Source organism: Luteimonas sp. A478, from assembly GCF_054052025.1.
Genome location: NZ_JBSVRF010000002.1, coordinates 569465 through 624704 on the forward strand (window position 1 = coordinate 569465; position 55240 = coordinate 624704).

Here is a 55240-nt window from a genome sequence, read left to right on the forward strand (position 1 = left end):
CCGCGCGCGAGGTGTTCCTGTATCTGCTGATGTTCGCCACGCTGTACCTGAGCGCCTGGCACGTGGGCAGCCTGCTGTTCGACCTCATCAACCTGGCGTTGCCGGATGCGGCCGACGGCGAGTCCGCCCGCGGCCGCCTGGACAGCTCCATGCGCTGGTCGATCGCCGGGGTGGTGATCGCGTTCCCGGTGTTCGTGGCCGTCGCCCGCGGCCTGGCGCGGGAGCTGGCCGACAGTCCCGTGCGGCGCCTGTCCGCGGTGCGCCGCTGGCTCACCTACCTGACGCTGTTCTTCGCCGCCTCGGTGCTGATCGGCGACATGATCGTGCTGGTCTACAACCTGCTGGGTGGCGGGCTGTCGGCGCGCTTCCTGCTCAAGGTGCTGGTGGTGGCGGTGATCGCCGGCACGGTGTTCGGCTGGTACCTGCAGGATCTGCGCCGCGAAGAGCGCCAGGCGCCGGCCGCGGGAATCTCCGGGCGGGTGGTGCTGGGCGCGACCGCCGTGGTGGTCCTGGCGACCCTGATCGCCTCGGTGGCGGTGATCCGCTCGCCGGCCTCCGAGCGCGAAGCGCGGCTGGACACGCGGCGCGAGCAGGACCTGGCGCGCGTCTCCCGTCTGGTGGAAGCCCACTATCACCGTACCGGCACGCTTCCGGCGGGGCTGGACGAACTGGCGACGCCCGGCACTGCGCTGCCCAGCGACCCGGTCGACGGCTCGGCGTACGGCTACGAGGTCGCCGGCGAGCGCGACTACCGCGTTTGCGCGCGGTTCGTCACCGACACCGCGCAGGACCGGCGTCAGCCCTGGGGCGGCGATGTCTGGCGCCACGGCGTGGGCCAGCACTGCTTCGATCGCCGCGCAGCGCAGCGGCGCTGAATCTACCGTGGCGCGATCACCACGCCACGGTCAGCGGGCCTCAATAGGCGGCAGCGGCCAACAGCGGCGTGGCGTCGGTCCAGCGTGCGCGACCGCCCAGGGCCAGCATCTCGAACAGCACCGACGCCCCGGCCACCTCGGCGCCCTGGCGGCGCAGCAGGTCCAGCGCGGCCACCAGCGTGCCGCCCGTGGCCAGCACGTCGTCCACCAGCAGCACCCGGGCGCGCGGCGGCAGCGCATCAACGTGGATCTGCAGCTGGTTGGTGCCGTACTCCAGCGCGTAATCCTGTGACAGGGTGTCGGCCGGTAGGCGCCCCGGCTTGCGCACCGGCACGAACCCCGTGCCCAGCGCCTGGGCCATGGCCGCCCCAAGGATGAAGCCTCGCGACTCGATGCCTACCACCGCGTCCAGCGCCCCATCGCGCCATGGGTCCATCATCTGGCTGACCGCCGCGGCAAAGGCACCGGCATCGGCGAGCACCGGCGTAATGTCCTTAAACAGGATACCGGGCTTCGGGAAATCGGGAACATCACGTACCAGGTGCTGCCACTGGCTCATTGGCGTCATCGCAGGGAAGGGCGCCCCATGCTAACGGAGCGATGAACCCGCGGCCCCCGACCAGCATCCACGTGGCATCCGGCAGGGGCTTGATTCAATCGCAGACTGTATGTATGTGTGCGGCGGCGGCGGCGAGCACGCCCATGTAACTGGAAGTAGAATGAGGAGCTGGCGCGCCTCAACTTTCGAGCAAGCGGAATGCAGGCTGTTTGAGTCCAGAGCCAAAATCAAGGGGGAAAATATGTTCAAAAATTTCAAGGGTGCATGCCTGTCGGCAGCATTGCTGACAGGGCTGCTGTCAGCATGCCAAAGTGCTGGCGACCATCGGGCCGCTGTCCAAGATGACGCCGGAGATCGACTGACTGTCGGAACTGTCCAGCGTGAAGTCAGGGTTGGCATGAGCGGGGCGCAGGTAGCCCAGGTTCTCGGGTCACCAAACATCGTCTCTACCGATGAAGAGCGTCGAGAAGTCTGGATGTATGACAAGATCGCGACCGAACACGTTTATTCGTCAAGCAGTGGCGGAGTCAACTCGCTGATCCTCGGGTTCGGCGGAAGCCTAGCCGGTGGCGTCGGTGCAGGTGGGAGTCGTTCAAGCGGGGCGGCGGCCACCAGTCAGCGAACGCTGACCATCATTATTAAGTTTGATCATGATGGTGCCGTCCGAGACTTCGCTTACCACACGTCGAGGTTCTGACTGTGAGAATAATCTGGGGTCTCTCAGCGGTTCTATTTCTCGCCGGCTGTGTGTCGGTGCCGCAGAATGTATTCGTTGTAACGCCAGAACTACTTGAATTGCGTCAGCAGCAAACTCGTCGGTACGAGGGTCTCTCGCGAGAGGATCTGCTGGTGGCGAGCTCAAACGTTCTTCAGGACTTGGGATATAACCTGGGCGAGTCTGAAACGAGTCTTGGTGTATTGACAGCTGACAAGCAGCGAGACGCGACGAGTGGGGCGGAGGTGACCGCCGCTATATTTGTTGCTCTTCTTGGCGGCGGTGCCATGGCTATCAGCAAGGACCAGACAATTCGGGTATCTCTGGTTGTACGGTCTGTAAACGACAGTTCCGGGAAGCCGGTTCCTGATAATAATTACGTGCGAGTTAATTTCCACCGTGTTGTGCGGCGTACCGATAATTCAGTTCATGTGGAAACGCTGAACAATCCCGAGCTTTATCAGGAGTTCCACAGTCAACTCTCGAAGTCGGTTTTTTTGGAGGCGCACCAGGTATGAAGCTTTATTTGAGTGGGTTGGTGCTTGGGTCGGTGCTTCTGTTCAGCGGTTGCGTTAGCACGACGCAGCACGCGCTTGACTTGGGCGGAGAAAGTCAGCTCCAACGCCGTAGTTACCAATCACGGATATTCGAAACTGACGATAGAGAGCGCGTCCTGCGCGCGACGATATCTACGCTCCAAGATCTGGGTTTTATCATTGATCGTGCGGATTCCGTCCTCGGCGCAGTGAGCGCTACCAAGCTGGACGGTTATCAGGCGAAGGTCACGGTTTCGGTCCGGCCCAGGGGGGCAGACAGGATGTTGGTACGCGCTAATGCCCAGATTGGGGTCAGGCCGATTGAAGACCCGAAGCATTACCAGGATTTCTTTACTTCCCTAGAAAAATCCCTGTTCTTGACTGCGCACGCAGGCGAGTAGGTTTGAGGCGACGGCCCGGGCAGTCTTCCGGGCCGTTACCGCACCCCCGAACGCCCAGCATCCGATGTGGGGAGCGCTGTTCAGGAGCAGCCGTCGCTCCGCAGAAAGAGCAGACAGACAGCGAACGCTGCTGAGGGACCGAAGCTCGTCTCCGGTGCACTGCTCGCGTGGATGAGCACGCGCTACGTCTTGGCGCACCTACGTGCGCTCCGGATCCGCCGCACCGATTGCGCACTTGGCAAAGTGGACCAAGGCGGCATGGACTACGCCGTGCAGCGACTGAAAGCTGAGTCCAGGGTCGTGGATGCGTAACCAGCGGCTTCGGGCCTATTCGAACTCCAGCCCCGCCAATACCTGCAGGCGAGCTTGGTATGCATCCCACTCCTCCCGTCCGACAGTCGGCGCACCGCCGTCAGCGTAAAGCTGGATGCGGTCCACGTTGCTGCTGCGGTTGTGGCTGAGCTGTTCGGCCCGGGTGGGGGTCAGCCCCTTGAACCTGACCGCGTGCGGTGCGTAATCCACGTGCTCGCCGGTGCGCATGCCCAGCGGCTTGTGCAGCCGGTTGAGCACCACGTGGCCGTGCCCTTCAACCCGCTCGATGCAATACGGCAGGAACACCCGCCGGAATTCCTCGTTTTCCATGGCCATCCTCCCCGAACTGCCAGTGGCACTGAGAATACCCCCGTAGGCACCGGCGGTGGAAAGGGGCGTCCTGTTTTTACCGGTTCTTTCCGGTCGTGGGGGCAGCATAACGGGTGTCATGAACATCCAGACTCCCGCCTCCGCCGCTGCAGACGCCGCTTCCGGCGCGCGCATGCCCACGTTCTTCATCCCCCACGGTGCTGGTCCGTGCTTCTTCATGGACTGGAACCCGCCCGGCACCTGGGATGGCATGGCCGCGTTCCTCAGGGGCATTGCGGCCACCCTGCCGCAGGCTCCGCGCGCGATCGTGCTGGTGTCCGGGCACTGGCTGGAGCCGAAATTCCGGCTCACCGGCCACACCGCGCCGTCGCTGATCTATGACTACGGCGGCTTCCCGCCCCACACGTATGAACTGACCTACTCGGCGCCCGGCGATCCGGAGCTGGCCCAGCGCGTTGCCGGGCTGCTGGGGCTGGGTGGCGAGCCGGCCGGAGTGGATGCGGCCCGCGGCTTCGACCACGGCATGTTCATCCCGCTCAAACTGGTGTTCCCCGATGCCGACGTGCCGGTGGTCCAGCTGTCGCTGCGGCGCGATCTTGACCCGGCCGCGCACATCCGCGCGGGCCAGGCGCTGGCCGGCCTGCGCGACGAGGGCGTGCTGGTGATCGGCAGCGGCATGAGCTTTCACAACATGCGCGGCTACGGCGATCCGCGCTATACGCCGCTGTCGGCGACGTTCGACCAGTGGCTGACCGCAGCGGTGGAGAGCACGCCGGAGCGGCGCGACGCCCTGCTGCGTGAGTGGGCCAGTGCCCCCCATGCCCGCGACAGCCATCCCCCCGGCGCCGAGGAGCATCTGCTGCCGCTGATGGTTGCTGCCGGCGCCGCCTGCCACTCGCCCGGGCGGCGGGTCTATTCCGAAGTGGTCCTGGAGACCACCCTTTCCGCATACCGTTTCGGCTGATCCGCGCTGAAGCACCCCGCGGGTGAAGGCGGTATCGTCGAGAACATCGCCTGACCCCTTTCAAACAGGAGAATCCCCCATGAAGAAACAACCGCTTGGCCGTTCCGGCCCCGAAGTGGCCCGGCTGGTGCTTGGCGGCAACGTGTTCGGCTGGACCGCCGACGAAGCCACCTCGTTCGACCTGCTGGACCGCTTCACCGCCCGCGGTTTCAACGCCATCGATACCGCGGATTCCTACTCGGCGTGGGCACCGGGCCTGTCGGGTGGCGAGTCGGAAACGGTGATGGGCAAGTGGCTGGCCCGCCGCGGCCGCCGCGATGACGTGGTGATCATGACCAAGGTTGGCAGCCTGGAAGCGCGCAAGGGCCTGTCGGCGGCGAACATTGCCGCGGCGGTGGAGGATTCGCTGCGCCGGCTGCAGACCGACTACCTGGACGTCTACTTCGCCCATATTGACGATGCCACGGTGCCGCTGGAGGAAACGCTGGGAGCGTTTTCGCAGCTGGTGGACGCCGGCAAGGTCCGCACCATCGGCGCGTCGAACTACAACGCCGGCCGCCTGCGCGATGCGCTGGGGATTTCCGCCGAGCGCGAGCTGTCGCGCTACGAGGTCATCCAGCCGGGCTACAACCTCTATGACCGGGACGGGTACGAAAAGGAACTTGCCGGCGTGGTGCGGGAAGAGGGGCTGGGCGTGGTGGCGTATTTCGCCCTGGCCAGCGGCTTCCTTACCGGCAAGTACCGCAGCAAGGCGGACCTGGAGGGCACCGCGCGCGCCGCGTTCCTGGAAGGGTTCTTCGACGACCGCGGCATGCGGCTGCTCGAGGTCCTACGCAAGGTGGCCGGCGATGTCGGCGCCACCCCGGCCCAGGTCGCGCTGGCCTGGCTGATGAGCCGGCCGTCGGTGGTGCCGATTGCCAGCGCCACCAGCCTTGAGCAACTGGACGACATCATGGGCGCCGCTGATCTGGAGCTGCCGCGCGAGGCGCTGCAATCGCTGGATCAGGCGTCGGCCACCTAGCCTCTACTGGCACTTGCGGTGTCGCATGGGTGACACTGATTGGCATCAAGGTTGGCTGGCCGGGGCGGCCAGCCTGACGTTCAACATGGAGAAAACGCTATGAGTCGTGACACCCGGGAACGCTATGGAACCGTTTCGCGGCTGCTCCACTGGGGCATGGGGGTGCTGGTCATCTGGCAGGCGCTGAAGCTGTTCGACCGCATCAACGACGGTGAGCACTGGGTCGGTGAAACGCTGGTGCCGTGGCACATTTCCATCGGCACCTTGATCGGGGTGCTGATCGTGGTGCGGATCATCTGGGCGCTGCGCAATCTGCACAATCGCCCACCGCCGCCTCCGCCGATGCTGGGCACGCTGGCGCGGGCGGGCCATATCGCCCTGTACGTGTGCCTGGCGCTGATGCCGCTGACCGGCATGAGCATCATGATCGGCAATGGCTACGGGCTGGAGGCATTTGGCGTCCAATTGGTGGCCGCGGGCGCGGAGATCCCCTGGCTGGCCACCTTCGGCGGCGTGATCCACTCGCCCCTGGCCTGGCTGCTGGTGGTGCTGGTGCTGGGGCATATCGGCGCGGCGCTGTGGCACGGGCTGGTGCGCAAGGACGGCGTGCTGCAGCGGATGCTTTGATCGTTCCAGGTGGTGCCGCCGTTTGACCGGGCTGGTCACAGGTATCCTTGGCGGTTGATTCCTCCTGCCCTTGTTTCATGACAGATATCGACTTTCAGGACGACGCCGTCGCGCGCCTGGCGGACAGCTGGCGGGCATGCCTGCGCGCTGCGTCCCCGGATGCATCGGCCCTGGCCCGCGGCCTGATTGCCCACAGCACCAGCTTTGCGGACGCCTTCTACGCCACCCTGCTGGACGATCCGCGCGCTGCGCGTTTCCTGTCCGTGGACCAGGTGCGCGGACGGCTGCACCCGGGCCTGCAGGACTGGCTGGCCCAGCTGCTGGAAGCCCACGAGGGGAATGTGGATACGCTCATCCAGACCAACCTGAAGGTGGGGCTGGTGCACGCCCGGATCGACATCCCGGTGGACCTGGTCAATCGGGGCACACGGGTCCTGCGGGAGAAGATGCTGGCGCGGCTGGCCGTTTCCGGCGCGCCGCGGGAAGTGGTGTTCGGCGCGCTGTCGGTGATCAACGCATCGCTTGACCTGGCGCTGGAGTGCATGACCCTGGCCTACGCGGACGCCCAGGACGATTCCACCCGGGCCGACGCCGCCTACCGGCTGTTCTCCCTGGCCCACAACATAGGCACCGAGCGCGAGCGACAGCGCGCATTGCTGCTGGACTGGGAGAACGATCTGCTGTTTGCATTGGCCAGCGGCAACGACGCGGCCATGCCCGGATCGCTGTCGGACTCCGAGTTCGGCCTGTGGTTCCTGCACAAGGGCCTGTCCATCGTGGGAGATACCACAGAGACCACCCTGGTGCGCACGCTGATGCGTGAGGTGGACGATCTGTTGGCCAGTGGCGTGCGCCGGCCGGTTCCCGTACCGGAAGCGGTGGCCGGCATCCGCAAGCGCCTGGGGACAATCCGCAAGGTGCTGCTTTCGCTGATGTCGCGGATCGGCGAGCTGGAAGCGGGCTCCGACACCCTCACCCAGCTGCTCAACCGGCGGTTCCTGCCTACGGTGCTGCGCCGGTCGATTGATCTGGCGGACAGCCATGGCCACCAGTTCGCGCTGGTGTCGATGGACATGGACCACTTCAAGCAGGTCAACGATACCTGGGGCCACGATGTGGGTGACCGGGTGCTCAAGCACGTGGCTGCACTGTTGTCCCAGGCGGTCCGGTCCAGTGACTACGTGTTCCGGCTCGGCGGCGAAGAATTCCTGGTGGTGCTGGTCGGGACGGATGTGGATCAGGCCGCCCGGATTGCCCTGGAACTGCTGCAGCGGATCAGGGGGCGGCCGTTCATCCTCAACGATGGCAGTGAGCTCGCGCTGTCGGCGAGCGTCGGGGTGGCGGGTTACGACGGACATCCGGATTACGAGCGGCTGTTGAACCGCGCGGACAAGGCGATGTATGCAGCAAAGAACGCGGGTCGCGACCGGGTGGAAGTTGCCCTGCCAGGTCCCCTGACCGATCCGGCGTAACGGCGCTCCGCACAAAAAAAGCGGCCCCGTCATCGACAGGACCGCTTTGAGAAGCCAGCAATCGACCGGATTCGTTCCGGTTCTTGGTGTTGTCGCGCGCGCCGCTTAGAAGTCGCTGGTACCCGCGGCGCTGGTCAGACCGGAAGCATCCACGTTGGTTACGCCTTCGATGTCGCGGGCGATCTCGGTGGCGCGGTCGATCTGCGTCTGGTTGTCAACGTTGCCGCGCAGGTGGACCACGCCGTTGACGGTCTCCACTTCCACGTCCAGGCCGGCCACGTCGGAATCGGCAAGCAGGCTGGACTTGACCTTGGTGGTGATCCAGGTGTCGCCCATCGGCTGGTCGGAATCCATGTTCTCAGTGGCGGTCCGGTCCTGGCGATCGTGGTCGGCGTCCTGGGCCATGACACCGCCGGCGGCGAACATCAGGGCAACCGAGAGGGCGCCGGCCAGAACGGTTCGCGGATGGCTCTTGATGGTGTTGTTCATGCGTGTAACTCCTCGTCGTGGGGTGTTGGAGTGGAGTCTGGGCATGAACCTGTATTCGGAGCGTGAGAGGAAAAGCCGAACTTGTTAAATGAACCCGGCTGCCGGCTCACGAAGGAAAACGCCGGCTGAGCGGACCGGCGAAGCGGGCCTATTGGGCTTCGCCCCGGCCCTGGGCGCGCGCATTGGCAATCACCGCGCGTACCAGTTCACGATCCTTGTGGCGCGAGATCGGCATGGCCCCCAGCGCGATTGCCTGCAGCCGCATTTCCGCGGTGACGTCGTAATGGGCGCCGCTGGTCTTGTTCTGGAAGGCACGCCGCGGCATGCCCAGCTGGGCCGCGAAGGCGTGCAGTTCTTCCAGGTTGTCGGCCATCAGGTGGGCCCAGCGGCGTCCGCGCCAGAGGGTCACGGCGTCGTCTACATAGACGGTCATGGGAAAGTTTGCGGCTGGTGATGCGCAGACTGTAGCCTGAAGCCGCTTTCATGGGCAGGGAAGGGACGGTGGCCAGGCGGACGGGAAAGGCGTGGAGGAAACAGGTCGCGCTGCTGGCAGGCATGGCAGCGGCAGGCAGCGCGTGGGCAGATGGGGATGGCCTGGAGTTCGGGGGAGCGGTCCGCTTCAGCTATGGGTGGCTGGACTATGCGGACAGTCCCGGATTCGACCCGGAGCTGGTGAGGCTGGAAGCGCGCGGCAATGCCGGGCGGGCCTCGTTCTCGGTGCAGTACCGCTGGTACGACGGTTTTGATGCGGTCCATCACGCCTGGGCCGGCTGGCAGGTGGCGGAAGGATCGCAGCTGCGGGCCGGGGTTCAGCAGGTGCCGTTCGGTCTGCTGCCGTATGCCTCGCACAGCTTCTGGTTCGGGTCCGGCTACTACCTGGGAATCGAGGACGACTACGACCCCGGAGTGGTGTGGGAGCACGAATCCGGCCCCCACCGCTGGCACCTTGGATGGTTCTCGGGTGACGAATACGGCTCCGGATCACGCTACGACCGGTACTCGTTCGATGTCGCCACGACCGCGGAACTGCCATATCGCGAGCGCGGTCGCGTCGCCGTGCGCTATGAGCGCGCGCTGGACTGGAACGGGGGAACGCTTGCGCTGGGAGCATCGGCGTTCAGCGGCAGGATCGAGGATCGGAAAGCAGGTGGTCATCACGATCACAGCGCTGCGGCGTTGCATGGCCAGTGGCAACGCGGACCGGCCACGGTGCAGCTGCAATGGGCGCGCTATCGCTATGGCAATCCTGAGCCCCGCATGGCGCTGTCGGCCTTCATGTTCCCGTTTGAAATTGCTGCCAGTGCCGACGTGCCCAGCGTCAATCTCGCCTTGGAGCTGCAACGCCCGGGCTGGTTCGACGGCATCACCTGTTACAACAATCTGAGCGGTACGCTGCCCCGGGGCAGCGATGCGGGCCTGGAGGATTCATGGCAGAACGTGACCGGATGCAGCTTCTCGAAGGGTCGCATGCTTACCTACGTGGACTGGATCGCGGGGCGCAACATGTGGTTCGCTGGCGGTGCTGGTGTTGGCATTGACGAGCCGGGTTCCGACCGCTGGCGTTCACGGTTGAACGTTAACGTCGGCTTCTTCTTCTGAGTGGCGGCCGTGGGCAACCACGGTGGATGCTCCGCAACGTAAAGGGAAAGGATTGATGAACGAAATACACAAACCCACGGAAGAAGAGGGGCCGCCACCACGCGCATCGATCCTGGCGCCGGTGTTCTATCCGGCCGCCATTCTGGTGGCGGTACTGGTGGCAATGTCGTTCGTCGTGCCCACGCAGGCCGAGGCGATGTTCACCGCGGCGCAGGCCTGGGTCGGCCAGGAGGCCGGCTGGTTCACCATCCTGGCGGTGGCCGGGTTCCTGGTGTTCATCGTCGGCGTGGCGGTCAGCAGTCTCGGAAAAATCAGGCTGGGACCCGACCACAGCACGCCCGATTACAGCTACGTCACCTGGTTTGCGATGCTGTTCGCCGCCGGCATGGGCATCGGCCTGATGTTCTTCGGCGTGGCCGAGCCGGTGATGCACTACGTGGACCCGCCGGTGGGCGATCCGATGACCGTGGCCGCCGCGCGCCAGTCGATGCGGATCACCTTCTTCCACTGGGGCATCCACGCCTGGGCGATCTACGGCGTGGTGGCGCTGTCGTTGGCGTATTTCGCGTTCCGGCACGGACTGCCGCTGCGGATCCGCTCGTCGTTGTATCCCCTGATCGGCGAGCGCATCTACGGGCCGATCGGGCACGCGGTGGACACCTTCGCGGTGCTGGGCACGATGTTCGGCCTGGCCACGTCGCTGGGCTTTGGCGTCATCCAGATCAACGCCGGGCTCAACTACCTGCTCGGGATCCCGGTCGGGGTGATGACCCAGGTGATCCTGATCATCGTGATCACCCTGATTGCGACCGCCTCGGTGGTCAGCGGGCTGGACAAGGGCATCCGGCGGCTGTCGGAGCTGAACATGCTCATGGCCGTGGTGCTACTGGCCTTCGTGCTGATCGCCGGGCCCACGGTGCACTTGCTGCAGGCGCTCGTGCAGAACACCGGCATGTATGCGTCCAACCTGTTTTCGATGACCTTCAACCTCTATGCCTACGAGCCGACCAGCTGGCTCGGCGGCTGGACCCTGTTCTACTGGGGCTGGTGGATCGCCTGGTCGCCGTTCGTGGGCATGTTCATCGCCCGCATCTCGCGCGGGCGCACGGTGCGCGAGTTCGTCACCGGGGTGCTGCTGGTGCCGTTGGGTTTCACCTTCCTGTGGATGACGGTCTACGGCAACACCGCGCTGCACATGGTGGCAATAGAGGGCATCACCGGGCTGTCGGACGCGGTGGCGGCGGACACCTCGGTGGCGTTGTTCCGGTTTCTGGAAGAGCTGCCCCTGACCGCGGTGACCTCGACCCTGGGCGTCCTGCTGGTGGCGATCTTCTTCGTGACTTCCTCCGATTCCGGCTCGCTGGTGATCGACATGCTCACCTCGAAGTTCGAGGAAGAGTCGCCGGTGTGGCAGCGGATCTTCTGGGCGCTGCTGGAGGGCACGGTGGCGATCGCACTGCTGATCGCCGGTGGCCTGGGCGCGTTGCAGGCCGCCACGCTCGCCAGCGCGCTGCCGTTCACCGTGATCATGCTGCTGATGTGCTGGGGCCTGCTGCGGGCGTTGCGCCTGGACAACATGAAGCAGGCCAGCATCCGCGACGCGCGGGCGCTGCCTCAGGGTGCAGCCGGGGGCCGCTGGCAGAGCAGGCTGCGCGGGCTGGTTAGCCAGCCACGCCGGGCCGAGGTGGTGGAGTTCCTGGCCGGCCAGGTCCGTCCGGCACTGGAGGCGGTGGCGGCGGAGCTGGGCGCGCAGGGCGTGCAGGCAAGGGTGGAAAGCGATGACCAGAGCGGCGGCCGCGCTTGGCTGCGGGTCGGGCACGGGGAAGAAATGGATTTCTTCTATTCAGTGCACCTGCAGGCCTACGACCCGCCGACCTTCGTGCTGTCCGATCCGCGCCGGCGGCGCCGGGGTGATCCCGAGAGCTGGCGCGCAGAGGTGCACCTGCGCGAGGGCGGGCAGGGCTACGACGTGATGGGCTGGCAGCGCGAGGAAATGATCCACGACGTGCTGGACCAGTACCAGCGCCACCTGCACTTCCTGGACGTGGTGCGCTAGCGCGCCCGTCCAAACTCCTGCCCCAGCCAGCGGTCGATCATGGCTTTCTCATAGCGCAGCGTGTCGGTGTTGTTGCGGCTGAGGGCAGGAGAGGACAGGTAGGACGGGTCGCTGAGCCTGTGCTCGCCGCTGGCAATCAGGTTGCCGGCGGCGTCGTAATGGGCGAACTCAAGGGTCATCCGCGGCCAGTAGATGTCGCGCATGATCCGCACGTGGTCCATCTGTCCGTGGCCGCGGCCGGGTTCGAAATCCCCGGCGCGGCGGATGTCGGTGATCACGAAGTGCAGGCGCTCGCCCGGTGCGATCCGTTCGGCGGCGCCATCGCGCAGGTGCGTTGCCAGGTCTTCCACCCAGGTGCCGCGGCGGGCTTCCCAGCGGTTGCGGCTGTGCAGGATCTCGGTGAACTGCTCCGGATCCGTCCACTCGACGGTGACCGGGCCTTCGCCGGCCAGCGATCGCGGAGCATCTGGGTCGGCGGCGTATGGCGCTGTGGCGCAGCCGGCGAGGGACAGCGTGAAGGCCAGGGCCAGCGTGGTCAGGAAGGTTTTCATGGGGGACTCCATGGGATTCATGCGGGTTGCGGGGTCATGGTTCCGGTGCCAGCAGTGGTAGCAGAGCGGGCGTGACGTGCTCGAGGATGCGCGGCTGGGCGACCTCGGTGGGGTGCAGGTTGTCCTGCTGGTATGCCTCCGGATCCAGCGCGATGGGTTCGAGCAGGAAGGGCAGCAGGCTGACATCGAACAGTTCCGCCAGATCACGATAGACCTGTTCGAATCCGCGGGTGTAGTCGGCGCCCAGGTTGGGCGGCATGCGCATGCCCACCAGCAGCACCCGGGCATCCACGTGCCGGGCCACGCCGATCATGCGGGCCAGGTTGCGCCGCATCTCGGCCAGCGGCAGCCCGCGCAGTCCGTCGTTGGCGCCCAGCGCAATCACCACTACGTCGGGCTGGTGGCGCCAGGCCTCGCTGATGATCCGCGCTGCGCCGCCTGCGCTGGTCTCGCCGCTGATGCTTGCGTTGACCACGCGCCAGCCCGGATGACTGGTGGCAAGCTCCCCGGCCAGCAGCGACACCCAGCCTTCCTCCGCCGCCATGCCATAGCCGGCCGAGAGCGAATCGCCCATCACCAGGATGGTGCGGGCGCCTTCGTCCGCGGCAACCTGCGGCGAGGGCTGCGCCTGGGCCAGTGCACAGGCGAGCATCAACAGGGCGCCTGTGGCCCATTGCAACCAGCCGCGCCGGGGCGGATATCCTGCGATCATTGCGATCTACCTTTTTCCAGTCCGTGAGCCGGGCAGGCGTGCCGGCAAGCCGCGCCTGCGCCGTCAGGCCGGACCACAACAGGATCCTTCATGGCCGATACGATTCCGGCGCAGGCCGACACCCGGCACGTGCTCGAAGTGTCCGGGCTCGGCAAGCGCGTGCCGCTGCCCTCGGGCGATCTGACCATCCTCGACGACGTCGGGTTCCATGTCGAGCATGGCGATACCGTCGCCATCGTCGGCGCTTCGGGATCGGGCAAGAGCACGCTGCTCTCGCTGCTGGCGGGGCTGGACATTCCCAGCGCCGGTGAAGTGGTGCTGGATGGCCAGCCGCTGTCGGTGCTGGATGAGGATGGCCGGGCGGCGGTGCGAGCGGAGAAAGTCGGCTTCGTGTTCCAGAACTTCCAGCTGCTGCCTTCGCTGACCGCGCTGGAAAACGTGATGCTGCCGCTGGAACTGCGCGGCGATGGCGAGGTGCGCGGCCCCGCCGAAGAGGTGCTGCGCAAGGTGGGCCTGGGCGAGCGCCTGGGCCACTACCCGCGCCAGCTCTCCGGTGGGGAGCAGCAGCGGGTGGCGTTGGCCCGGGCCTTCGTGACCCGGCCTTCGCTGCTGTTTGCCGACGAGCCCACCGGCAACCTGGATACCCGCACCGGACAGCAGGTGATCGAACTGCTGTTCGCGATGAACGCCGATGCCGGCACCACCCTGGTGCTGGTCACCCACGATGACCACCTGGCCGAGCGCTGCAAGCGGGTGCTGCGGCTGGACAGCGGACGGCTGGTGCCCGGCGCATGAGGACCGCGCGCCTGGCCTGGACCCAGCTGCGGCGTGATCTGGCCGCGGGCGAAGTGCGGATCATGCTGGCCGCGCTGGTGCTGGCGGTGGTGGCGGTGAGCGCGGTGGGCTTCATCACCGACCGGGCCGGACGGGCGCTGGTGGCCGAGGCCAACCGGCTGCTGGGCGGCGACGCGATCATCCGCTCCAACGCGCCGATTGATGAAAACCTGCGCGAGGCGGTGCGTACCGCGGGCTTGGACCAGACCGAAACCGTGGAGCTGGACAGCATGATCCGGGTCCTCGGCGGCGGGGCGGCAGGCACGCAGGATCCGCGCCTGGGTGACCTGCGCGCGCTGGGCGAAGGCTATCCACTGCGCGGAGCGTTCCGCCTGGTGGACGCGCCGGGTGGCGAAGAGCGCGAAGCGGCTGGGGTGCCCGAGCCGGGTACGGCCTGGATAAGCCGTGCTGGCGCTGACCAGCTGGGCGTTGAGGTAGGTGCCGAGGTCGGCGTGGGCGAACTCAGCCTGCAGCTGACAGCGCTGGTCACGGCGGAGCCGGACGCATCGATCGACTACTTCAACGTAGCCCCGAAGGTGTTCCTGAATCTGGCCGACCTGCCGGCGACCGGGCTGCTGCAGGAGGGCAGCCGCGCGCGCTACCGGCTGGTGGTGGCCGGCGATGCGGACGCGGTGGAAGGTTTCGTCGCCCGGGCCCGCGACACCCTGCAGCGCGGGCAGCGGATCGAAACCATCGAGGACGGGAGGCCGGAAGTGCGCTCCGCGCTGGACCGTGCCGGCCGCTTCCTTGGGCTCGCAGCCATGGTGTCGGTGGTACTGGCGGCGGTGGCGGTGGCCATGGCCGCACGGCGGCACAGCGAACGGCATCTGTCCGGGGCGGCGGTGATGCGCTGCCTGGGCGCCAGCCAGCGCACGCTGGTGGGTATCCACGTGGGCGAGCTGGTGTTGCTGGGCCTGCTGGCGTGCACGGTGGGCGTGGCGCTGGCATTCGGGCTGCAGTGGCTGGTGGCCAACTGGGTATCGCAGGCGCTCGGGCTGCCGCTGCCTTCCAGCGGCTGGATGCCGGCACTGGAGGGCTATGCGGTGGGCCTGGTGGTGCTGATGGCCTTCGGCGCGCCGCCGGTGCTGGCGCTGCGCCGGGTGCCGGCACTGCGGGTACTGCGCCGTGACCTGGATCCGGTAGAGCCGGGCGCATGGATCGTGGCCTTGGCGGCGCTGGTCGGGCTGGGCGCGCTGCTGTGGCTCAAGGCCGGGTCGCCGGCGCTGGCCTCGGCGATGCTGGGCGGAATCCTCGCCACCCTTGCGGTGTTGGCCCTGCTGGCCTGGGGGCTGATCGTAGCCGTGCGCCGATTGCGTTCGCGCCTGCGTGGCAGCCTCCGCTACGGCCTGGCCAATGTCAGCCGCCGTCCCGGCACCAGCGTGGCCCAGGTGGCGGCGCTGGGGCTGGGACTGATGGCCCTGCTGCTGCTGACCTTCGTGCGCACGGACCTGCTGGACCGCTGGCAGCTGGCGCTGGCTGAAGAGGCGCCCAACCGTTTCATCGTCAACGTGCAGCAGGACCAGATGGAGGATCTGCGCGGCTTCATCGCCGGCCAGGGCGTGGCTGCGCCGGAGCTGTTTCCGATGATTCGGGCGCGCTACGTGGCCCTGAATGGCGAGCCGGTCAGCGCGGAGACCTATGCGGGCGAAGACCAGCAAACGCGACGTCGCGCCGAACGGGAGTTCAATCTGTCGATGGCCGAGTCACTGCGCGACGACAACAAGGTGACCGCCGGGCGGTTCTGGCAGGGTAACACGGCGGCTCCGGAGTTTTCCGTGGAGGAGAACTTCGCCAGCCAGCTCGGCTGGAAGGTGGGCGACCGGGTCACGTTCGATATCGCCGGCCAGCGCATCGAGGCGCCGGTCACCAGCCTGCGCGCGGTGGAATGGGAGAGCTTCCGGCCAAATTTCTTCGTCCTCGCGTCGCCTGGCGCGCTGGACGGCTATCCGGCCAGCTGGATCACCGCGGTCAGCGTGCCGGCGGACAGCCCGCGTTTCACTGCCGAACTGGTGGAACGCTTCCCCAACCTGTCGGTGATCGACATCGACGCCGTGTTGGCCCAGGTGCGCAGCACCGCCGACCAGGTTTCGGTGGTGGTGCAGGCCGTGTTCTGGTTCTCGCTGGCGGCCGGCGTGCTGGTGCTGCTGGCCGCGGTCAGCGCCAGCCAGGACGAGCGCTTGCTTGAAGGCGGGGTGATGCGGGTGCTGGGCGGCAGCCGCCGGCAGCTGCGGCTGGCGCAGGCGTCGGAATTCGCCGCGATCGGCCTGCTGGCCGGCCTGGTGGCCGCAGTTGCCGCCTCGGTGCTGTCCGGCCTGGTGGCCACGCGGGTGTTCGACCTGCCGTGGTCGCCGAACTGGCTGATGGCAGCCTTCGGCGGCGCGCTGGGCATGCTGGTGACCCTGGCTGCCGGGCTGTTCGCCACCCGCCGCGTGCTGGACGCGCCGCCTTCGGTGACCCTGCGTGAACTGCAGGGTTGACCCGCTCTAGGGCACGCCCCAGCTTGTCGCCGGTTCTGGGCCGGCGATACGGTCGACGCACCTTTGCCGAATGGAATCCGCGCCGTGACCGTATCCGCAGCCTCCCCGCATGTCGTCGATAGTGCAGCCGGCATCAACGCCAACCAGCAGGCGCGCGACGACGTGCGCTACCAGCAGCTGGCCGAGCGCCTTGCTGCGCCCGACGCCACCGCTCCGCAGCGCGAGCTGGCCTATGACCTCATCGCGGCGCAGGAGCGCGGCGGGCAGCTGACCGACGACGCCCTGGCCCAGGCTGGCGCCCAGGCCATTGCCGACAGCCGCGCCGTCCCCGTGCAGGTGGCGGAGGTCGCGCCCCTGGTGGCGCCCGGCACCGCGCTCGGGCCGTTTGCCAGCGCTGATATCGCCGCCATCGAGATGATGCATTACTCCAATCCGCTGTCGATCCAGGCCAATCTGGAAAATGGCGGACTGGTGTTCGAGGGTGCCGATGGGCAGTACTTCATCAGCACGCCGATGGGCGGCACGCTGGATGGCTTCGATCCGTCCCAGATACCCCAGCCGGAAGGCATGGCGCTGGAGGGCGCATACCACGGCCACGCCGACTACTCCACGCGCGACGGCACCCGCACTGACAAGGCCAACGACTACTTCAACAGCGACCAGTTTTCACAGCAGGACAAGCGCGTGGCCGATGGCGGTTACTGGGGACCGGTGATCTACGTCTCCACGCCGAGCGGTGATTTCCGCAAGTATGATTCGGCAACGCGCCAGGACACGCTGATCCATGAAGGTACGCGCGTCAGCTGACACGCCATGAAGACTCTTTTCCTTGCAGGACTCCTGACCATGAATACATTCGTCACTGCCGGCTTCGCCGCACCCACCGCGCAGGCGCAGGACCGGGCGCTGGAAATCGACGGCAGCCGTGTGCAGGTGATTGCAGCTGCCCTGGAAGCGTTCGCCGAGAACGAGCCGGACGCGCGGCTCGCCGACTACATCGTGCACGTCAACCCGCCGGTGGAGGGTGTGTCCCAAGTGGTGTTCGAGCCCCGCCAGCCGGAAGGCCAGGCGCCGACGCTGGGCGGGCGCACCGGCGTGGGCCCGGAAATCAACGTCTGGGTGCGCGAGGCCGACCACAGTATCGAGCGGGTTTCGGCCTCCCGCTGAGACTTGTGTCTAACGCGGTGGCGCCGGCTGAGCTTCGAAACGGCGGGCGTAAGCGCGCTCCTCGATGACCCGGTCCACATCTGCCCCCGCCATGTCCCGCGCGGCGTACACGGCGAAGACGGTGGATCCATCGCGCTGGCCCACCTGGTGCAGCCGATAGCGTGGTTCGCGCCCACCCGAATCCGGCGGCCAGCGCAGCGGTGGGGCCTCGCCGTCCAGATCCAGCTCGCTGTTGTCCACGGTGCCGCCGACGAAAAGTGCGCGCATGTTGATCTCCTTGCAGTCCTGACCTGTGGGGCCCCACGTTGCGGGCCGGGCCGTTGCCGGGGGATGAAAATCCGGTTTGCGCGGCGTGCACGTAGAATCCCTGTCCGTTCCTTTGCACACCGCTGCCCATGTCGATACGCCAAGACGATCCCGCGCTGGAAGCGCTGCTGATGCCATTCCTCACCGGCCGCCTCGAGTGGCCGCAGGCGGGAGCGCTGTTTCTGCGTGCGCGCCAGGGGTACGGGCTGGTGCCGTCGGCATGGCCGGGGCTGGTGTGCGAGCAGAGCTTCAAGCCCGAGGCGCAGGCGCTGGAGCGGGCGGGTTTCCCCGTGCAGCCGCAGGGCGACAGCCGACACCCCTTGGTGCTGGTGCTGCCGCCGCGCCAGCGCGACGAGGCCCGGGCGCTGCTGGCCGAGGCCGTGGCCCGCGCCGAGGGCGAAGACGCGGTGGTGATTGCCAGCGTGCCCAACAACGAGGGCGCAAAGGCCATCGAAGGCGACCTTGTGCGCATTGCCGGGCCGGTGAACACGGTGCCCAAGCACAAGTGCCGGGTGTTCTGGGTACGTCCCAACGCGGGCGGCGGCGATGCGGAGTTGGCTGCGCAGTGGCGCAAGCTGGATGTGCCGCGGCCGATCCTGGGCGGGAGCGCGATGGAGGGGCGTTTCATCAGCCGGCCGGGCGTGTTTGCGTGGGAGCGCATTGATCCGGCCTCGGCCCTGCTGGCCGAGCACCTGCCGGGCACCCTTGCCGGCCGTGCCGCCGATCTGGGCGCCGGCTGGGGCTTCCTGTCCGACGCGCTGCTGCAGCGCTGCCCGAAGATCACTTCGCTGCACCTGTACGAGGCCGAGGCCCGGGCGCTGGATCTGGCGCGCGATAACATGGCCCCACATGCGGAACGGGCGGCACTGGATTTCCGCTGGCACGACGTGACCGCGGGCCTGCCGGACACCTATGACGTGATCATCAGCAACCCGCCGTTCCACGGCCACGGCCGCGCTGCGCGCCCGGAGATCGGTCGCGCTTTCATTGCCGCCGCCGCACAGGCGCTGGCCCCCGGCGGCAGTCTGTGGCTGGTGGCCAATCGCCAGCTGCCGTACGAACAGGTGTTGGGCGAACGCTTCAGCCAGATCGAAGTCGTGGCCGAACGCGGCGGCTTCAAGGTGATCCGGGCAGACAAGGGCAGGCCGGCCAGGACCGAACGATGAAGCTGGTCCGGCTGATCGCCAACCTGGGCTATGGCAGCCGCAGGGAAGTGGCGCGCATGTTCCGCGAAGGCCGCATCACCGATGCCGCCGGCGAGGTGCTCTACGCCGATGACCGCATGGCACATGCGGATGTGCGCATTGATGGCGAACCACTGGATATGCCGCAGGGCCAGCTGCTGATGCTGCACAAGCCGGTGGGTCATACCTGTTCCACCAAGGATCCGGGCGCGCTGGTCTATGACCTGCTGCCGGATCGCTTCCGCCTGCGCAGGCCGCTGATGTCCACGGTGGGACGGCTGGACCGGGACACCTCCGGCCTGCTGTTGCTGACCGATGACGGCAAGTTACTGCACCGGATCATCTCGCCACGCTCACAGATCCCGAAGACCTATGAAGCGACGCTGGTCGAACCGCTGCGCGGTGACGAGGCCGCGCTGTTCGCCAGCGGCACGCTGATGCTGGAATCGGAGCAGACCCCGCTGCAGCCGGCGCATCTGGAGCCGCTGGATGAACGCCGCGCCCGGCTGACCATCACCGAGGGCCGTTACCACCAGGTGCGGCGCATGTTTGCCGCGGTGGGCAACCACGTGGAGGCCCTGCACCGCAGCCACGTGGGCGCGCTGGAGCTGGGCGACCTGCCCGAGGGCGCATGGCGCCCGCTCGACGCCGCCGAGCGCGACCTCATCTTCCAGGGCAACCCCACCCCGTAGGTACGCGAAATGTTCCAAGTGCAATCCCACCCCGTAGGAGCGCGCCATGCGCGCGAAGCCGCGTGACGTGTGGCTGGGTGGTTCCTTCGGACGCAACGTTGTAGCCGAAGCCTCGCGCGACACCAGGGTTCACGCGGCTTCGCGCGCATGGCGCGCTCCTACCAGGTGCCGCGCGGCAAATTTTGCGAGTCGGGCGCAGTTCCGGTCCGGGTGATCCCGGGATCGACGTTCCCGGTAACCATCCGACCCCGGTGTCCTACCGCATCCAATCCGGGAGTGCATGCACTCCCCGCCCCGCTCACGGCTCCGGGCAGGATTCTTCCCCGGCATGTTCAAGCATGTCGATCAGCATGCCGCTGACGTGTGCATCGGCGGTGGCGTAGAGGATCCGGCGCTGGTGGCGCTCGCCCCGCACCATGCGCGCCTCGCGCAGCTGGCGCAGGTGGTGGCTGACCAGGGGCTGGGATGCGCCGATGCGGGCGGCGATGTCGCCCACCGCGATGGGGCCGTCCAGACACGCCAGCAGCACCCGCAGGCGGGTGGGGTCGCCCAGCAGCCGGAAGACGGCGGCCACGGTGCCGATGCGCGGATCGTTGCCCGCGGTCATGCGTGCGGCCCCTCTGCAGCGGGATCCAGGGCGCACGGGGCGGGCAGGTCGTACAGCACCTCGACGGTGGCATGGCCAATCCCGAAGCGTTCCTCCAGCGTCCGCTTGACCGCCGGGACAGCGAGCCGGGGGTTCGCGTCTGGCGCTAGCCCCAGTTCAAGCGTGGCCAGCACCCTGCCGGAGGTGATCGACCACACGTGCACGTGCTGCACCTGGACCACGCCGGGCACGGTCTGCAGCAGATGCTGGCGCAACACCTTGATGTCGATATCCGGCGGCGCCCCCTCCATCAGGATGTGGAAGGCGTTGCGCATCAGTGACCAGGCGGCGCGCAGGATCAGCAGGCAGACCAGCACCGACAGCAGCGGATCGATCGGCATCCACCCGGTCAGGTGGATGGTGACGGCGGCCGCGATGGCGGCGACGGATCCCAGCATGTCGCCGATCACGTGCAACATCGCCCCGCGGATATTGACGTGGTCACGGTCGCCGCGGTGCAGGATCGCGAACACGGCGATGTTCACCAGCAGCCCCACCACCGCCACCGCCAACATCGGCCCGGCCAGCACTTCCACCGGCTGGCGCAGGCGCTGTACGGCTTCCCAGGCGATCCATGCCACCAGCGCAAACAGGGTCAACGCATTGATCAGCCCGGCCAGCACCTCCATGCGCATGTAGCCGAAGGTGCGGCGCGAATCGGAAGCGCGGCGACCGATGCGAAAACCCACCCAGGCCAGGGCGAGGGCGGCGGCGTCGGTGAGCATGTGGCCCGCATCGGCAATCAGCGCCAGCGAGCCCGACAGCAGCCCGCCCGCCAGCTCGACCAGCATGAACGAGGCGGTCAGGACCAGCGCGGTCAGCACCACCCGCTCGTTGCGCGCGGACACCTCCGGCGCGTGGGAATGGTCGTGGTGGTGGTCGTGGCCGTCATGCGGGCCGTGCGAAATGTGGGAATGCGGCATGAAAGGAGCCTGCAGTGCGACTCCCTAATCATATCAATAGCTGTTTATGTTTGGCTGGCCGCCTTCAGCCGATGAACAGCTTCCGCCAGCCCTCGTGTCCCAGCCGTTCCAGAGTGTCCAGGTTGCGCTGCACGATCACGTCCGGATCCGGATACGCCTCCACCGCCCGGCTCACGCTGTCCTCGCGCAGCAGGTGCAGGGTGGGGTAGGGCGCGCGATTGGTGAAGTTGGTGATGTCGTCCGGATCGGTATCGCTGAACTGGTAGTCGGGATGGAAGCTGGCCACCTGCAGCACACCCTCCAGGCCCATGTCTTCCACCAGCGCGTCGGCCAGATCGAGGAAGTCGTTGTAGTCCAGGAAATCGCCCAGCACCTGCGGGTGAATCAGCAGGGTGGTGTCGGTTTCATCGGCCGGCACCTCGCGCAGATGGATGAGCTCATTGGCCAGCGCCTCCAGCAGTGTCTCTGGCGTAGCAGCGTCGCTGAGCACGAAGCGCACCTGATCGCGCACGGTGACGGCCTTGGCGAACGGGCACAGGTTCAGGCCGATCACCGCGCGTTCCAGCCATTGGCGGGTGCGGGCAATGGGGTCGGCTTCGAGCAGGTCAATTGACATGAGGGGACGGGAATCTGGGCGCCCAACGATCCCCTCCGCCGCGAGGCAGGTCAAGGCGGGCGGCTAGCTGATAATCTGTCCCGATGCCCCACGCCCACGACCAAAGCCGTCGCGCAATCCTGCTGATGCTGCTGGCGGTGCTGCTGTTCGCGTTCATGGACGGCGGCATGAAGTGGCTCGGCGTTGACTATCCGCCGCTGCAGGTCGCCTCCATGCGCGGCCTGGTGGCGTTGCCGCTGGTGCTTGGCTGGATCCTCGCCCGCCGCCGGCTGCACACCCTGCTGCACATCCACTGGCCGCTGCACCTGCTGCGCGGAGTGCTGGGCATCCTGATGATGGTCGGGTTCGTCTACGGCCTGGCGCGGATGCCGATGTCCACCGCCTACTCGATCGTATTCGTCTCCCCGCTGCTGGTCACCGCGCTGGCGGTACCGATCCTGGGCGAAAAGGTCGGCCCGCGACGCTGGGCCGCGATCGGCGTCGGCATGCTCGGCGTGCTGGTAGTGCTGCGCCCCACCAGCGAAGGGATGCTGACCACCGCCGGCCTCGCCCTGCTGGGCGCCTCGGTCTGCTATTCCTTCGCTTCGATCACGGTGCGGGTGCTGGCCCGGCGCGACAGCACCGAGGCCATGGTGTTCTGGTTCCTCGCCATGCTGGCTGTCGGAGCCGGTGTCCTGGGCTGGTCCAGCTGGGTGCCGATCCGCAGCGAAGACATCTGGATCTTCCTGATGGTGGGCGTAAGCGGTGCGCTGGGCCAGGTGGTGCTGACCAATGCGTTCCGCCTCGGCGAGGCCTCCCAGATCGCGCCGCTGGAATACAGCGGACTGCTGTGGGTGGTGCTGATGGATCTGACGGTGTGGGGCGTACTGCCCGACCGGATGACCTGGCTGGGCGCGGGAATCATCGTGGCCAGCGGCATCTACCTGCTGCATCGCGAGCACATCCAGGCGCCGGAGCGCGAGAGTCCGCCGGTCAAGCCGAACTAATCCGTCTGACACAACGGCGCGGCGCCGGGTGCCGATACCCCTGGATGCGAATGTCCCCCGGCGATGGCCTGCGGCCATCTCCTCCTCCTTGATTTCGCACCCAGGGGCATCGACACCCGACGCACCGGGATTCGCGGCGTTTCAACGAAAAGCGGTGAACCTCGACGGGCCACCCGCGCCGCAAGCCCAGCCCCGTCGTGGCCGGGAGTCATTTCGGCGAAATAAAGGAGGAGGCGCCCGCGCCTTTGGCGGGTGCCGGGGGACATTCGCCGAAAAGGCTCGCGGCCACGGCGGGGCCCCTCAGCTCGCGGCGACAGAAATCCACCGGCGCGCACAAAAAAAGGCGGACCCAAACAGGGCCCGCCTCATGAAACGCCAAAGATCAGCTCAGATCAGCTCAGATCAGAACCGCGCACCCAGTCCAATGCCAACCGTCCACGGATCCAGCTTGATCTCATCACCGGTCGAAACACCCGCCACGTTCACATCCGCACGCGAGCGCATGTAGCGCGCATCCGCACGCGCGAACCAGGTCGGAGTGATGTTCATATCCACGCCGATCGTCCCGATCGCACCGCGCGGCGTGTCCAGGCTCACGTGATCGCCGCCCGGGTTCAGATCCTCATCGCTGATGTTCGACTGGAAAACACCCAGCCCCACGAACGGACGGAAAGTCTGATCCGCCTGGCCGAAGTGATACTGGCCGCTCAGCGCGATGGGCTGCTGCTCGACCGTACCGATCTTGCCCTCCGGCCCGCGCACGCGATGGTCGAAGCTGTCCGCAGCGCCCCACAGCTCCACGCCCCAGTTGTCATCCACGTGCCAGGTGGCGCTCAGGGTCGGGGCCGGGCCGCCGTCGATATCGATGCCCTCGGCAGGATTGCTGTGTGGCTCCAGCAGGGTCACGCCACCAACGATGGACACGCGCTTGCCGCCATAGTCGGCGTCACTGCGCTGGTCGAAGCTGTCCTGGGCGAACGCGGCGGGGCTGGCCAGCAGGGCGATGGCAGCAGCGATGGTCAGTTTGTTGTGCAGGATAGACATGTGGGGGTTCCTCTTCTTGTAATGATGTTTCAACGCCGCCCTCTGCGGGGCGGACGCGCACATCCTCTCCAAACGCACATGAATCCCGTTTCGCCGAAACGTTAAACCACCCCCTCTGCTTTCATCACGGCTTCAGGCGCGTGCTGGCGGGGTGAAGCGCGTTGGCGCATGCAGCGCGGCTGTCGCGGTTGGCGCCCGGGGCGCATGCGTCCACAATAAGGGGCTGTCCCCCTTGTTCTCGCGGAGTGCCGCATGGCCGACCTGAAAGAAGCACGTGTCCCTGATATCGGTGGTTTTGACGATGTCCCGGTGATCGAGGTGCTGGTTGCGGCGGGCGACCGCGTTGAAAAGGACCAGGGTCTGGTCACGCTGGAATCCGACAAGGCCACGATGGAAGTGCCGTCGCCGTTTTCCGGGGTGATCAAGGAGGTCAAGGTCGCCGTGGACGACAAGATCGCGGAAGGCGCCGTGGTCGCGGTGATCGAAGTGGACGATGGTGAGACTTCCGGCGACGCGGAAACCAAGCCTTCAGCTGACGCAGGCAAGGCCGTCGCGGAACCTGCCGATCGCGCCCAGCCCGAAGGCCAGGCGCCTGCGGATAAGGAAGAGGATCCCGCAGTGGAGCCGGCCTCCCCGGGCAAGCAGCCGGACAACATCGCCAAGGCCGCCATCGACCACGCCCCGACAGGTGCCGGCGAGCCGCCGGTGCGCTTCGAGGCCGACGCCGTCCTGCCGGGCAAGGTGCCCTATGCCAGCCCCGCGGTGCGCCTGTTCGCACGCGAGCTGGGCGTCGACCTGGACCAGGTGCAGGGCAGTGCGCGCGGTGGCCGCATCACCCGTGAGGATGTGCAGAAGTTCGTGAAGTCGGCGCTGGCCGGCGGTACGGGCAAGGGCGCGCCTGCGGGCGGCGCCGGCCTGGACCTGCTGCCGTGGCCGAAGGTGGACTTCAGCCGGTTCGGCGAAATCGAAGAGAAGCCGCTGTCGCGGATCAAGAAGATTTCCGGCGCCAACCTGGCGCGAAACTGGGCCATGATCCCGCACGTTACCCAGCAGGACGAGGCCGACATCACCGGTCTGGAAACGCTGCGCAAACAGCTCAACAAGGAAAACGAGCGCGCCGGTATCAAGCTGACCATGCTGGCGTTCCTGATGAAAGCCAGCGTTTCCGCGCTGCAGAAATTCCCCGAATTCAACGCCTCGCTCGACGCCGCAGGCGAGACGCTCACGCTCAAGAAGTACTTTCACATCGGTTTCGCCGCAGACACCCCCAACGGCCTGATGGTGCCGGTGGTGCGCGACTGCGACAAAAAGGGCGTGATCCAGATCGCCCAGGAAACCTCGGAGCTGGCGAAGAAGGCCCGCGACGGCAAGCTCGGCCCGGCCGACATGTCCGGCGGCTGCTTCTCGATCAGCTCGCTCGGCGGGATCGGCGGCACCAGCTTCACCCCGATCGTCAATGCGCCGGAGGTGGCCATCCTTGGCGTCTCGCGCGCTGCGATGAAGCCGGTCTGGAACGGCCAGGAGTTCAAGCCGCGCCTGATGCTGCCGCTGTCGCTGTCCTACGATCACCGCGTGATCGATGGCGCCGCCGCCGCGCGCTTCACCGTCTATCTGGCGCAGCTGATGGAAGACATGCGGCGCATGCTGCTGTGATTTTGGAGAACACGTGATGGCCAAGACCCTGGAAGTGAAAGTCCCCGACATCGGCGACTTTTCCGATGTACCCGTGATCGAGGTCCTGGTGTCGGTGGGCGATACCGTCGCCGTCGACCAGGGCCTGCTGACGCTTGAATCGGACAAGGCGACGATGGAAGTGCCCTCACCCGACGCCGGCGTGATCAAGGAGCTGCGGGTCAAGGAAGGCGACAGCGTGTCCGAAGGCCAGGTGGTGGTGGTGCTGGAAGCCGCAGGTGACGGCAATAGCGACAAGGCCGCAGCCAGCGGAAGCAAGGCCGGCCCCGGCAAGCCGCCGGTCGCCACCTCGCATCGCGCTCCCGCCGAGCCGGACCCGGTGAAGGCCGCGGCGTCGTCGGGTCGCAAGGCCGACGTCGAGTGCGCAATCGTAGTGCTCGGCTCCGGCCCCGGCGGCTACACCGCTGCGTTCCGCGCTGCCGACCTGGGTCTGGAGACGGTGCTCATCGAGCGCTACGCCACCCTGGGCGGGGTGTGCCTCAACGTGGGCTGCATTCCTTCCAAGGCCCTGCTGCATTCGGCCGCGGTGGTCGATCAGGCGCAGCAGGCGGCGGAATACGGCATTGATTTCGGCAAGCCGAAGATCGCGCTGGACACGCTGCGTGGCCACAAGGACAAGGTGGTCGGCCAGCTCACCAAGGGCCTGGCCGGCATGGCCAAGCAGCGCAAGGTGGAGGTGGTGCAGGGCACCGGCCGGTTCGTGTCGCCCAACGAGATCGAAGTGGCCGGTGAGGACGGCAAGACCACGCTGGTGCGCTTCGAGCAGTGCATCATCGCCGCCGGCTCGCAGGCGCTGAAGCTGCCTGGCTTCCCCTGGGAAGACCCGCGGATCATGGATTCCACCGATGCGCTCGAGCTGGCCGAAGTGCCCAAGCACCTGCTGGTGGTGGGCGGCGGCATCATCGGCCTTGAAATGGCCACCGTGTACCGCGCGCTGGGCAGCGAGGTCACCGTGGTGGAGCTGGCCAGCCAGCTCATCCCCGGTGCCGACAAGGACCTGGTCAGGCCGCTGGCCGACCGGCTGAAGAAGCAGGGCGTATCCGTCCACCTGAAGACCAAAGTGCTCCAGGCCAAGGCGGAGAAGAAGGGCATCACCGTGGAGTTCGAAGGCGACAGCATTCCCGAGGACAAGCGCTACGACCGGGTGCTGGTGGCCGTGGGCCGCAGCCCGAACGGCGGCAAGATCGATGCCGAAAAGGCCGGCGTGCGCGTGGGCGAGCGCGGTTTCATCAACGTCGACCGGCAGATGCGCACCAACGTGCCGCACATCTTCGCCATTGGCGACATCGTCGGCCAGCCGATGCTGGCCCACAAGGCGAGCCATGAGGGCAAGCTGGCGGCGGAAGTCGCCGCGGGCGAAAAGAAAGAGTGGGTCGCGCGGGTGATCCCGTCGGTGGCCTATACCGATCCGGAGATCGCCTGGGTGGGTATCACCGAAACCGAAGCGAAGGAAAAGGACATCAAGGTCGGAGTGGCGAAGTTCCCCTGGGCGGCCAGTGGCCGTGCCATCGGCCTGGGGCGCACCGAAGGCTTCACCAAGCTGCTGTTCGACGAGGCCACCAACCGCATCGTCGGTGCGGCGATCGTGGGCGTACACGCCGGCGACCTGATTTCAGAAGCGGCATTGGCGATTGAGATGGGCGCGGAAGCGGCGGACATCGCCCACACCATCCATCCCCATCCCACGCTCAGCGAGTCGGTGGCCATGGCGGCCGAGATCTACGCCGGCACCATCACCGACCTGTACCTGCCGAAGAAAAAATAACCCCGCGCGCCGGTCCGGCGCGCGGGGTCGGCCAGGGTGGGCGCCGGGTGAAAGGATCCGCGGGGTGCGCAAAAAAAGAGCCCCGGTCAGGGCCGGGGCTCGGTGGTGATCTGCGTGCTGGACCGACGAGGAGGTGCAGCAGATCAGGCACACAGGGTGAGACAGGCCCTTTCGGGGAAAGTTCCCTGCAATACGCCTCCAGTCCGCACGACTGACGGCGGTTGTGACTCAAACGCCTGGACTGCTATAATTCTTGGGCTAACCGGGACAGTTATTGCGTTGTGTCCCGCTCCCTACCCAGTCATCCGGAATCCTGAAGTGTTCACGTTCGCCGCCGAAGCTCGGCGCCTGGTACGGCGCGCCATTGTCTGGCAGGCCGCTGCAGTCGCAGTGGCAGCGCTGGCGTTCCTGGCCAAGGGTGCCGACTGGGCAGTGGCAGTGGCACTGGGCGGCGGCGCGGTGGCGATCGGGGGCTGGCTGGCCAGCGTCATCTCGCTCGGCGGCGGTGTCAACCCGGGCATGGTCGCGCTGATGCGGCTGGTGGCCGGAACCGGGATGAAGTGGGCGGTGATCGTGGGGGCGCTGCTGTTCGGCATGTCGGGCGCGGGGCTTCCCCCGCTGCCGATGGTGCTGGGGGTGATCGTGGCCCTGGCGGCGCAGATGCTGGCGATGGCCGGTCCACCGGCCCGCCATTGAATCGTGTCATTGAATCGTTGAACAGGCAGGAACATCTGACTTATGGCGGTTGAAGCGGAACTCACCCCTTCGAGCTACATCCAGCACCACCTGCAGAACCTGACCCATTCGGTCGGCGAAGGCGGGTTCTGGACGTTGCATGTGGATACCTTGATCGGCTCGGTGGTGCTGGGCGTGATCATGTTTCTGGTGTTCTGGACGGGCACCCGTAAAGCCACCTCGGGCGTGCCGGGCAAGTGGCAGGCGTTCGTCGAGATCCTGCTCGAGTTCGTCGATCGCCAGGTTCGTGACACCTACCACGGTTCCAGCAAGCTGGTGACGCCGATCGCGATCACCCTGTTCTTCTGGATCCTGTTCATGAACATGATGAAGTTCATCCCCGCGGACTTCATCTCCAAGCCGCTTGAGTGGGCGGGCGTGGGGTACTGGAAGCCGGTACCCACCGCCGACGTGAACGCCACCCTGGGCCTGTCGATCAGCGTGTTCTTCCTGACCCTGTTCTTCGGCCTGCGCGCCAAGGGCATCGGCGGCTTCGCCAAGGACTTCCTGGTCACGCCGTTCGGCAAGTGGGCGATGCCTGCCAACCTGCTCCTGAACATCGTCGAGTGGTTGTCCAAGCCAATCTCGCTGGCGATGCGACTGTTCGGCAACATGTTCGGCGGCGAGATCGTGTTCCTGCTGATCTGGGTGCTTGGCGGCTCATTCCTGCTCGGCGTACTCGGCGGCGCCGTGTTCGGCCTGGGCTGGATGATCTTCCACATCCTGGTCGTGCCGCTGCAGGCCTTCATCTTCATGATGCTGTCGATCGTCTACCTCAGCCTGGCTGAGGATTCACACTGACCGGTCGCAACATCCCGGTTTCGATTCAGTTCCACCCCTCACCTCAACTTCCAACAAGCAAGCCGTTCTGGAGACAATCATGGAAACCGCACTCGCTCTCATCGCCTCCGTCCAGTCCTCGACTGCCCTGGCTGTCGGCCTCATGGTCGGGCTGGCCGCGCTGGGCGCCGGCTTGGGCATGGCCCTCATGGCCGGCAAGTTCCTCGAGTCCGCCGCCCGCCAGCCGGAGCTGATCCCGGTGCTGCAGGTGCGCATGTTCATCACCGCCGGCCTGATCGACGCCCCGTTCATCATCAGTGTCGCCGTCGGCCTGCTGTTCGCCTTCGCCAACCCGTTCCTGGTTGGTGGCCTGGCTGTCTGAGCAGCCGGTCGCGGAGCAACGAGCACCGTCGGCCATTGGGGCCGGCGGCTGCAACACGGATAGCCCCGGCACCTCCCGTGACTGGGGCGCCCCGAGTACAGGCAGAGCACGACGATGAGCATCAATCTGACCCTAATCGCCCAGGCGCTGGCCTTCGCCGCGTTTATCTGGCTGATCGCCACCTTTGTGTGGCCACCGCTGCTCAATGCGATTGAAGAGCGGCAGAAGAAGATCGCCGAGGGCCTGGCGGCCGCTGACAACAGCCAGCGTGCGCTGGCCCAGGCAGAGGAAACCGCCGACGCCGAGCTCAAGGCCGCGCGTGTCAAGGCCAACGAGATCATCGACCAGGCGCACCGCCGCAGCACCCAGATCGTCGAGGCCGCCAAGGTCGAGGCGGTCACCGAGGGGCTGCGCCAGAAGGCGCTGATCGACGCCGAGATCCAGGCTTCGGCCACCCGTGCCCGCGAGGAGCTGCGCCACCAGGTGTCGCTGCTGGCGGTGAGCGGCGCCGAGCGCCTGCTCAAGCGCGAGATCAACGCCGACACCCACAAGGCGCTGCTCGACGAATTGGCTTCGGAGATCTGACCGATGTCCATGACCCTCGCCCGCCCGTATGCCCGCGCTGCTTTCGCGGTCGCGCGCGAAGACGGACAGGCCGTGCAGTGGTCGGACGCGCTCGGATTCGCCGCCCGCGTTGCGGCCGATCCCCAGGTCGCGGCCGTGCTGGTGCATCCGTCGCTGACCCGCGAAGACGCGGTGACCCTGCTGGCGCCGGAAGGCGCTGACGAAAAATTCTCCGGCTTCCTCGCCGTGCTCGCCGACAACGGCCGGCTGGGCGTGCTGACCGACATCGCCGGGCTGTATGAAGACCTGCGCGCCGAGGATGAGCGCGTGGTGCTGGCGAAGATCACATCGGCGGCCGAGCTGCCCGAGGCCGAGGTCGAGCAGATCCGCAATGCGCTCAAGCGCCGGTTCGGTCGTGAAGTGCAGATCGAGACAGCGGTTGACGAAAGCCTCATCGGCGGCGCGGTCATCGCGGCCGGCGACGTGGTCATCGACGGCTCGCTCAAGGGCAAGCTGGAGCGCCTGCAATCCGCGCTGGCTCACTGAAGCCGGACACAAACGAACATCGAAGCCGTGTGCTGCACACAGCGGCGCATGAACCAGGAAACGAAACCATGGCAAGCACCACGCTCAACCCCTCTGAAATCAGCGAGCTGATCAAGTCGCGCATTGACAAGGTCAAGCTGTCCGCCGAGGCCCGCAACGAGGGCACGGTGACATCGGTGGCCGACGGCATCGTGCGCCTGCACGGCCTGGCCGACGTGATGCAGGGCGAAATGATCGAACTGCCCGCAACCGCCGATGGCATCCCGACGTATGCCCTGGCGCTGAACCTGGAGCGCGACTCGGTCGGCGCCGTGGTGCTGGGTGACTACGAGCACCTGCGCGAAGGCGACACCGCCAAGACCACCGCACGCATCCTTGAAGTGCCGGTCGGCCCCGAGCTGCTGGGTCGCGTGGTCAACGCGCTGGGCGAGCCGATCGACGGCAAGGGCCCGATCGACGCCAAGCTGGGCGCGCCGGTGGAGCGGGTGGCCCCGGGCGTGATCTGGCGCAAGTCGGTCGACCAGCCGGTGCAGACCGGCTACAAGTCGGTTGACTCGATGATCCCGATCGGCCGTGGCCAGCGCGAGCTGATCATTGGCGACCGCCAGACCGGCAAGACCGCGATGGCCATCGACGCGGTGATCAACCAGAAGGGCACCGGCATCAAGTGCGTGTACGTGGCGATCGGCCAGAAGGCCTCGACCGTCTCCAACATCGTGCGCAAGCTGGAAGAGAACGGCGCCCTGGCGCACACCATCGTGGTGGCCGCCACCGCGTCGGAATCAGCCGCGATGCAGTACATCAGCGCCTACTCCGGCTGCACCATGGGCGAGTACTTCATGGACCGCGGTGAGGATGCCCTCATCGTGTATGACGACCTGTCCAAGCAGGCTGTGGCCTACCGCCAGATCTCGCTGCTGCTGCGCCGCCCGCCGGGCCGCGAAGCCTACCCGGGCGACGTGTTCTACCTGCACAGCCGCCTGCTGGAGCGCGCCGCGCGCGTGTCCGAGGACTATGTGGAGCAGTTCACCAAGGGCGAAGTGAAGGGCAAGACTGGTAGCTTGACCGCGCTGCCGATCATCGAGACCCAGGCCGGTGACGTGTCCGCGTTCGTGCCGACCAACGTGATCTCGATCACCGACGGCCAGATCTTCCTCGAGACCGACCTGTTCAACGCCGGCATCCGCCCGGCCGTGAACGCCGGCATCTCGGTGTCGCGCGTGGGTGGTGCGGCCCAGACCAAGATCATGAAGAAGCTGTCGGGCGGCATCCGTATCGCCCTGGCGCAGTACCGCGAGCTCGCGGCCTTCGCCCAGTTCGCCTCCGACCTGGACGACGCGACCCGTCGCCAGCTGGAGCGCGGCCAGCGCGTAACCGAGCTGATGAAGCAGAAGCAGTACGCGCCGATGAGCGTGTTCCACCAGGCGCTGTCGATCTACGCGGTCGACAAGGGCTACATGGACGACGTGCCGGTGAACAAGATCGGCAGCTTCGAAGAGGCGCTGCACGCGCACTTCGAGAACACCGCTGCGGAGCTGATCTCCAAGGTCAATTCCAGCGGCGACTGGAACGACGACATCGAGGCCGCGTTCAAGAGCGGGGTCGATGAGTTCAAGAAGACCGGAAGCTGGTAATGACGGGGCGGGCCCTGGTCCGCCCTGATCTGTGGCAATCCTATGGCGGGCCCCGGCCCGCCCCACGGGAAAGGGGCCTGAGCCCCCCAACGGGAAGAAGAGATGGCTGGCGGTAGAGAAATCAAGACCAAGATCAAGAGCGTGCAGAACACCCGCAAGGTGACGCGTGCGCTGGAAATGGTCTCGGCCTCCAAGATCCGCAAGGCGCAGGAGCGGATGCGCGAGTCGCGCCCGTATGCGCGCGCGATGAAGCAGCTGATCGGACACCTGGCCCAGGCCAATTCCGAGTTCCAGCATCCGTACCTGGTCGAGCGCCAGGACGTGAAGCGGGTCGGCTACGTGATCATCTCCTCCGACCGTGGCCTCGCTGGCGGGCTGAACAACAACCTGTTCCGCAAGCTGCTGGGCGAGTTCCGCAAGCACCAGGAAAATGGCGTCGAGATCGACCTGGTCACCATCGGCCAGAAGGCGACCACGTACTTCCGCCGGGTCAAGGTGAACATGGTCGCCAGCGTCACCCACCTGGGCGACACGCCGCAGGTGGAACAGCTGGTGGGCGTGATCAAGGTCATGCTCGACGCCTACAACGAAGGCAACGTGGACCGCGTGTATCTGGTCTACAACGACTTCGTGAACACCATGACCCAGCGCGCGGCGACCGATCAGCTGCTGCCGCTGCCTGCTTCCGAAGAAAAGGTGGCCAGGCACGACTGGGACTACATCTACGAGCCGGATCCGGAAGGCGTGCTCGGGCACGTGCTCACCCGCTACGTCGAATCGCTGGTGTACCAGGCGGTGATGGAGAACGTGGCCTCCGAACACGCTGCGCGCATGGTGGCGATGAAGGCCGCCAGCGACAACGCCAACAAGCTGATCGACAACCTGAACCTGTCCTACAACAAGGCGCGTCAGGCGGCGATCACCCAGGAGATCTCGGAGATCGTCGGCGGCGCAGCCGCTGTCTGACGGACCGGGTCACCACAGAATCCAGCCGGCCCGCGCCGGCCACCAGAACAGGTAATCGGAGCAACACACAATGAGCAACCAGGGCAAGATCGTTCAGATCATCGGCGCGGTCGTCGACGTTGAATTCCCGCGCGACAGCGTGCCGCGCGTGTACGACGCGCTGAAGGTCGACAACACCGAGATCACGCTGGAAGTGCAGCAGCAGCTGGGCGACGGCGTCGTGCGCACGATTGCGCTCGGTTCCACCGACGGCCTCAAGCGCAACCTCGTGGCCACCAACACCGGCAGCGCCATCTCGGTGCCGGTGGGTGCCGGTACACTCGGCCGCATCATGGACGTGCTCGGTCGCCCGATCGACGAAGCCGGCCCGATCGATGCCACCGACCACTGGGAAATCCATCGCGCGGCGCCCTCCTACGAGGAGCAGTCCTCGACCAACGAGCTGCTGGAAACCGGCATCAAGGTCATCGACCTGATGTGCCCGTTCGCCAAGGGCGGCAAGGTCGGCCTGTTCGGCGGCGCCGGCGTGGGCAAGACCGTCAACATGATGGAACTGATCAACAACATCGCCAAGGCGCACGAAGGCCTGTCGGTGTTCGCCGGCGTGGGCGAGCGTACCCGTGAGGGCAACGACTTCTACCACGAGATGAAGGACTCCAACGTCCTGGACAAGGTGGCGATGGTCTACGGCCAGATGAACGAACCGCCGGGCAACCGACTGCGCGTGGCGCTGACCGGCCTGACCATGGCCGAGTACTTCCGCGACGAGCCGGACGAGAGCGGCAAGGGCAAGGACGTGCTGCTGTTCATCGACAACATCTACCGCTACACCCTGGCCGGCACCGAGGTTTCGGCGCTGCTGGGCCGCATGCCGTCGGCGGTGGGCTACCAGCCGACCCTGGCCGAGGAAATGGGCGTGCTGCAGGAGCGCATCACCTCTACCCGCACCGGCTCGATCACCTCGATCCAGGCCGTGTACGTGCCCGCGGATGACCTGACCGACCCGTCGCCGGCCACCACCTTCGCCCACCTGGACGCGACCGTGGTGCTGAGCCGCGACATCGCCTCGCTGGGTATCTACCCGGCGGTCGACCCGCTCGACTCCACCAGCCGCCAGCTGGACCCGAACGTGATCGGCAACGAGCACTACGACACCGCGCGCAAGGTGCAGTCCACCCTGCAGAAGTACAAGGAGCTCAAGGACATCATCGCGATCCTGGGCATGGACGAGCTGTCGGAAGAGGACAAGCAGGCCGTGTCGCGCGCACGCAAGATCGAGCGCTTCTTCAGCCAGCCTTTCCACGTGGCCGAAGTGTTCACCGGCTCGCCGGGCAAGTACGTGCCCCTGAAGGAAACCATCCGCGGCTTCAAGGGCATCGTGGACGGTGAATACGACCACCTGCCGGAGCAGGCGTTCTACATGGTCGGCAGCATCGACGAGGCGGTCGAGAAGGCCGCGAAGATGTCAGAAACCGCGTGATGCATGGCGGGCCGCGGCCCGCCTTGCGCCAAACTGGAACTGGAATACATGACCACCACCATCCGTTGCGACATCGTCAGCGCTGAAGCCGAGATCTTCCACGGCGAGGCCACGCTCGTGGTCGTTACCGGCGAGATGGGCGAGCTGGGCATCGCGCCGCGCCATGCGCCGCTGATCACCCGGCTCAAGCCCGGCAAGGTCGTTGTGACCCAGGCCGACGGCAGCAAGCTGGACTTCGCCATTGGCGGCGGCATCCTCGAGGTGCAGCCGCAGGTGGTGACGATCCTGGCCGACACCGCCATCCGTGCCGACGAGATCGACGAAGCCTCCGTGCGTGCAGCCAAGGAAGAGGCCGAGCGTGTGCTGGCCGGCCGCGGCGAGGCGATGGACATCGCCGAAGCCCAGCAGAAGCTGGCCGAAGTCAGCGCCCAGCTGCAGGCGCTGGAGCGGCTGCGCAAGAACCTCAAGCACTGACGCCTGCCGCGCCCGCGCGGTACCGCATCAAGCAGACGCCGGCTCCCGCCGGCGTTTTGCCGTCTGGTAGGAGCGCACCATGTGCGCGAAGCCGCGTGAATCCCAGCGGTCGGCATGGGTTTCGGCCAGTACGCCGTAACCGACGTCCCATGGCGAGGCCAGGTGTCACGCGGCTTCGCGCGCTCCTACACCAGTGCGTGCGTCAGCAAGGCGTGCGTGCTGAGATCTGTGTGGTCCATGGCCAAGGTGCCCCGCAGTTGCATGTGCCCTGGCGGACGACTACGTTGACCGGATGATCCGGATAGCGATGTTGATGCTGGTGGCAGTGGCCGGAAGCGCCGTGCCTTTCCTTGCCTGCGCGCAAGACACGGCCGGCAGCGAACGTCCGCGTGCCCGCGAGGCCGGGGTGGTCATCGGCTCGTTGCCCACCGGCCCGCGCAACGCCATCGTGGACGTTGAGGGAGTGGCGGTTGGCCACGTCACCCTGGACGATGCCGGCGACACCATCCGCACCGGCGTAACTGCGATCCTGCCGCATGGCGGCAGCCTCTATCACGACCGTGTCCCGGCGGCGATCCACGTGGCCAACGGCTTCGGCAAGCTGTTGGGGGTCACCCAGGTGCGCGAGCTCGGGGAGCTGGAAACCCCGATCCTGCTTACCGGCACCCTGGGCGTGTGGCAGGCGGCCGATGCAATGGCCGGCTGGCTGCTGGAGCAGCCGGGCATGGAGCAGGTGCGTTCGATCAACCCGGTGGTCGGGGAAACCAACGACGGCCACCTCAACGATATCCGCAGCCGGCCGCTGCGCCCGCAGCATGTGATCGAAGCGCTGGAGAGCGCTTCCACCGATGACGTGCGCGAGGGCGCGATCGGTGCCGGAGCCGGGACCGTGGCCTTTGGCTGGAAAGGCGGTATCGGCACCAGCTCCCGCGAAGTTGAAACCGCAGGCTCCAGGCATACCGTCGGTGTGCTGGTACAGAGCAATTACGGTGGTGACCTGGTGGTGGCCGGGGTTCCCGTCGGCGCGCAGCTCCCCAACCCGTCGTCGTATCTGGATTCCGGCGACGAGCCTCCCGTGGCCGATGGCGACGGCAGCATCATGATCGTGGTCGCTACCGATGCGCCGCTGGATGCGCGCCAGCTGGGCCGCCTGGCATCTCGCGCGGTGGTCGGCCTGGCCCGTACCGGCGCGTCGATGTCGAATGGATCAGGTGACTACGTGATTGCGTTCTCCACCGCCCCAGCGAGCCGCCGTGGCGATGCCGCAGTCCTCACCCCAACGGTGCTCGGCAACGAGGCCATGAGCCCGCTGTTCGTGGCGGTAGCGGAAGCGACCGAGGAGGCGATCCTCAATTCGATGTTCCGGGCCGATACGGTGAGCGGACACCGCGGCACCGTGCCGGCGCTGCCGTTGGAACTCCTATTGCCACTGGTGCATGCAGCGTCGCCGGACCGATAGAGGGACCACGGGGCTTCAGCGCCGGTAGACCCAATGCCGCGACAGGGTGAAGCCGACCGCCGCCAGCGCCAGCTCTACCAGCGGCTTGGCCAGCCAGGCCCAGCGCAGGCCAAGCACGTCATCCACCTGGCCGATCGCCCAGGTGCTGACGATGGTCGTACCGATCCACATCAATACGAAACGCCGCAGCTGCACCGGGCCCAGGGTGGTGCCCTCGCCGGAAAACGTGAACTTGCCATTGGCCCAGTAGCCCATCAGCGCGCCGCAGACGCGACCGGCCACGTTGGCTTGGCGCACCGGCACCCCGGCGTGGCTGAGTGCCACCATCACTGCCCAGTCCAGCAGCCATTGCAGGCCGCCGATGATCAGATAGCTGCGTGATTGCCGGTACAGGCTCAAGGTGGAAAGCTGTATCCAGGGAGGGCGCGGGCATCGTAGCAGCGCGGCCCGTTAGAATTCGCATTCGACCTTCACGGAATTGATATGAGCGCTCCCCTGCATGTGATCATCCTGGCCGCCGGAGAAGGCAAGCGGATGAACTCCGCGTTGCCCAAGGTGCTGCAGAAAATCGCCGGCCGGCCGATGCTGGCCCATGTGATCGCAGCGGCCCGACGGCTGGAGCCGGAAGCGGTCCATATTGTCTACGGCCATGGCGGCGACCAGGTGCGCACGGCGCTCGAGGATCAGCCGGACCTGCAGTGGGCGGAGCAGGCCGAGCGGCTGGGGACCGGACACGCGGTGCAGCAGGCGCTGGTGAACGTGCCGGATGGTGCCGAAGTGCTGGTGCTCTATGGCGATGTGCCGCTGATCACCACCGACAGCCTGCGCGGCCTGGTGGCCGGAGAGCACGGCGCGCGCCTGGCGGTGCTGGTCGCCGAGCTGGAGGACCCGACCGGCTATGGTCGCATCGTGCGTGACTCGGAAGGCCACGTGGCCGCGATCGTGGAAGAGAAGGATGCCAGCCGCGAACAGCGCGACATCCGCATCATCAACACCGGGATCCTGGCCGCGGAGTCCACCGCGCTCAAGCGCTGGCTGGGCGCGGTGTCCAACGACAATGCGCAGGGCGAGTACTACCTGACCGACGTGTTCGCGCTGGCGGCGGACGAATTCAGCGCCGCGGAGATGGTGATGATCGCCGATCCGATCGAAGCCGAGGGTGCCAACGACTCCTGGCAGCTCGCCCAGCTTGAGCGCGCGTTCCAGCTGCGCCAGGTGCGCGAGCTGTGCCGCCAGGGGGCGCGCGTGGCCGACCCGGCGCGGGTGGATATCCGCGGTGAGGTGACCGTGGGCCGCGACGTGGAGATCGACGTGGACGTGGTACTCGAAGGCCGGGTGGAGCTGGGCGACGGCGTGCGTATCGGCCCGTTCTGCCGGCTGCGCGACGTGCGCCTGACGCTGGGCACCGAGGTGCGCGCCCACTGCGATCTGGAAGGCGTGGTGACCGAGGGCACCGCGCGCATCGGTCCGTTCGCCCGGCTGCGTCCGGGCACGGTGCTGGCGGACGGCGCCCAGATCGGCAACTTCGTTGAAACCAAGAACACCACCGTGGGCGTGGGCAGCAAGGCCGGCCACCTGAGCTATCTCGGCGATACGGTGATCGGGGCCGGTGCCAACATCGGCGCGGGCACCATCACCTGCAATTACGACGGGGTGAACAAGTCGAAGACGGTGATTGGCGATGGCGCTTTCATTGGCTCGAACGCCTCGCTGGTGGCGCCGGTGACCATTGGCGACGGCGCCACCACAGCGGCCGGCTCGACCATCACCTACGACGTGCCGCCCGACACCCTGGCCATCGGCCGTGCCCGCCAGGGCATCAACGACCGCTGGCAGCGCCCCAAGAAAAAGTAGGAGCGCGCCACGCGCGCGAAGCCGCGTGAATCACATTCCGTCGTGGCGCGTCGTGCACCGCGAACCGGCCGGAGCCACGTCGCACAGCCGCAAGTCACGCGGCTTCGCGCGCACGGCGCGCTCCTACGGGGACGGCAAAGTCAGGCTCACCCGCAGGCCGCCGCCTTCGCGGTTCTGCAGGGCAATGCGGCCACCGTGGGCTTCGCAGATCTCGCGGGCCAGCGCCAGGCCCAGACCGGTGCCGTTGCGCTTGGTGGAGTAGAACGGCAGCAGCGCGTTGGCCAGTACCGCCTCGTTCATGCCGCTGCCGCGATCGAGCACTTCGATCCGCCAGGCTTCGGGGAGCCGGCGCAGGTCCAGCCGCACCTGCGAGGCGGGCGAGCCGGATTCGTGCGCATTACGCAGCAGGTTGATCAGGCACTGCTCCACCTGGGCCACGTCGAAGCGGCCGTGGCCGTCCAGCGCGGCGTCGTCGAAGCCGAACTCGACCTGCTCGCGCAGGCGCCGCACGAAACCCGACCACTCCACGTTTTCCAGCCGCGGCGAGGGCAGCTTGGCGAAGCGGGCGTAGTCGCGCAGGAACCCTTCCAAGTGCCGCGCCCGTCCCTCGATCGTCTCCAGCGCAGCCGGCAGCCGCTCGTACTGGCCGCGCCGCACCAGCTCCGCACCCGAATGCGCCAGCGAAGCGATCGGCGCCAGCGAGTTGTTGAGCTCGTGGCTGATGACCCGGATCACCTTCTTCCAGGTGTGCACCTCCTGGCGGCGCAGTTCGGCGGTGAGCTGGCGCAGCAGCACCAGCTCGTGTGCCCGGCCGTTGAGGCGGAACGTGCGGCGCGACAGGTGGTAGATGTCCTCGTCGTCGTCGCTGCCCACGCTGAACATTCCGTCCCCACCCTGGGCCATGGCATCGCGCATGGGCTCGGGGGCGCGATCGAGCAGGGCGCCGAACGACTGCCCTTCCAGCCGGCGGCCGTCTCCCAGCAGTTTGCGCGCTGCAATGTTGGCCAGCACGATCCGGCGCCCGCTGTCGACCAGCAGCGTCGCGACCGGCGTGTTCTGCACCACGGTGTCCAGCAGCAGTTCGCGCTGGGCGATCGAGGTGCGCTGTTCGCGCAGGACGTCGCCCAGGCGGTTGTGGCTGGCGACCAGCTCCCCCAGCTCGCCGCGGCCCTGCCACGACACGCCGAAGTTGAAGTCACCGTCGCGGTAGCTGGCCACGCTGCCCGCCAGCGCCCTGAACAGCGAGCGCGCCGGCGAAAGCACCAGCCTGATCTGGTAAAGCAGCGGCGGCAGCAGCAACAGGGCGGAAACTGCCGTGGCGGCCCACGGCTGCAGCCAGCGGAGCAGGGCCATGGCCAGCGCGGCGGCCAGCACCATATACAGCGCAGACAGCAGGCCGAGGGTCAGGCCCAGCGGCAGCCGCTGCCACCAGAGGTTCATCCCTCGCCACCCGGCTCGCGGCGGATCCCGTGGCGTTCCATGCGGCGGTACAGCGCCTGGCGTGATAGCCCGAGCTCGGTGGCGGCCTGGGCCAGCACGCCGTCATTGCGTGCCAGTGCCGCTTCGATGTCCTCCCGGTCCGGATCCGCCGTCGGCGGCGCGGTAGCAGCCGGCGGCGCCGCAAGGCCGAAGGCTTCGGCTTCCACCACATCGCCGGGCGAGAGCAGGGCCGCCCGCTGCACCGCATTGCGCAGCTCGCGCACGTTGCCCGGCCATGGATGGCCCAGCAGCGCACGCTCGGCTCCGGCCGACAGACGCTTGCCCTCAGGCAGGAAGTGGCGAGCAAGCGGCAGGATGTCGTCCTGCCGCTCGGCCAGCTCCGGCAGCTTCAGCTCGATGGCGTTGAGACGGTAATACAGGTCTTCCCGGAACGAGCCGGCGGCGATCGCTGCCGGCAGGTCGACGTTGGTGGCGCTGACGATGCGCACCTTTACCTGACGCTCGCGGTTGGACCCCAGGCGTTCGAAGCGGCCGGTTTCCAGCACCCGCAGCAGCTTCATCTGGCCGGCCAGGGGCAGGTTGCCGATCTCGTCCAGGAACAGCGTGCCGCCATCGGCCGCCTCGAATTTCCCCTCACGCGCCCGGGTGGCGCCGGTGTAGGCGCCAGCATCGGCGCCGAACAGTTCGGCCTCGATCAGCTCGCCCGGAAGGGCGCCGCAGTTGACCGCAATGAATGGCCCGTCGCGCACCGCCGAGTTGGCGTGGATGATCTCGGCGAACTTCTCCTTGCCGGTGCCGTTGGGCCCGGTCACCAGTACCGCCAGCTCCGAGCGCGCCACCTGGCAGGCCAGCGACAGCACCCGCTCACTGGCCGCGTCGGCCCAGACCAGGCCGCGCAGGTCGTAGTCGCGCTCGAGCTCCTGGTGGCGTCGGCGCGCACCTTCGCGATGTCGCGCCAGCTCGCGGCGTGACTGCGCCAGCTCCAGCAGGTTGTTCACCGTGGTCAGCAGCTTCCGGTCATCCCACGGTTTGGCCAGGTAGTCGGCGGCTCCGCCCTTGATCAGTTCCACCGCTGATTCCAGATGGGTCCAGGCGGTGAGCAGGATGACGGGCAGGTGCGGATGCGCTGCGCGTATCTCACGGAACAGGGCCACGCCCTCCTCGCCCGACGTGGTATCGGCGCGGAAGTTCATGTCCTGGATCACCAGGTCGATATCACCGCCGCGCAGTGCGTCCAGCCCGGCCTCCGGGGAGTCGGAACCCACCGTCTGGATGTCGTACAGGGAGAACAGCATCTCCAGCGCGGTGATCACGTCTGGGTTGTCGTCGATGACGAGGATCGTGGGCATGGCTCGTACAGTAGTCCGGATCAGGGCAGGCGGCGGGACTGCGTGGCGGGAGAACTCCTCATGCGCTGCGGGTGGCGGTCGCGGGTGGCACCCCTGATGCGCGCCGGGCCGGTCCCAGCACGGCCGCCTGGCCCAGCAGCCACAGTGCCGCTGCGCCCGCGGGTAGATAGGCCAGCGGCAGGCGTGGCATGGCGTAATGCTGCATGAGCCACTGATTGATTGCATAACCCGCTATCAGCCCGGGGATCAGGCCCAGGCCGACGACGATGAAGTTTTCCGCCAGGAAGTGACGCACCACATCTGTCCGGCGCGCCCCCAGCGCGCGCCGGATGCCGATGCTGCGCAGCCTTTGTTCCACCCAGTAACCCGACAGCCCGGCAATGCCCGCTCCGGCGACCACCAACACCACCACGATGACGGTCGCCAGCAGCCAGACTGCTGCACGCCGGGCGCGGAATGCGTCGCTGCGCAGGTCTTCATAGCGGTCCACGCGCGCTTCGATCCCCGGAATGCGCAAAGTGCCGAAAACCTGCTCGAGCGCCGCGGGCAGGGCAGCATGGACTTCGTCGATGCGCGCCGGGTCGGCCAGCACGGCGTAATTGATCACGGGGGTGGACTGGATGCGCGCCGGCAGCAGGATCGAAAACTGCGCCTGGCCATCGTCCAGCTCGCCGAGCTGGTAGCGCAGCAGCCTGCGCACCACGCCAACCACCACCAGATGACTGTCGCCCCCGGTCTGATCCAGGCGTTGGCCGAGCACATTGCCGTCGGGAAAGAAGAAGCGGGCCAAGGCCTGGGTAAGGATCACCGGCGTTCCGGGCGGGATGTCCACGCCTTGATCGGCCAGGTCCACCGTGGCGCGTTCGTCCGGCTGGAAATCCCGCCCCTGGATCAGCTCCAGCCCGAGTGCACCAACCAGTCCATCGCCGGCATATCCACTGGACATGGCGGTGGCACCGGTGGGGCCACGCAGGCCGAGGACGAATGACAGGGTCTGTTTCATTGGCAGGCCCATCGCGGGGGCCGCCTCCTCCACGCCCGGGATCGCCCGCAGCGCTTGCTGCCCGCTGCGGATGTCGGCCTCATTCCAGTTGCCGCTGCGGGCGACGAGATTGTCGACCAGAAGCAGGCGGCCGCGCGGAATCCCGTCGTCCAACAGCAGCGGAGCTGCCTGGCGCTGGAGCAGGAACACCGCGTTGGTGAGGATGGCGCAGGCCATGGCAACCTGCAGTGCCACCAGCCAGGGCATGAGCGGACGGCGCCGCAGCGCGGTCAGGATCTGTCGGATCGGGGGCATCGGCATCAGTTCCTCTAAAGGCTCTTGACCTGCAATACCGGCTCGATCCTGGCAGCGCGCAGTGCAGGCAACACCCCCACCAGCAGGCCGGTGGCGACGGAGAGCGCACAAAGGACCAGGAACAGCCGCGGATCAAAGCGGGCCAGCTCGGTATATCCGTGGTCCTGCAGGCGGATGAGCCACAGGCCGAACAGGGTCAGCGGCAGCGCCAAAAGTCCGCCCAGCAGCCCGATGGCACCGGCCTCCACAAGGCACTGCACCATCACCGAACGGCGCGGGGCGCCAAGCACGCGGCGCACGCCCAATTCATTGCTGCGGCGCAGGAACCGGGCTGCGAGCATCCCGGCCACGTTGACCATGCACAGCGCCAGCAAACCGCCGGCCAGCCACAGGTTCAGACGCACGCTGTCCGGGACGACCCGGTTGGCAGACAACCATGCCTGGACGCTGTCCAGACGGCTGGCCGGTGGGCGTTCGAACACTCCGGCCTCGTGGCGCGCACGGGCGTAGGCGGCCAGCGTATCCGAGTAGGCAGCGCGCACGGATGGATCGGGCAGCTCGGTCCACAGCGCCAGCCAGCGGCATGCCTGCAGATTGACCGTGTCAAAACCGTAGCCACCCATGGAGGTGTTGTCGCAATCGCGCGTGCTCAGCGGCGCTACGCCCGCATCCAGTGCCGCACGCAGGGGCACGAATACAGAGTCCGCCCTGGCTCCCCAAGCCAGCTGGCCCGGTGCAAGGAAATGGAAGCGGGGCTGTGGCTCCCATTCGCCGCTGATGCCCACGATATGAAACAGCGTCGAACCGATGCGCACTTCCCGGCCGAGCGCGTCGTCGCCACCGAACATCGCAGCTGCGGTTTCTTTTGCCAGAATCACCACCGGCGTCCCGTCGCGCCCCTCCTGTTCGGTCCAGAACCGCCCGCGGTGCAAGGGGACTCCGAACATGGACGGCATTGGCCCTTCCGCCAGTACTGCCATTGTGCTGTGGCTATGAGTACCGTCCGGAACGGACATGGTGAGCAGAGTCGACACGAGGGCCGTTTGCCGCACCTGCGGCTGCAGGGCCATCATGGCTTCGGCATCGCCCAGCTTCCACAGGAACGGCCATTCGTTTTCCGCCGGCTCCTCAGCCTCGCGACTGGTGGGTGCCAGCCGCGAATCCACCCATGCCTGATACAGGTGTTCGCTGATTCCCGGCAAAGGGTTGGAAGAGAGCATCGCGAGCAGGGTCAGCATGCTCATCACCGCGGACAGACCCAGGGCCAGCAGCAGCACCGCCAGCGTCGTGGTACGGGGGTGGCGGCGCAGGCCCCGGAATCCGAGATCGACGGCGTATCGCAAGGCTTCTGCTCCTAAGCGCTGCGGGTGGCAATGGCCGGCGGTACGGCTGCCGCGCGCCGGGCGGGGCCGAGCACCGCGGCCTGGCCCAGCAGCCACAATACGATGGCGCCGGCGGGCAGGTAGTACAGCGGCAGTCGCGGCAATTCGTAGCGTCCCATCAGGTACTGGTTGAGCGCGAAAGCCAGCAGCATGCCCAGGGCGATGCCGACCGTGGCCAGCAGGAAGTTCTCCACCTGGAAGTAGCGCAGGATCTGCTGCCGGGTGGCGCCCAGCGCGCGGCGGATGCCGATCTGCCGGGTGCGCTGCTGCACCCAGAAGCTTGCCAGGCCGACGATGCCCAGCGCGGTCACTACCAGCAGGGCCATGCACACCACCGCCAGCAGCCAGACCATGGTGCGGTCCTGGGCGTAAAAGTCGGAGCGGATTTCCTCAAAGGTCTGCTGCTGCAGGATGATGCGGCCGCTGGAGTTGGCGTTCAGCGCCGCCACTACCGCCTCCATCACTTCCTGGCGGCGCTCGGGGGTGGTGCGCACCAAGTAGTTGCCGCCCACGGTGTAGGGCGATTCAATCGGCAACACCATGGAGTAGCCGGTGTCTCCGTCCATCCGGTTGGGCCGGGCCAGGCGCTCCACCACGCCCACCACCCGCACCGGCTCGTCCAGCAGGTAGATGTCGCGGCCCACGGCCTCTTCTCCGGGGAAGGCGCGTTCGGCGAATTCGCGGCTGATCAGCATCGACGACAGCTTCAGGCCCTGGAACCCCTGGGCTTCATCGAACGGCACGAAAGCATCAGCAGGCAGCGCGGACCCGGACACGACGCGGGCACCCAGCGTGTCGAGCAGCGCCGGCCCGCCCATGTACATGGTGGCGTTGAGCGTGGGCTGCTCCTGGTCCGGCGTGAGGTTGACCGAGGTGTTCCAGGACGAGCGGCCAAGCGGCACCTGATTGGCCGTTGACGCGGCGATCACTCCCGGGATGGCGCGGATGGCGGCGAGGTCCTCGCGCGTCAGCGCCAGCGGATTGGCGTTGCGGCCAATGCCGGTCACCTCCACCCGGATCAGGCCGGACTCGTCCACCCCGGTGGGCGTACGCAGGTTCTGCACCCGCTCGGAGATCAGGAACACGGCGTTGCTCACGATCGCGCAGGTCAGCGCGATCTGCAGAGCGATCAGCGCGGCCGCGGTCTTGTGCCGACGCAGGCTGGAAAGAATGGGTCTGATATCCATGGCGGACTCCGTGGTGCAAGCGTCGGGGGTGTAGCCCGACCTACTGGCTTTTGAGTTGGATGGCGGGGGTGACCTGCGTGGCGCGCCAGGCAGGCAGCAAGCCGGCAAGCAGGCTGGCGATCAGGGCCAGGGCGAAGGTGAGCAGCAGCATGGGTGGGTTGAAGTGCGCCAGCTCCGCGTAGGACGCCGCCTGCTGGCGCACCGCCCACAGCCCGAGTGCCGCCAGACCCAGGCCCAGCACGCCGCCGGCCAGGCCGATGGTGCCGGCCTCCACCAGGTACTGGACGAAGACCTCCCGTCGCGAGGCGCCCAGCGCCCGACGCACACCGATCTCTCCCGAGCGTCGCAGGAACTTGGCCAGCAGCAGGCCCACGGTGTTGACCAGGCACACCAGCAGGAAGCCGAACGCCAGCCATACCTGCAGGCGCACATCGCCCGGCACCACCCCGTTGTAGTCCATCCACTGCATCAGGTTGCGCAGGCGCACCTTGGGCGGCAGCTCGAAGCGCCCAGCGGCACGCTGCTGCTCCGAGTAATTGGCCAGGTAGCGCTCGTAGTCGGCCACCTTGGCCGGGGTATCCAGCTGCACCCAGTACTGGATCCACAGGCAGCTGGCGCCCAGGTCCACGTCGCGCTGCCCTTCATCGCGGGCGCGGTAGCAGTTCATGTTGCCGCTGCGCGCCATGTCCAGTTCGCGCGAGGTGGAAAACGGCAGGAACACCTGCTCCACCTCGCCGTAGGTGTCCGAATACATGTCGTAGAACTTGGGCACCGGTCGCCACCCGTCCAGCACCCCGGCCACGCGGAAAGAGACCTGGTCCAGCTGCACCGTCCGGCCCACGCTGTCTTCGCCGCCGAACAGCTTTTCGTTGAGATCGCTGGAGATCACCGCCACCCGCGCCCGCTGCTCGTCGGCGGCGCCGTCCCAGCCGCTGCCGTAGCGGAAGGGGGTGTCAAACATGGGGAAGAAATCGGTTGTGGTGTAGCGCGCGTCGGCGAAGAACGGATCCACCCCGGCCACTTCCGGCTCGATCGCCACGTTGCCGCCGGTCATCATCGCCTGGCGGTCGCCTCGCGCCTCGCGCAGCAGGGCCTCAGCGTCGTAGCGGGTCAGCTGGTCCGGCGGCTCCGGATCGGTGGTGTTGGCCTGGCCCGGGTCGATCTGCGGATAGAATAACGCGTGGCTTTTGCCAGGCAGCGGATCGCCCGACAGCACGGTGAACACGGTCAGCGTGGTCATCGACGCGCCGATGCCCAGCGCGATCGCCAGCACCATCAGCGCGGTCAGCACCTTGTTGCGCTTGAAGCTGCGCAGGGCGAGGTTGAAGTAGTAGGCGAGCATGTCGGTTCTCCTACGCGATAACGGGTTGGATCAGCGGCGCGGCGCGCTCCACGTCGGTGGCCACGCCGTCGACGATGTGCACGTTGCGCTGGGCGCGGGCGGCCAGCTCCGGGTCGTGGGTGACCATGACCACGGTGGTGCCCTGGGTGTTGATGTCCTCCAGCAGCTCCATCACGCTGCGCGCCATCTGCGAATCCAGGTTGCCGGTGGGCTCGTCGGCCAGCAGCAGGCGCGGGCTGCCGGCCAGGGCGCGGGCGATCGCGGCGCGCTGCTGCTGCCCGCCGGAGAGCTCGTTGGGGTAGTGCTTCATGCGCGAGCCCAGGCCCACCAGGCCCAGCGCGTCCTCGATCCGCAGCTTGCGCTCGGCTGCCGGCATGCCGCGGTAGCGCAGCGGCACGTCCACGTTGTCGAACAGGTTCAGGTCCGGGATCAGGTTGAAGCTCTGGAAGATGAAGCCGATCTTCTCGTTGCGCAGGCGCGAGCGGGCGTTGTCGTTGAGGCCTTTCACGTCGACGCCGTCGAGCCGGTAGTCGCCGCCGGTGAAAGTTTCAAGCAGGCCGGCGATGTTGAGGAAGGTGGTCTTGCCCGAGCCGGAGGGGCCGGTGACGGCGACGAACTCGCCCTCCTTCACGTGCAGGTCGAGCGCACGCAGGGCGTGGGTTTCAACCAGTTCGGTGCGGTAGACCTTGGAAACAGCTTGCATCTGCAACATGGCGTGGATCCTGTTCGGAAAATGGGGTTCTGGTTTCAGCTGCGATAGGTGATCAGGTCATTGCCCGGAGATGCGGACCCGGTCGGCGCTGTCGAACTGGTCGGTGCCGGAGACCACGATCCGCTCGCCCTCACCCAGGCCCTCGATGATCTCCACCGCGTTGAGGCTGACCGCGCCGGTGACGATCGGCCGGCGCTCGGCGCGGCTGCCTTCGACCACGTAGGCAAAGCGGCCGCCGTCCTGTTCCAGGAACGGACCGCGCTCGACCATCAGCACGTCTTCGCGGCTGTCGAGCAGGATCCGCACCGACAGGCGCTGGTTCTGGCGCAGGCCCGGCGGCTGCTCATCGGTGAAGCGCACCCGTGCGGCGACCTCACCGTTGACCACCTCCGGCGACACGGCGGACACCCCGGCGGCGTAGGTCTGGTTGGCGCTGCGCACCTCGGCCGGCATGCCGATGCCCAAGTCACGCGCAAAACTTTCCGGCACCCGGATCTCCACTTCGAATTCGGACAGATCCACCACCGTCAGCACCGGCGCGTTGGCGGCCACGTTGCTGCGCTGGTCTACCTGTACCTGGCCCACCTGTCCTTCGAACGGCGAGCGCAGGGTGAGCGCATCCACCTGGCGCTGGATCTCGCCGACCACCGCGCGCTGGCGCTCGGCCAGCAGCTGGCGGTTGCGGGTGTCCAGCCCCGAGCCCTGTCCCTGCAGGTTGAAGTCTTCATGGGCGGACTCCAGCCCGATCTCCGAGTTCTTCAGCCTGTCCCGCGCCCGGGCCAGGTCGACCTCGGCCACCGCGCCGCCTTCGAATGCGCGCTCGTAGCGCTCGACATCACGCTGGGCGGCGACCCGTTCCACTTCCGCCTGCTCCACCAGCTTGCGGGCGTTGGATCGCACCATGCGTGCGTCCAGCCCCGCACGATCGGCTTCGGCTTCCAAACTGGCCAGGGTGGACTGCTCCTGCACCAGCTGGCTGCGCAGTTCCGGGCTGTCGATCTCGGCCAGCGGCTGGCCTTCTTCCACCCGGTCACCCGCCACCACGTGCAGGGTGACGGTACCGCCGGCGATCGCGTACAGGGTCGGGCTGTTGGCGGAAATCACCCGCCCGTCGGCGGAGATATCGCGCACCAGATCGCCGCGCACCACCTCCGCCACGCGGACGCGGGAGCCGTCGTAGGAGCGGCCCCCACCGCTCCAGGCCGAGATCGTCCATGCCAGCACCACCATCAGCGCCACGCCCGCGGTGGCTGGCAGCAGCCAGCGACGCAGGCGCCGCTGGCGCGCGGAGGTGTCAGCCAGGGTCTGGTCCTGGGCGGAGGTGTCGCGGATCTGGCCGGGCCGGGATGCAGGTGACATCGGCAGTCTCAGTGGCCGACCCGGAAGCGCGGGGCCGTCCCGGTCGATGTCAGGTAACCGTGCTGCAGGGGTCGGGCGGCGAGCCGGTTGGCGGCATGGCCGGCATCAAAATCCGACAGCGACAGATCCAGATCGGAGATGCGCGGGACGACGGCCTCGGCGAATTGATGCGCCGTCCAGCTGGGAGGGAAGGAGACGGAGGGGATGGCGTTCATGGCTGCTCCGTTGAAGGCAGGGCGGTGGGGTTGGGTCATTGGTCTTGCACTTGGGATAAAGCAGGAAGCGTGCCAACTTGTAACCAATTGATTTCAAAGTGCCTTGCCATCTTTCGACGACGTCCGAACACCGTCCGGACGTGTCCGCCCGGACGCCGCCAGTTACACTGGACAGCTTGAAGACAAGGAGTTGCTTCCCCATGTGCGGAATTGTCGGTGCGATCGCAGATCGTGATGTGGTTCCCGTTCTGATCGAAGGCCTGAAGCGGCTGGAATATCGCGGCTACGATTCGGCCGGCATTGCCGTGTCCGGGGAGGCGGGGCTGCGCCGGGTGCGTCGCACGGGCCGGGTGGTGGAGATGGAAGAGGCCGCCAATGGCGAGCAGCTGAAAGCCACCCAGGGCATCGGCCACACCCGCTGGGCCACCCATGGCGGAGTCACGGAAAACAACGCGCACCCGCACATCAGCCACGGCGTGGCGCTGGTGCACAACGGCATCATCGAAAACCACGAAGCACAGCGCGAGCGGCTTGAGGCACTGGGCTACACCTTCGAGTCGCAGACCGACACCGAGGTCATCGCCCATCTCATCCACCATCACCAGAGCGGTGGCAAGGATCTGCTGGCGGCGCTGCAGGCGGCGGTGGAGGAGCTGAAGGGCGCCTTTGCGCTGGCGGTGATCAGCCGTGACGACCCCGATCGCATCGTCTGCGCCCGCATGGGCTGCCCGCTGCTGATCGGCCTGGGCGAGGGCGAAAACTTCATCGCGTCCGACGTCTCGGCCATCGTGCAGGCGACGCGGCGGGTGATCTTCCTGGAGGAAGGCGATACCGCCGAGGTTTCGCGCCAAGGCGTGCGCGTCTATGACGGCAGCGGCGCTCCGGTCGTGCGCGAGGAGCACCTGTCGGATGTGTCGCTGGCATCGCTGGAGCTCGGCCCTTACACGCACTACATGCAGAAGGAGATCCACGAGCAGCCGCGCGCGCTGAGCGACACCATCGAGGCGATCATCGATGCCGGCTCATTCGTGCCCGAGCTGTTCGGCGCCGATGCTGTCGATGTGCTCAAGGACGTTGAAGGGGTGAAGATCCTCGCCTGCGGCACCAGCTATTACGCCGGTTCGGTGGCGCGCTACTGGATCGAGGACATCGCCGGCCTGCCGTGCAGCGTGGAGATTGCCAGCGAATATCGCTACCGCAACGCGGTGGCCAATTCGAAGCACCTGGTGGTCACCATCTCCCAGTCGGGCGAAACGCTCGACACCATGGAGGCGCTCAAATACGCCAAGTCACTGGGTCACGAGCGCACCCTGTCGATCTGCAACGTGCCCGAAAGCAGCATCCCGCGCGCCAGCCGGCTGGTGTTCTTTACCCGCGCCGGGGCCGAGATCGGCGTAGCCTCCACCAAGGCCTTCACTACCCAGCTGGTCGCGCTGTTCGCGCTGGCCGTGACCCTGGCCAAGCTGAAGGGACGGCTGCCGGAAGACAAGGAGGCCGCGTACCTGGAAGACCTGCGCCACCTGCCCGGCAGCGTGCAGCACGCGCTGAACCTTGAACCGCAGATCAGCCGCTGGTCGGAGCGCTTCGCCCCGCGTGACCACGCGCTGTTCCTCGGCCGCGGCGTGCATTACCCGATCGCGCTGGAAGGCGCACTCAAGCTCAAGGAAATCTCCTACATCCACGCCGAGGCCTACCCGGCGGGTGAGCTCAAGCACGGCCCGCTGGCGCTGGTGGACGACAAGATGCCGGTAGTGGTGATCGCGCCCAACGACAGCCTGCTGGAAAAAGTGAAATCCAACATCCAGGAAGTGCGCGCGCGCGGCGGCCAGATGTACGTGTTCACCGACCAGGACAGCCAGTTCGGCGAATCCGAAGGCGTGCACGTGATCCGCACCCCGCGCCATGTCGGCGTGCTCAGCCCGATCGTGCACACCATCCCGGTGCAGCTGCTGGCGTATCACACGGCATTGGCCCGTGGCACCGATGTGGACAAGCCGCGCAACCTGGCCAAGAGCGTGACGGTGGAGTAATGCGCTGCGCGCTCAGGTGGTGGAAATGGAGTGTCGGCGGTCGCTAGAGCTCAGGGCGGAGTTTCATGCTCTGAGTTGAGGGGGCGTCCTGGCTGGTTTGGCGAGGGTATTGGGCACCGTCCAATTTTTGCCGCGTGTAACCTAAAACAGTTTTGGTTGCACCTTGGTCGGGCACATCGCATGTCGCGCTAACACCAGAATTAAGCGGCGGCGGAGTTGTCCGCTTGAATAAGTGGTTGGGGATTAGCTCTGACACTGCCCTCGCTAACCAACAGGGTCCAGAGTTTCGCAAACCCGACTCTGATCCCGGTTTTGCTCCACTTTGTTGCGGCCAGTGCGCTTGCCGCGATATAGCGCTGTATCGGCCTGATGCATGGCTTGGCCCAAGGATGCCTCGCCAGCAAAGCAATCAGAGATGCCGATGGTCACCGTACAACGCAGCCCTTCATAAAACGCGCCGTGCAACATAACCTTCTGCTCGATGCTGTTGCGTACACGCTCCGCCACACGCAAGGCTGACGCATCGTCGGCGCCCACGCAGATGGCGACAAATTCCTCGCCGCCAAGCCTGCAGACCAGGTCGTTCTTGCGTACCGAGGCGCGCAACGCATCGGCAACCCCGCACAGCACCACATCGCCCACTTGATGGCCGTAGGTGTCGTTGATGCTCTTGAAGTGGTCGATATCGACCAGCAGCAATCGCGCCGTGGTGCCTGGACGTCGAAAACGGGTACCCAGCGCCGTACTCAGACCGCGACGGTTGAGCAGCTGCGTCAGAGGATCGCGGGCCGCCGTGGCCCGCAAGGTATCGGTCAGACGGCGCAGAACCAGCCAGACGATCGATGGCGGCACGATGGTCGCCAGGGAACACATATAGATATAGAAAACCATGGAAAAGCGGCCATCCATGCTCAGCGCTTCGAACCCGCCGGACAACAGCTTGCTGAGCTTGATGACGTTGAGAACGCAGATGCCGCTGATCAAACCAGCAAATAGCAGCATTTCGCCGCGAAGGTCCCTGGCAAAGGTGCGCATACCGTGGACCAGCACCGTCGCCATCCCGGCGAAAAAGACAGCGCAGGTACCCGCCAGCAGGACATAGCGGGCCACCGGGCCCCAAGCCCAATTCACCAGGATCTGCACGACACTGTAACCCACGGCCAAGCACAGCAACGGCAAGGCCAGAGGTGTCGAACGGCCAAAAAATTGCGCACCGCCCACGCAGTACGCCAGCAGCGAGCACAGCGTAATCGTGTGGTTGGTCACGCTCATCCAACTCCAGCCCGGCGCCCCTTCGAGCAGTTGCAGCACGTAGCCCCCGCCGAGCATGAGGTTGCCTGCCGCAAAGACGTCCGTACCCATCTTCTCGTCCTGCAGACGACAGCTGATGAGCAGAAACATGACGGTGAAGCTCAGCAGGTAGACAAAGAGCATGCCGACTAGGAGGGTGGCAGTCATCAGGCGTTCGCGGTTCCAGAACGGGGCGGATAGGGAGTCGGCCCGATGTGGAGGCGGCCCTTATTTCAGGCAGGGTATCAATGCGGAAGACCCCGGAGCAGAGCTTTTAGAAGGGATTCGCGACCATCCATGTTTGCAACCTGACACTAAAGTTAAGCCGAGACGCGTAGTGGAGCGAAGCGGCTTCGGCTTGAACGCATTGTTAGGCGCGCTACGGCGCACCTCTGTACGCCGCCCATGTCGGCAACCTATGCTTGCGAGCCAGATGCCGAAAATATGCGGCCATGATGAGGCCGAACAGTGCGCCCGCGGCGAGAGAAGCAGTCGCCATAAGACTGATAGGCATGCCCTGACGTGCCCAGAAAACGGCCCACATGAGCAGACCCCAAAACAGAGTAAAGAAGGCACTCATTGCGAGTGCGCCTGGAATGAAGGGAGTAAACAGCGGCGGTGGCACCTCAACGCCGAACCGCCAAAACAGACGCCAAAGCGGAGGCGCGGCTGTGTTCTTCGGGACGCCGAGCATCGCCATGTGCCGATACATTTCTTCCAGCTTCTCGTGATGCTTCATAAGTCCTCCAGCTTCTCGTGATGTGCCATAAGCCCCTAACACCTAAGTTAAGCCGCGCTCCGTAGTGGAGCAACCCATATGGCAAGCTTTAACTGCCATATGGTTTGAGGAGCGAAGCGGCGTCGGCTTGAACGCATTGTTAGGTCGCACTTTATTAGTGACAGCTGCTTGGGTTTATCGCATTTAGCAACTCACCTAGAGACATTACTGATGAATAATCTCGACGCCAATTTGGATTGCACCGATCAAGAAGCATTGCTTCGGCTGCTCCATACGAATAAGCAACCTCTCGTCCGAGTCGCGTCGGATCCAAGTCAAGAAGTGAAGAAACCGTCCTTTGTCTCAAGGCTTCTCCGGATTCAGAGATCCTACTATCTGAGGATATTGCTGACACTTCGATCTCAGCCCAGCGTGCAACGCCCTCCGCCCAAAGTTGAAGCTCCATGTATTTCCAGTCGCGCGGTGACACGGAGTCTTCTAGCTCTTGCCTGGCTTCAAGGTAGCTCGATACAGATTCATGAAGCGATGCTTCTAGCTGAGCCACCACGCCATGTAGCTTATGGCTAGCTCTTTTTAAAGCATTGCCAAACTCGTCACTTCCATACGGAAACGGATAGTTGAGCATCCACATGCCGGTGTTGTCGCCCCCGCTGAGGTTCAAATCGTTGAGACGCTGATAGTAATCGTCGAACGTACTTTGATACTGATGGAAGTGCTCATGAAAAATCGTACGTGACCAGCTAGCCTCATCCAGCCCCGTTGATTGAGGTGTCCCCATAACGATGGTGGAAACGCCGTCCACTACCGGCATTGCGGCCAACAGGTTCTTTGGAAAAACACTGTCCCTCTCTTGAAGATCGCACTCCGTGACAGGATCATCCGGAACCTCGTTGAATCCGTTGACGATAGACCCGTGGCAGAACAGAACCTCACGATCTTCCAGGGTGACGAGAAGTCCGAAGGGAGCACTCTCAAAGTTCGGCCAGACTCTGCTGCCAACAGACCTGCTTTCGTCGCGCGCGTATCTGATTGAATGCAATAGGGATGAATCGATTTGAGCTGTCTGAGGGATGGTCGTGCAGCCGAGTAGCGGAAGGCCAAGAGCACATATCGCCAGCAACTTCCATGCTTTCATGTGAGACTCCGATGATCTCCGGATGCGGCCTAACACCTAAGCTAAGCCGAATTGCAGCGCGTAGCTGACCACATGGCAAGCTCCTTCTGCCATGTGGGTGGCGTAGCGATGCAATTTCGGCTTGAACGCATTGTTAGGGCGCACTCCGGTGGGAGTGCCAAACTACAGCTGTGCATCCAACCAAGTGCTCCATTGTTGATCAAGCTCAGCGATATCGGTTCCGAGTTGATAGCTACCGCCGTGTTCTGCCAACCATGCATCGAGTGGTACGTCGTTGGCCAGAGCCATGCTGATATCGCACAACAGATCCTGCTTGCCGCTAATCTCAATCAGAAAATCTCCGACAGCAAGGCTCTGAAGATAGAATGCAGAAAGCTCCGTTGCGGCCTCTCCTGACCTTGCCGCCATGACGATGCCCGTGCTGGTTTGAGTACCACCTTGTGCAACAAGCTGGGCTCGCTGGTTTGCGGTACCCAATGGGTGAGGAGCGGTCAGAAACTCACTCAGGGGACGAATCGATGTCGAACCCTCCCGCAGCAGGTCCCTGAAACGAACACGCCGCTCAGTCAGCATTGCCTCCGGCTCCAGCAGGATTGCACTCGCCTCGTCCAGCCAATCAGGAGCTGGAGTGCCGTAAATTGCATCATCAACAGCATGTTGTGGCCAGAACACGGCCCGGTATAAAGAGTGGCCAATCTCGTGGCGCAGCACGTCTCCGGAACTTTGACTGGCCCGTTGAACGATTGCGCGAACTTGGTTGTCCGGCAAGTCCGGCATGCTCTTGCGGATGCTCTCCTCAAGAACGGCAGCCTTAGATTCAGGTGGAATCCATAGACGCAGATAATTCAGTGAATGGCGCGCGATGAAGTTTTCTTGCTCTGCCTTTGGAAATTCGTCGGCCAGCACTACAGCACCGAACGGAACATCCCGTCCCAAGTAATGACGAAAGGCCGCGACCGCTTCTGCGCCGTCATGAGCGGCTTGTGTAGCAGCTTCCGCCGAGGCTGCGTAAAACCAACCGTGCCTCGTTGCGACACAGGTCAGCGTGGGACGCTCTGGAAGGGCTGGGCATGCGGTGACAGCAGAGTCATCGGCCGCTGATGATGGAGATACGAGCAGGATGGCCAGCAGCAACGATGCAATCATGGGGTGATCAGCTCGGGGCAGTGGAGTCAGAGTCTTGACAGCGCGCGGGATCAAAAGTTCATCCTCCTGAGGCGTCAGCTTGATCAGAGGATTGACGGGAATGTGATCTTGCGACGGACCGCAGGTGCGCCCTAACGCCTAAGTTAAGCCGACTCGTGTAGCGGAGCCAAGAACATGGCAAACTTTTCCTGC

Annotated in this window: 56 protein-coding genes (1 of these 56 only partly in view); 31 read left to right on the forward strand and 25 right to left on the reverse strand. The window is 66.1% G+C overall.

The genetic code is table 11. The annotated features are described in order from the left end of the window. A protein-coding gene (locus ACW7G3_RS06245; RefSeq protein WP_456981755.1) for a DUF5671 domain-containing protein crosses the window boundary here: on the forward strand, positions 1–875 show its 3' portion. Its footprint begins 187 nt before the window's first position; only the last 875 of its 1062 coding nucleotides appear in the window; its start codon lies off the left edge, out of view; its stop codon occupies positions 873–875. 40 nt (positions 876–915) lie between these two features. Here the strand turns inward: ACW7G3_RS06245 and ACW7G3_RS06250 are convergent, their stop codons facing one another. Then, positions 916–1443: an adenine phosphoribosyltransferase gene (locus ACW7G3_RS06250; protein WP_456981757.1), complete on the reverse strand. Its 528-nt coding sequence runs from the start codon at positions 1441–1443 to the stop codon at positions 916–918. A gap of 151 nt (positions 1444–1594) precedes the next feature. On the opposite strand from ACW7G3_RS06250, the gene ACW7G3_RS06255 reads away from it, so the two are divergent. The 3 genes from ACW7G3_RS06255 (at position 1595) to ACW7G3_RS06265 (ending at position 3086) form a co-directional block, all read left to right on the forward strand. After that, a complete protein-coding gene (locus ACW7G3_RS06255; protein ID WP_456981759.1) occupies positions 1595–2131 on the forward strand; it encodes a hypothetical protein in 537 nt (178 codons plus the stop codon). 152 nt (positions 2132–2283) lie between these two features. Continuing rightward, a complete protein-coding gene (locus ACW7G3_RS06260) occupies positions 2284–2667 on the forward strand; it encodes a hypothetical protein (protein WP_456981760.1) in 384 nt (127 codons plus the stop codon). Then, positions 2664–3086 (forward strand): hypothetical protein, encoded by a 423-nt coding sequence (locus ACW7G3_RS06265; protein WP_456981762.1) that lies wholly within the window; start codon positions 2664–2666, stop codon positions 3084–3086. The genes ACW7G3_RS06260 and ACW7G3_RS06265 overlap by 4 nt, the downstream gene beginning before the upstream one ends. A gap of 327 nt (positions 3087–3413) precedes the next feature. Here ACW7G3_RS06265 and ACW7G3_RS06270 read toward each other — a convergent pair whose 3' ends face one another. Further along, positions 3414–3728, reverse strand: coding sequence for a hypothetical protein (locus ACW7G3_RS06270; protein WP_456981763.1), 315 nt, complete (start codon positions 3726–3728; stop codon positions 3414–3416). Positions 3729–3846: 118 nt separating this feature from the next. On the opposite strand from ACW7G3_RS06270, the gene ACW7G3_RS06275 reads away from it, so the two are divergent. The 4 genes from ACW7G3_RS06275 to ACW7G3_RS06290 all read left to right on the forward strand — a co-directional run bounded on the left by ACW7G3_RS06275 (position 3847) and on the right by ACW7G3_RS06290 (position 7812). Continuing rightward, a complete protein-coding gene (locus tag ACW7G3_RS06275) occupies positions 3847–4692 on the forward strand; it encodes a DODA-type extradiol aromatic ring-opening family dioxygenase (protein WP_456981764.1) in 846 nt (281 codons plus the stop codon). A gap of 79 nt (positions 4693–4771) precedes the next feature. Continuing rightward, entirely contained in the window at positions 4772–5713 is a 942-nt protein-coding gene (locus ACW7G3_RS06280; protein ID WP_456981765.1) for an aldo/keto reductase, read from the forward strand. A 99-nt stretch (positions 5714–5812) separates the two neighbouring features. Continuing rightward, the gene (locus ACW7G3_RS06285) at positions 5813–6340 is read left to right on the forward strand and encodes a cytochrome b (RefSeq protein ID WP_456981766.1); all 528 of its coding nucleotides are present in this window, start codon (positions 5813–5815) and stop codon (positions 6338–6340) included. Between the two features lie 77 nt (positions 6341–6417). Then, the gene (locus ACW7G3_RS06290; RefSeq protein ID WP_456981767.1) at positions 6418–7812 is read left to right on the forward strand and encodes a diguanylate cyclase; all 1395 of its coding nucleotides are present in this window, start codon (positions 6418–6420) and stop codon (positions 7810–7812) included. Between the two features lie 105 nt (positions 7813–7917). Here the strand turns inward: ACW7G3_RS06290 and ACW7G3_RS06295 are convergent, their stop codons facing one another. Then, positions 7918–8301 carry a BON domain-containing protein gene (locus ACW7G3_RS06295; protein ID WP_456981768.1) on the reverse strand — a complete coding sequence of 128 codons (384 nt, stop codon included), beginning with the start codon at positions 8299–8301 and terminating at the stop codon, positions 7918–7920. Positions 8302–8449: 148 nt separating this feature from the next. Continuing rightward, on the reverse strand, positions 8450–8734 hold the full coding sequence (locus ACW7G3_RS06300; RefSeq protein ID WP_456975345.1) for a DUF4031 domain-containing protein: 285 nt from the start codon (positions 8732–8734) through the stop codon (positions 8450–8452). 122 nt (positions 8735–8856) lie between these two features. Between ACW7G3_RS06300 and ACW7G3_RS06305 the strand changes: the two genes are divergently transcribed. Together ACW7G3_RS06305 and ACW7G3_RS06310 are read left to right on the forward strand one after the other, a co-directional pair. Further along, complete coding sequence (locus ACW7G3_RS06305) at positions 8857–9900, forward strand: hypothetical protein (protein ID WP_456981769.1); 1044 nt, start codon at positions 8857–8859, stop codon at positions 9898–9900. A gap of 55 nt (positions 9901–9955) precedes the next feature. Continuing rightward, entirely contained in the window at positions 9956–11956 is a 2001-nt protein-coding gene (locus tag ACW7G3_RS06310) for a BCCT family transporter (protein ID WP_456981770.1), read from the forward strand. On the opposite strand, the gene ACW7G3_RS06315 is transcribed toward ACW7G3_RS06310, so the two are convergent. Continuing rightward, complete coding sequence (locus ACW7G3_RS06315) at positions 11953–12507, reverse strand: DUF3016 domain-containing protein (protein WP_456981771.1); 555 nt, start codon at positions 12505–12507, stop codon at positions 11953–11955. The genes ACW7G3_RS06310 and ACW7G3_RS06315 overlap by 4 nt on opposite strands. Positions 12508–12541: 34 nt before the next feature. After that, positions 12542–13219 (reverse strand): arylesterase, encoded by a 678-nt coding sequence (locus tag ACW7G3_RS06320; RefSeq protein WP_456981772.1) that lies wholly within the window; start codon positions 13217–13219, stop codon positions 12542–12544. 90 nt (positions 13220–13309) lie between these two features. On the opposite strand from ACW7G3_RS06320, the gene ACW7G3_RS06325 reads away from it, so the two are divergent. The 4 genes from ACW7G3_RS06325 (at position 13310) to ACW7G3_RS06340 (ending at position 17697) form a co-directional block, all read left to right on the forward strand. Continuing rightward, a complete protein-coding gene (locus ACW7G3_RS06325; protein ID WP_456981774.1) occupies positions 13310–14014 on the forward strand; it encodes an ABC transporter ATP-binding protein in 705 nt (234 codons plus the stop codon). Further along, a complete protein-coding gene (locus tag ACW7G3_RS06330) occupies positions 14011–16530 on the forward strand; it encodes an ABC transporter permease (RefSeq protein ID WP_456981775.1) in 2520 nt (839 codons plus the stop codon). Before ACW7G3_RS06325 ends, ACW7G3_RS06330 begins: the two co-directional genes overlap by 4 nt. 84 nt (positions 16531–16614) lie before the next feature. Beyond that, positions 16615–17337 carry a DUF4329 domain-containing protein gene (locus tag ACW7G3_RS06335; RefSeq protein ID WP_456981776.1) on the forward strand — a complete coding sequence of 241 codons (723 nt, stop codon included), beginning with the start codon at positions 16615–16617 and terminating at the stop codon, positions 17335–17337. A gap of 39 nt (positions 17338–17376) precedes the next feature. Further along, positions 17377–17697, forward strand: a complete 321-nt coding sequence (locus ACW7G3_RS06340; RefSeq protein WP_456981778.1) for a hypothetical protein — start codon at positions 17377–17379, stop codon at positions 17695–17697. A 9-nt stretch (positions 17698–17706) separates the two neighbouring features. Here ACW7G3_RS06340 and ACW7G3_RS06345 read toward each other — a convergent pair whose 3' ends face one another. Beyond that, the gene (locus ACW7G3_RS06345; RefSeq protein ID WP_456981780.1) at positions 17707–17964 is read right to left on the reverse strand and encodes a hypothetical protein; all 258 of its coding nucleotides are present in this window, start codon (positions 17962–17964) and stop codon (positions 17707–17709) included. Positions 17965–18092: 128 nt separating this feature from the next. On the opposite strand from ACW7G3_RS06345, the gene ACW7G3_RS06350 reads away from it, so the two are divergent. Both ACW7G3_RS06350 and ACW7G3_RS06355 read left to right on the forward strand, forming a co-directional pair. After that, a complete protein-coding gene (locus ACW7G3_RS06350; protein WP_456981781.1) occupies positions 18093–19169 on the forward strand; it encodes a class I SAM-dependent methyltransferase in 1077 nt (358 codons plus the stop codon). Next, positions 19166–19879: a pseudouridine synthase gene (locus ACW7G3_RS06355; protein WP_456975322.1), complete on the forward strand. Its 714-nt coding sequence runs from the start codon at positions 19166–19168 to the stop codon at positions 19877–19879. The genes ACW7G3_RS06350 and ACW7G3_RS06355 overlap by 4 nt, the downstream gene beginning before the upstream one ends. A gap of 298 nt (positions 19880–20177) precedes the next feature. Here the strand turns inward: ACW7G3_RS06355 and ACW7G3_RS06360 are convergent, their stop codons facing one another. The 3 genes from ACW7G3_RS06360 to ACW7G3_RS06370 form a co-directional block, all read right to left on the reverse strand. Then, positions 20178–20486, reverse strand: coding sequence for an ArsR/SmtB family transcription factor (locus ACW7G3_RS06360; RefSeq protein ID WP_456981782.1), 309 nt, complete (start codon positions 20484–20486; stop codon positions 20178–20180). Continuing rightward, positions 20483–21448 carry a cation diffusion facilitator family transporter gene (locus ACW7G3_RS06365; protein ID WP_456981784.1) on the reverse strand — a complete coding sequence of 322 codons (966 nt, stop codon included), beginning with the start codon at positions 21446–21448 and terminating at the stop codon, positions 20483–20485. The genes ACW7G3_RS06360 and ACW7G3_RS06365 overlap by 4 nt, the downstream gene beginning before the upstream one ends. A 64-nt stretch (positions 21449–21512) precedes the next feature. After that, complete coding sequence (locus ACW7G3_RS06370) at positions 21513–22064, reverse strand: DUF1415 domain-containing protein (protein ID WP_456981786.1); 552 nt, start codon at positions 22062–22064, stop codon at positions 21513–21515. Positions 22065–22147: 83 nt separating this feature from the next. Here ACW7G3_RS06370 and ACW7G3_RS06375 point away from each other — a divergent pair, with 83 nt between their 5' ends. Then, positions 22148–23050: a DMT family transporter gene (locus ACW7G3_RS06375; protein ID WP_456975314.1), complete on the forward strand. Its 903-nt coding sequence runs from the start codon at positions 22148–22150 to the stop codon at positions 23048–23050. A 402-nt stretch (positions 23051–23452) separates the two neighbouring features. Here ACW7G3_RS06375 and ACW7G3_RS06380 read toward each other — a convergent pair whose 3' ends face one another. Next, on the reverse strand, positions 23453–24094 hold the full coding sequence (locus ACW7G3_RS06380) for an OmpW/AlkL family protein (protein WP_456981788.1): 642 nt from the start codon (positions 24092–24094) through the stop codon (positions 23453–23455). Between the two features lie 252 nt (positions 24095–24346). Here ACW7G3_RS06380 and ACW7G3_RS06385 point away from each other — a divergent pair, with 252 nt between their 5' ends. The 12 genes from ACW7G3_RS06385 to ACW7G3_RS06440 all read left to right on the forward strand — a co-directional run bounded on the left by ACW7G3_RS06385 (position 24347) and on the right by ACW7G3_RS06440 (position 36571). Then, entirely contained in the window at positions 24347–25747 is a 1401-nt protein-coding gene (locus ACW7G3_RS06385; RefSeq protein ID WP_456981789.1) for a dihydrolipoyllysine-residue acetyltransferase, read from the forward strand. 16 nt (positions 25748–25763) lie between these two features. Next, positions 25764–27551 carry a dihydrolipoyl dehydrogenase gene (lpdA, locus tag ACW7G3_RS06390; protein ID WP_456981791.1) on the forward strand — a complete coding sequence of 596 codons (1788 nt, stop codon included), beginning with the start codon at positions 25764–25766 and terminating at the stop codon, positions 27549–27551. Between the two features lie 318 nt (positions 27552–27869). Beyond that, positions 27870–28247: a hypothetical protein gene (locus ACW7G3_RS06395; protein WP_456981792.1), complete on the forward strand. Its 378-nt coding sequence runs from the start codon at positions 27870–27872 to the stop codon at positions 28245–28247. Positions 28248–28289: 42 nt separating this feature from the next. After that, entirely contained in the window at positions 28290–29087 is a 798-nt protein-coding gene (atpB, locus tag ACW7G3_RS06400; protein ID WP_456975304.1) for a F0F1 ATP synthase subunit A, read from the forward strand. Between the two features lie 79 nt (positions 29088–29166). Beyond that, complete coding sequence (gene atpE, locus ACW7G3_RS06405; RefSeq protein ID WP_343258632.1) at positions 29167–29448, forward strand: F0F1 ATP synthase subunit C; 282 nt, start codon at positions 29167–29169, stop codon at positions 29446–29448. 114 nt (positions 29449–29562) lie between these two features. Further along, positions 29563–30033 carry a F0F1 ATP synthase subunit B gene (locus ACW7G3_RS06410; protein ID WP_456975302.1) on the forward strand — a complete coding sequence of 157 codons (471 nt, stop codon included), beginning with the start codon at positions 29563–29565 and terminating at the stop codon, positions 30031–30033. Positions 30034–30036: 3 nt separating this feature from the next. Continuing rightward, the gene (locus ACW7G3_RS06415) at positions 30037–30558 is read left to right on the forward strand and encodes a F0F1 ATP synthase subunit delta (protein ID WP_456975300.1); all 522 of its coding nucleotides are present in this window, start codon (positions 30037–30039) and stop codon (positions 30556–30558) included. A gap of 68 nt (positions 30559–30626) precedes the next feature. Then, positions 30627–32192 (forward strand): F0F1 ATP synthase subunit alpha, encoded by a 1566-nt coding sequence (gene atpA, locus ACW7G3_RS06420; protein WP_456975298.1) that lies wholly within the window; start codon positions 30627–30629, stop codon positions 32190–32192. 102 nt (positions 32193–32294) lie between these two features. Next, positions 32295–33158, forward strand: a complete 864-nt coding sequence (atpG, locus tag ACW7G3_RS06425; RefSeq protein ID WP_456975296.1) for a F0F1 ATP synthase subunit gamma — start codon at positions 32295–32297, stop codon at positions 33156–33158. Positions 33159–33228: 70 nt separating this feature from the next. Beyond that, positions 33229–34638: a F0F1 ATP synthase subunit beta gene (gene atpD, locus ACW7G3_RS06430; protein ID WP_456975294.1), complete on the forward strand. Its 1410-nt coding sequence runs from the start codon at positions 33229–33231 to the stop codon at positions 34636–34638. Between the two features lie 48 nt (positions 34639–34686). Continuing rightward, positions 34687–35112, forward strand: a complete 426-nt coding sequence (locus tag ACW7G3_RS06435; RefSeq protein ID WP_456975292.1) for a F0F1 ATP synthase subunit epsilon — start codon at positions 34687–34689, stop codon at positions 35110–35112. A 313-nt stretch (positions 35113–35425) separates the two neighbouring features. Further along, a complete protein-coding gene (locus ACW7G3_RS06440) occupies positions 35426–36571 on the forward strand; it encodes a DmpA family aminopeptidase (RefSeq protein WP_456981794.1) in 1146 nt (381 codons plus the stop codon). Between the two features lie 15 nt (positions 36572–36586). On the opposite strand, the gene ACW7G3_RS06445 is transcribed toward ACW7G3_RS06440, so the two are convergent. Then, positions 36587–36970 (reverse strand): GtrA family protein, encoded by a 384-nt coding sequence (locus ACW7G3_RS06445; protein ID WP_456981796.1) that lies wholly within the window; start codon positions 36968–36970, stop codon positions 36587–36589. 84 nt (positions 36971–37054) lie between these two features. On the opposite strand from ACW7G3_RS06445, the gene glmU reads away from it, so the two are divergent. Further along, positions 37055–38425 (forward strand): bifunctional UDP-N-acetylglucosamine diphosphorylase/glucosamine-1-phosphate N-acetyltransferase GlmU, encoded by a 1371-nt coding sequence (gene glmU, locus ACW7G3_RS06450; protein ID WP_456981798.1) that lies wholly within the window; start codon positions 37055–37057, stop codon positions 38423–38425. Positions 38426–38548: 123 nt separating this feature from the next. Here the strand turns inward: glmU and ACW7G3_RS06455 are convergent, their stop codons facing one another. From ACW7G3_RS06455 to ACW7G3_RS06495, 9 genes are read right to left on the reverse strand one after another with little or no spacing between them, the layout of a single operon-like run. Continuing rightward, the gene (locus ACW7G3_RS06455; RefSeq protein WP_456981799.1) at positions 38549–39865 is read right to left on the reverse strand and encodes a sensor histidine kinase; all 1317 of its coding nucleotides are present in this window, start codon (positions 39863–39865) and stop codon (positions 38549–38551) included. Next, positions 39862–41214 (reverse strand): sigma-54-dependent transcriptional regulator, encoded by a 1353-nt coding sequence (locus tag ACW7G3_RS06460; RefSeq protein ID WP_456981801.1) that lies wholly within the window; start codon positions 41212–41214, stop codon positions 39862–39864. The genes ACW7G3_RS06455 and ACW7G3_RS06460 overlap by 4 nt, the downstream gene beginning before the upstream one ends. 58 nt (positions 41215–41272) lie before the next feature. Further along, the gene (locus ACW7G3_RS06465) at positions 41273–42511 is read right to left on the reverse strand and encodes an ABC transporter permease (RefSeq protein ID WP_456981803.1); all 1239 of its coding nucleotides are present in this window, start codon (positions 42509–42511) and stop codon (positions 41273–41275) included. Between the two features lie 14 nt (positions 42512–42525). Next, positions 42526–43854: an ABC transporter permease gene (locus ACW7G3_RS06470; protein ID WP_456981804.1), complete on the reverse strand. Its 1329-nt coding sequence runs from the start codon at positions 43852–43854 to the stop codon at positions 42526–42528. An 11-nt stretch (positions 43855–43865) separates the two neighbouring features. Continuing rightward, positions 43866–45080, reverse strand: coding sequence for an ABC transporter permease (locus ACW7G3_RS06475; protein WP_456975270.1), 1215 nt, complete (start codon positions 45078–45080; stop codon positions 43866–43868). 40 nt (positions 45081–45120) lie between these two features. Next, complete coding sequence (locus ACW7G3_RS06480; protein ID WP_456981806.1) at positions 45121–46422, reverse strand: ABC transporter permease; 1302 nt, start codon at positions 46420–46422, stop codon at positions 45121–45123. Between the two features lie 10 nt (positions 46423–46432). Further along, the gene (locus tag ACW7G3_RS06485) at positions 46433–47134 is read right to left on the reverse strand and encodes an ABC transporter ATP-binding protein (protein ID WP_456981808.1); all 702 of its coding nucleotides are present in this window, start codon (positions 47132–47134) and stop codon (positions 46433–46435) included. A 57-nt stretch (positions 47135–47191) separates the two neighbouring features. Then, the gene (locus ACW7G3_RS06490) at positions 47192–48493 is read right to left on the reverse strand and encodes an efflux RND transporter periplasmic adaptor subunit (protein WP_456981810.1); all 1302 of its coding nucleotides are present in this window, start codon (positions 48491–48493) and stop codon (positions 47192–47194) included. 8 nt (positions 48494–48501) lie between these two features. Beyond that, complete coding sequence (locus tag ACW7G3_RS06495) at positions 48502–48708, reverse strand: hypothetical protein (protein ID WP_456981812.1); 207 nt, start codon at positions 48706–48708, stop codon at positions 48502–48504. A 200-nt stretch (positions 48709–48908) separates the two neighbouring features. Here ACW7G3_RS06495 and glmS point away from each other — a divergent pair, with 200 nt between their 5' ends. Next, positions 48909–50738, forward strand: a complete 1830-nt coding sequence (glmS, locus tag ACW7G3_RS06500) for a glutamine--fructose-6-phosphate transaminase (isomerizing) (protein WP_456981814.1) — start codon at positions 48909–48911, stop codon at positions 50736–50738. A 264-nt stretch (positions 50739–51002) separates the two neighbouring features. Here glmS and ACW7G3_RS06505 read toward each other — a convergent pair whose 3' ends face one another. The 4 genes from ACW7G3_RS06505 to ACW7G3_RS06520 all read right to left on the reverse strand — a co-directional run bounded on the left by ACW7G3_RS06505 (position 51003) and on the right by ACW7G3_RS06520 (position 55048). Continuing rightward, positions 51003–52196 (reverse strand): GGDEF domain-containing protein, encoded by a 1194-nt coding sequence (locus ACW7G3_RS06505; RefSeq protein WP_456981815.1) that lies wholly within the window; start codon positions 52194–52196, stop codon positions 51003–51005. A gap of 211 nt (positions 52197–52407) precedes the next feature. Continuing rightward, positions 52408–52767: a DUF6404 family protein gene (locus ACW7G3_RS06510; protein WP_456981816.1), complete on the reverse strand. Its 360-nt coding sequence runs from the start codon at positions 52765–52767 to the stop codon at positions 52408–52410. Between the two features lie 154 nt (positions 52768–52921). Beyond that, complete coding sequence (locus ACW7G3_RS06515) at positions 52922–53902, reverse strand: hypothetical protein (protein WP_456981817.1); 981 nt, start codon at positions 53900–53902, stop codon at positions 52922–52924. A gap of 162 nt (positions 53903–54064) precedes the next feature. Continuing rightward, complete coding sequence (locus ACW7G3_RS06520) at positions 54065–55048, reverse strand: hypothetical protein (RefSeq protein ID WP_456981819.1); 984 nt, start codon at positions 55046–55048, stop codon at positions 54065–54067. Between the last annotated feature and the right edge of the window lie 192 nt (positions 55049–55240).

Excerpts from the sequence above, each read along its gene's own strand:
- ACW7G3_RS06435 (WP_456975292.1), top strand. The coding sequence starts at position 34,687 with ATGACCACCACCATCCGTTGCGACATCGTCAGCGCTGAAGCCGAGATC.
- ACW7G3_RS06360 (WP_456981782.1), bottom strand. The coding sequence starts at position 20,486 with ATGACCGCGGGCAACGATCCGCGCATCGGCACCGTGGCCGCCGTCTTC.
- ACW7G3_RS06330 (WP_456981775.1), top strand. The coding sequence starts at position 14,011 with ATGAGGACCGCGCGCCTGGCCTGGACCCAGCTGCGGCGTGATCTGGCC.
- ACW7G3_RS06285 (WP_456981766.1), top strand. The coding sequence starts at position 5,813 with ATGAGTCGTGACACCCGGGAACGCTATGGAACCGTTTCGCGGCTGCTC.
- ACW7G3_RS06455 (WP_456981799.1), bottom strand. The coding sequence starts at position 39,865 with ATGAACCTCTGGTGGCAGCGGCTGCCGCTGGGCCTGACCCTCGGCCTG.
- ACW7G3_RS06325 (WP_456981774.1), top strand. The coding sequence starts at position 13,310 with ATGGCCGATACGATTCCGGCGCAGGCCGACACCCGGCACGTGCTCGAA.
- ACW7G3_RS06415 (WP_456975300.1), top strand. The coding sequence starts at position 30,037 with ATGTCCATGACCCTCGCCCGCCCGTATGCCCGCGCTGCTTTCGCGGTC.
- ACW7G3_RS06310 (WP_456981770.1), top strand. The coding sequence starts at position 9,956 with ATGAACGAAATACACAAACCCACGGAAGAAGAGGGGCCGCCACCACGC.
- ACW7G3_RS06375 (WP_456975314.1), top strand. The coding sequence starts at position 22,148 with ATGCCCCACGCCCACGACCAAAGCCGTCGCGCAATCCTGCTGATGCTG.
- ACW7G3_RS06385 (WP_456981789.1), top strand. The coding sequence starts at position 24,347 with ATGGCCGACCTGAAAGAAGCACGTGTCCCTGATATCGGTGGTTTTGAC.
- ACW7G3_RS06475 (WP_456975270.1), bottom strand. The coding sequence starts at position 45,080 with ATGGATATCAGACCCATTCTTTCCAGCCTGCGTCGGCACAAGACCGCG.
- ACW7G3_RS06480 (WP_456981806.1), bottom strand. The coding sequence starts at position 46,422 with ATGCTCGCCTACTACTTCAACCTCGCCCTGCGCAGCTTCAAGCGCAAC.
- ACW7G3_RS06355 (WP_456975322.1), top strand. The coding sequence starts at position 19,166 with ATGAAGCTGGTCCGGCTGATCGCCAACCTGGGCTATGGCAGCCGCAGG.
- glmS (WP_456981814.1), top strand. The coding sequence starts at position 48,909 with ATGTGCGGAATTGTCGGTGCGATCGCAGATCGTGATGTGGTTCCCGTT.
- ACW7G3_RS06495 (WP_456981812.1), bottom strand. The coding sequence starts at position 48,708 with ATGAACGCCATCCCCTCCGTCTCCTTCCCTCCCAGCTGGACGGCGCAT.
- ACW7G3_RS06340 (WP_456981778.1), top strand. The coding sequence starts at position 17,377 with ATGAATACATTCGTCACTGCCGGCTTCGCCGCACCCACCGCGCAGGCG.
- ACW7G3_RS06515 (WP_456981817.1), bottom strand. The coding sequence starts at position 53,902 with ATGAAAGCATGGAAGTTGCTGGCGATATGTGCTCTTGGCCTTCCGCTA.
- ACW7G3_RS06270 (WP_456981763.1), bottom strand. The coding sequence starts at position 3,728 with ATGGAAAACGAGGAATTCCGGCGGGTGTTCCTGCCGTATTGCATCGAG.
- lpdA (WP_456981791.1), top strand. The coding sequence starts at position 25,764 with ATGGCCAAGACCCTGGAAGTGAAAGTCCCCGACATCGGCGACTTTTCC.
- glmU (WP_456981798.1), top strand. The coding sequence starts at position 37,055 with ATGAGCGCTCCCCTGCATGTGATCATCCTGGCCGCCGGAGAAGGCAAG.
- atpG (WP_456975296.1), top strand. The coding sequence starts at position 32,295 with ATGGCTGGCGGTAGAGAAATCAAGACCAAGATCAAGAGCGTGCAGAAC.
- ACW7G3_RS06265 (WP_456981762.1), top strand. The coding sequence starts at position 2,664 with ATGAAGCTTTATTTGAGTGGGTTGGTGCTTGGGTCGGTGCTTCTGTTC.
- ACW7G3_RS06295 (WP_456981768.1), bottom strand. The coding sequence starts at position 8,301 with ATGAACAACACCATCAAGAGCCATCCGCGAACCGTTCTGGCCGGCGCC.
- ACW7G3_RS06370 (WP_456981786.1), bottom strand. The coding sequence starts at position 22,064 with ATGTCAATTGACCTGCTCGAAGCCGACCCCATTGCCCGCACCCGCCAA.
- ACW7G3_RS06290 (WP_456981767.1), top strand. The coding sequence starts at position 6,418 with ATGACAGATATCGACTTTCAGGACGACGCCGTCGCGCGCCTGGCGGAC.
- ACW7G3_RS06410 (WP_456975302.1), top strand. The coding sequence starts at position 29,563 with ATGAGCATCAATCTGACCCTAATCGCCCAGGCGCTGGCCTTCGCCGCG.
- ACW7G3_RS06460 (WP_456981801.1), bottom strand. The coding sequence starts at position 41,214 with ATGCCCACGATCCTCGTCATCGACGACAACCCAGACGTGATCACCGCG.
- ACW7G3_RS06510 (WP_456981816.1), bottom strand. The coding sequence starts at position 52,767 with ATGAAGCATCACGAGAAGCTGGAAGAAATGTATCGGCACATGGCGATG.
- ACW7G3_RS06255 (WP_456981759.1), top strand. The coding sequence starts at position 1,595 with ATGAGGAGCTGGCGCGCCTCAACTTTCGAGCAAGCGGAATGCAGGCTG.
- ACW7G3_RS06280 (WP_456981765.1), top strand. The coding sequence starts at position 4,772 with ATGAAGAAACAACCGCTTGGCCGTTCCGGCCCCGAAGTGGCCCGGCTG.
- ACW7G3_RS06520 (WP_456981819.1), bottom strand. The coding sequence starts at position 55,048 with ATGATTGCATCGTTGCTGCTGGCCATCCTGCTCGTATCTCCATCATCA.
- ACW7G3_RS06380 (WP_456981788.1), bottom strand. The coding sequence starts at position 24,094 with ATGTCTATCCTGCACAACAAACTGACCATCGCTGCTGCCATCGCCCTG.
- atpE (WP_343258632.1), top strand. The coding sequence starts at position 29,167 with ATGGAAACCGCACTCGCTCTCATCGCCTCCGTCCAGTCCTCGACTGCC.
- atpD (WP_456975294.1), top strand. The coding sequence starts at position 33,229 with ATGAGCAACCAGGGCAAGATCGTTCAGATCATCGGCGCGGTCGTCGAC.
- ACW7G3_RS06365 (WP_456981784.1), bottom strand. The coding sequence starts at position 21,448 with ATGCCGCATTCCCACATTTCGCACGGCCCGCATGACGGCCACGACCAC.
- ACW7G3_RS06505 (WP_456981815.1), bottom strand. The coding sequence starts at position 52,196 with ATGACTGCCACCCTCCTAGTCGGCATGCTCTTTGTCTACCTGCTGAGC.
- ACW7G3_RS06345 (WP_456981780.1), bottom strand. The coding sequence starts at position 17,964 with ATGCGCGCACTTTTCGTCGGCGGCACCGTGGACAACAGCGAGCTGGAT.
- ACW7G3_RS06275 (WP_456981764.1), top strand. The coding sequence starts at position 3,847 with ATGAACATCCAGACTCCCGCCTCCGCCGCTGCAGACGCCGCTTCCGGC.
- ACW7G3_RS06300 (WP_456975345.1), bottom strand. The coding sequence starts at position 8,734 with ATGACCGTCTATGTAGACGACGCCGTGACCCTCTGGCGCGGACGCCGC.
- ACW7G3_RS06440 (WP_456981794.1), top strand. The coding sequence starts at position 35,426 with ATGCTGGTGGCAGTGGCCGGAAGCGCCGTGCCTTTCCTTGCCTGCGCG.
- ACW7G3_RS06465 (WP_456981803.1), bottom strand. The coding sequence starts at position 42,511 with ATGCCCCCGATCCGACAGATCCTGACCGCGCTGCGGCGCCGTCCGCTC.
- ACW7G3_RS06320 (WP_456981772.1), bottom strand. The coding sequence starts at position 13,219 with ATGATCGCAGGATATCCGCCCCGGCGCGGCTGGTTGCAATGGGCCACA.
- ACW7G3_RS06315 (WP_456981771.1), bottom strand. The coding sequence starts at position 12,507 with ATGAAAACCTTCCTGACCACGCTGGCCCTGGCCTTCACGCTGTCCCTC.
- ACW7G3_RS06490 (WP_456981810.1), bottom strand. The coding sequence starts at position 48,493 with ATGTCACCTGCATCCCGGCCCGGCCAGATCCGCGACACCTCCGCCCAG.
- ACW7G3_RS06250 (WP_456981757.1), bottom strand. The coding sequence starts at position 1,443 with ATGACGCCAATGAGCCAGTGGCAGCACCTGGTACGTGATGTTCCCGAT.
- ACW7G3_RS06305 (WP_456981769.1), top strand. The coding sequence starts at position 8,857 with ATGGCAGCGGCAGGCAGCGCGTGGGCAGATGGGGATGGCCTGGAGTTC.
- ACW7G3_RS06350 (WP_456981781.1), top strand. The coding sequence starts at position 18,093 with ATGTCGATACGCCAAGACGATCCCGCGCTGGAAGCGCTGCTGATGCCA.
- atpA (WP_456975298.1), top strand. The coding sequence starts at position 30,627 with ATGGCAAGCACCACGCTCAACCCCTCTGAAATCAGCGAGCTGATCAAG.
- ACW7G3_RS06485 (WP_456981808.1), bottom strand. The coding sequence starts at position 47,134 with ATGTTGCAGATGCAAGCTGTTTCCAAGGTCTACCGCACCGAACTGGTT.
- atpB (WP_456975304.1), top strand. The coding sequence starts at position 28,290 with ATGGCGGTTGAAGCGGAACTCACCCCTTCGAGCTACATCCAGCACCAC.